The 50,777-nt window shown below is 70.8% G+C and carries 50 protein-coding genes and 1 pseudogene (1 of these 51 cut by a window edge); 41 read left to right on the top strand and 10 right to left on the bottom strand.

Annotation, left to right across the window (positions count from 1 at the left end):
* Nucleotides 1-243 precede the first annotated feature (243 nt).
* The 11 genes from AB0M92_RS25340 (at nt 244) to AB0M92_RS25290 (ending at nt 8,410) form a co-directional block, all read left to right on the top strand.
* Nucleotides 244-2,007 carry a hypothetical protein gene (locus tag AB0M92_RS25340; RefSeq protein ID WP_366104577.1) on the top strand — a complete coding sequence of 588 codons (1,764 nt, stop codon included), beginning with the start codon at nt 244-246 and terminating at the stop codon, nt 2,005-2,007.
* A gap of 101 nt (nt 2,008-2,108) precedes the next feature.
* Nucleotides 2,109-2,570: a hypothetical protein gene (locus tag AB0M92_RS25335; protein WP_366104576.1), complete on the top strand. Its 462-nt coding sequence runs from the start codon at nt 2,109-2,111 to the stop codon at nt 2,568-2,570.
* A gap of 73 nt (nt 2,571-2,643) precedes the next feature.
* Nucleotides 2,644-3,048 carry a hypothetical protein gene (locus AB0M92_RS25330; RefSeq protein ID WP_366104575.1) on the top strand — a complete coding sequence of 135 codons (405 nt, stop codon included), beginning with the start codon at nt 2,644-2,646 and terminating at the stop codon, nt 3,046-3,048.
* 128 nt (nt 3,049-3,176) lie between these two features.
* Nucleotides 3,177-3,806, top strand: coding sequence for a TetR/AcrR family transcriptional regulator (locus AB0M92_RS25325; RefSeq protein WP_366104574.1), 630 nt, complete (start codon nt 3,177-3,179; stop codon nt 3,804-3,806).
* A 42-nt stretch (nt 3,807-3,848) separates the two neighbouring features.
* A complete protein-coding gene (locus tag AB0M92_RS25320) occupies nt 3,849-4,238 on the top strand; it encodes a hypothetical protein (protein WP_366104573.1) in 390 nt (129 codons plus the stop codon).
* Nucleotides 4,239-4,356: 118 nt separating this feature from the next.
* Entirely contained in the window at nt 4,357-4,755 is a 399-nt protein-coding gene (locus tag AB0M92_RS25315; RefSeq protein ID WP_366104572.1) for a hypothetical protein, read from the top strand.
* Nucleotides 4,756-4,782: 27 nt separating this feature from the next.
* Nucleotides 4,783-5,139 carry a hypothetical protein gene (locus AB0M92_RS25310; protein ID WP_060880659.1) on the top strand — a complete coding sequence of 119 codons (357 nt, stop codon included), beginning with the start codon at nt 4,783-4,785 and terminating at the stop codon, nt 5,137-5,139.
* Nucleotides 5,140-5,267: 128 nt separating this feature from the next.
* On the top strand, nt 5,268-6,242 hold the full coding sequence (locus tag AB0M92_RS25305; RefSeq protein ID WP_366104571.1) for a hypothetical protein: 975 nt from the start codon (nt 5,268-5,270) through the stop codon (nt 6,240-6,242).
* 101 nt (nt 6,243-6,343) lie between these two features.
* The gene (locus AB0M92_RS25300; protein ID WP_366104570.1) at nt 6,344-7,057 is read left to right on the top strand and encodes an HNH endonuclease family protein; all 714 of its coding nucleotides are present in this window, start codon (nt 6,344-6,346) and stop codon (nt 7,055-7,057) included.
* Entirely contained in the window at nt 7,054-8,046 is a 993-nt protein-coding gene (locus AB0M92_RS25295; protein ID WP_366104569.1) for a hypothetical protein, read from the top strand. The genes AB0M92_RS25300 and AB0M92_RS25295 overlap by 4 nt, the downstream gene beginning before the upstream one ends.
* Nucleotides 8,039-8,410, top strand: coding sequence for a hypothetical protein (locus AB0M92_RS25290; protein WP_366104568.1), 372 nt, complete (start codon nt 8,039-8,041; stop codon nt 8,408-8,410). Before AB0M92_RS25295 ends, AB0M92_RS25290 begins: the two co-directional genes overlap by 8 nt.
* Before the next feature lie 95 nt (nt 8,411-8,505).
* Here the strand turns inward: AB0M92_RS25290 and AB0M92_RS25285 are convergent, their stop codons facing one another.
* The 4 genes and pseudogenes from AB0M92_RS25285 to AB0M92_RS25270 all read right to left on the bottom strand — a co-directional run.
* Nucleotides 8,506-9,750: a hypothetical protein gene (locus tag AB0M92_RS25285; RefSeq protein ID WP_366104567.1), complete on the bottom strand. Its 1,245-nt coding sequence runs from the start codon at nt 9,748-9,750 to the stop codon at nt 8,506-8,508.
* Nucleotides 9,751-10,032: 282 nt separating this feature from the next.
* Nucleotides 10,033-10,737, bottom strand: a complete 705-nt coding sequence (locus AB0M92_RS25280) for a beta-ketoacyl-ACP reductase (protein ID WP_358829776.1) — start codon at nt 10,735-10,737, stop codon at nt 10,033-10,035.
* A gap of 44 nt (nt 10,738-10,781) precedes the next feature.
* Nucleotides 10,782-11,111: a hypothetical protein gene (locus AB0M92_RS25275; RefSeq protein WP_366104578.1), complete on the bottom strand. Its 330-nt coding sequence runs from the start codon at nt 11,109-11,111 to the stop codon at nt 10,782-10,784.
* 306 nt (nt 11,112-11,417) lie between these two features.
* Nucleotides 11,418-11,498: pseudogene (locus AB0M92_RS25270) on the bottom strand (hypothetical protein); the annotation flags it as partial.
* Nucleotides 11,499-11,749: 251 nt separating this feature from the next.
* Here AB0M92_RS25270 and AB0M92_RS25265 point away from each other — a divergent pair.
* The 17 genes from AB0M92_RS25265 (at nt 11,750) to AB0M92_RS25185 (ending at nt 30,070) form a co-directional block, all read left to right on the top strand.
* Nucleotides 11,750-12,622, top strand: a complete 873-nt coding sequence (locus AB0M92_RS25265; protein ID WP_358829775.1) for a helix-turn-helix domain-containing protein — start codon at nt 11,750-11,752, stop codon at nt 12,620-12,622.
* A gap of 69 nt (nt 12,623-12,691) precedes the next feature.
* Nucleotides 12,692-13,663 carry an MBL fold metallo-hydrolase gene (locus AB0M92_RS25260; protein ID WP_366104566.1) on the top strand — a complete coding sequence of 324 codons (972 nt, stop codon included), beginning with the start codon at nt 12,692-12,694 and terminating at the stop codon, nt 13,661-13,663.
* 312 nt (nt 13,664-13,975) lie between these two features.
* The gene (locus tag AB0M92_RS25255) at nt 13,976-14,506 is read left to right on the top strand and encodes a hypothetical protein (protein WP_366104565.1); all 531 of its coding nucleotides are present in this window, start codon (nt 13,976-13,978) and stop codon (nt 14,504-14,506) included.
* A 457-nt stretch (nt 14,507-14,963) separates the two neighbouring features.
* The gene (locus AB0M92_RS25250; protein WP_366104564.1) at nt 14,964-15,545 is read left to right on the top strand and encodes a hypothetical protein; all 582 of its coding nucleotides are present in this window, start codon (nt 14,964-14,966) and stop codon (nt 15,543-15,545) included.
* On the top strand, nt 15,539-16,501 hold the full coding sequence (locus AB0M92_RS25245) for an ATP-binding protein (RefSeq protein WP_366104563.1): 963 nt from the start codon (nt 15,539-15,541) through the stop codon (nt 16,499-16,501). The genes AB0M92_RS25250 and AB0M92_RS25245 overlap by 7 nt, the downstream gene beginning before the upstream one ends.
* A gap of 18 nt (nt 16,502-16,519) precedes the next feature.
* Nucleotides 16,520-17,212: an SAF domain-containing protein gene (locus AB0M92_RS25240; RefSeq protein WP_366104562.1), complete on the top strand. Its 693-nt coding sequence runs from the start codon at nt 16,520-16,522 to the stop codon at nt 17,210-17,212.
* Nucleotides 17,212-18,033: a hypothetical protein gene (locus AB0M92_RS25235; protein ID WP_366104561.1), complete on the top strand. Its 822-nt coding sequence runs from the start codon at nt 17,212-17,214 to the stop codon at nt 18,031-18,033. Before AB0M92_RS25240 ends, AB0M92_RS25235 begins: the two co-directional genes overlap by 1 nt.
* A complete protein-coding gene (locus AB0M92_RS25230) occupies nt 18,030-19,595 on the top strand; it encodes a CpaF/VirB11 family protein (RefSeq protein ID WP_366104560.1) in 1,566 nt (521 codons plus the stop codon). The genes AB0M92_RS25235 and AB0M92_RS25230 overlap by 4 nt, the downstream gene beginning before the upstream one ends.
* Nucleotides 19,592-20,521: a type II secretion system F family protein gene (locus tag AB0M92_RS25225; RefSeq protein WP_366104559.1), complete on the top strand. Its 930-nt coding sequence runs from the start codon at nt 19,592-19,594 to the stop codon at nt 20,519-20,521. The genes AB0M92_RS25230 and AB0M92_RS25225 overlap by 4 nt, the downstream gene beginning before the upstream one ends.
* A complete protein-coding gene (locus tag AB0M92_RS25220) occupies nt 20,518-21,417 on the top strand; it encodes a type II secretion system F family protein (RefSeq protein WP_366104558.1) in 900 nt (299 codons plus the stop codon). The genes AB0M92_RS25225 and AB0M92_RS25220 overlap by 4 nt, the downstream gene beginning before the upstream one ends.
* A gap of 26 nt (nt 21,418-21,443) precedes the next feature.
* Nucleotides 21,444-21,641 carry a hypothetical protein gene (locus AB0M92_RS25215; protein WP_366104557.1) on the top strand — a complete coding sequence of 66 codons (198 nt, stop codon included), beginning with the start codon at nt 21,444-21,446 and terminating at the stop codon, nt 21,639-21,641.
* 71 nt (nt 21,642-21,712) lie between these two features.
* A complete protein-coding gene (locus tag AB0M92_RS25210; RefSeq protein ID WP_366104556.1) occupies nt 21,713-22,060 on the top strand; it encodes a TadE/TadG family type IV pilus assembly protein in 348 nt (115 codons plus the stop codon).
* Nucleotides 22,057-22,494 carry a TadE/TadG family type IV pilus assembly protein gene (locus AB0M92_RS25205; protein WP_366104555.1) on the top strand — a complete coding sequence of 146 codons (438 nt, stop codon included), beginning with the start codon at nt 22,057-22,059 and terminating at the stop codon, nt 22,492-22,494. Before AB0M92_RS25210 ends, AB0M92_RS25205 begins: the two co-directional genes overlap by 4 nt.
* A 12-nt stretch (nt 22,495-22,506) precedes the next feature.
* On the top strand, nt 22,507-22,944 hold the full coding sequence (locus tag AB0M92_RS25200; protein WP_366104554.1) for a hypothetical protein: 438 nt from the start codon (nt 22,507-22,509) through the stop codon (nt 22,942-22,944).
* A gap of 5 nt (nt 22,945-22,949) precedes the next feature.
* Nucleotides 22,950-26,816 carry a LysM peptidoglycan-binding domain-containing protein gene (locus tag AB0M92_RS25195; protein WP_366104553.1) on the top strand — a complete coding sequence of 1,289 codons (3,867 nt, stop codon included), beginning with the start codon at nt 22,950-22,952 and terminating at the stop codon, nt 26,814-26,816.
* Nucleotides 26,817-27,006: 190 nt separating this feature from the next.
* Nucleotides 27,007-28,671 (top strand): DUF2637 domain-containing protein, encoded by a 1,665-nt coding sequence (locus AB0M92_RS25190; protein ID WP_366104552.1) that lies wholly within the window; start codon nt 27,007-27,009, stop codon nt 28,669-28,671.
* Nucleotides 28,672-28,783: 112 nt separating this feature from the next.
* Nucleotides 28,784-30,070 carry a hypothetical protein gene (locus tag AB0M92_RS25185; protein WP_366104551.1) on the top strand — a complete coding sequence of 429 codons (1,287 nt, stop codon included), beginning with the start codon at nt 28,784-28,786 and terminating at the stop codon, nt 30,068-30,070.
* Between the two features lie 45 nt (nt 30,071-30,115).
* Here AB0M92_RS25185 and AB0M92_RS25180 read toward each other — a convergent pair whose 3' ends face one another.
* Together AB0M92_RS25180 and dnaE are read right to left on the bottom strand one after the other, a co-directional pair.
* A complete protein-coding gene (locus AB0M92_RS25180; RefSeq protein ID WP_366104550.1) occupies nt 30,116-31,120 on the bottom strand; it encodes a helix-hairpin-helix domain-containing protein in 1,005 nt (334 codons plus the stop codon).
* Entirely contained in the window at nt 31,117-34,563 is a 3,447-nt protein-coding gene (gene dnaE, locus AB0M92_RS25175; RefSeq protein ID WP_366104549.1) for a DNA polymerase III subunit alpha, read from the bottom strand. Before dnaE ends, AB0M92_RS25180 begins: the two co-directional genes overlap by 4 nt.
* A gap of 228 nt (nt 34,564-34,791) precedes the next feature.
* Here dnaE and AB0M92_RS25170 point away from each other — a divergent pair, with 228 nt between their 5' ends.
* Together AB0M92_RS25170 and AB0M92_RS25165 are read left to right on the top strand one after the other, a co-directional pair.
* The gene (locus tag AB0M92_RS25170) at nt 34,792-35,145 is read left to right on the top strand and encodes a hypothetical protein (RefSeq protein ID WP_366104548.1); all 354 of its coding nucleotides are present in this window, start codon (nt 34,792-34,794) and stop codon (nt 35,143-35,145) included.
* Nucleotides 35,146-35,246: 101 nt separating this feature from the next.
* Nucleotides 35,247-36,209 (top strand): ATP-dependent DNA ligase, encoded by a 963-nt coding sequence (locus tag AB0M92_RS25165; protein ID WP_366104547.1) that lies wholly within the window; start codon nt 35,247-35,249, stop codon nt 36,207-36,209.
* 120 nt (nt 36,210-36,329) lie between these two features.
* On the opposite strand, the gene AB0M92_RS25160 is transcribed toward AB0M92_RS25165, so the two are convergent.
* Both AB0M92_RS25160 and AB0M92_RS25155 read right to left on the bottom strand, forming a co-directional pair.
* Entirely contained in the window at nt 36,330-37,454 is a 1,125-nt protein-coding gene (locus AB0M92_RS25160) for a hypothetical protein (RefSeq protein ID WP_366104546.1), read from the bottom strand.
* Nucleotides 37,455-37,607: 153 nt separating this feature from the next.
* The gene (locus tag AB0M92_RS25155) at nt 37,608-39,122 is read right to left on the bottom strand and encodes a hypothetical protein (RefSeq protein WP_366104545.1); all 1,515 of its coding nucleotides are present in this window, start codon (nt 39,120-39,122) and stop codon (nt 37,608-37,610) included.
* A gap of 247 nt (nt 39,123-39,369) precedes the next feature.
* On the opposite strand from AB0M92_RS25155, the gene AB0M92_RS25150 reads away from it, so the two are divergent.
* From AB0M92_RS25150 to AB0M92_RS25125, 6 genes are all read left to right on the top strand, one after another.
* Nucleotides 39,370-39,855, top strand: coding sequence for a hypothetical protein (locus tag AB0M92_RS25150; protein ID WP_366104544.1), 486 nt, complete (start codon nt 39,370-39,372; stop codon nt 39,853-39,855).
* A gap of 3 nt (nt 39,856-39,858) precedes the next feature.
* Nucleotides 39,859-41,667 (top strand): hypothetical protein, encoded by a 1,809-nt coding sequence (locus tag AB0M92_RS25145; RefSeq protein ID WP_366104543.1) that lies wholly within the window; start codon nt 39,859-39,861, stop codon nt 41,665-41,667.
* A gap of 127 nt (nt 41,668-41,794) precedes the next feature.
* Nucleotides 41,795-42,277, top strand: a complete 483-nt coding sequence (locus AB0M92_RS25140; protein ID WP_358830563.1) for a hypothetical protein — start codon at nt 41,795-41,797, stop codon at nt 42,275-42,277.
* Between the two features lie 173 nt (nt 42,278-42,450).
* Nucleotides 42,451-43,170, top strand: coding sequence for an A24 family peptidase (locus AB0M92_RS25135; RefSeq protein WP_366104542.1), 720 nt, complete (start codon nt 42,451-42,453; stop codon nt 43,168-43,170).
* Between the two features lie 294 nt (nt 43,171-43,464).
* Nucleotides 43,465-43,824 (top strand): SH3 domain-containing protein, encoded by a 360-nt coding sequence (locus AB0M92_RS25130; protein ID WP_199845120.1) that lies wholly within the window; start codon nt 43,465-43,467, stop codon nt 43,822-43,824.
* A gap of 489 nt (nt 43,825-44,313) precedes the next feature.
* Nucleotides 44,314-44,907, top strand: a complete 594-nt coding sequence (locus tag AB0M92_RS25125) for a GNAT family N-acetyltransferase (RefSeq protein ID WP_366104541.1) — start codon at nt 44,314-44,316, stop codon at nt 44,905-44,907.
* Between the two features lie 154 nt (nt 44,908-45,061).
* Here the strand turns inward: AB0M92_RS25125 and AB0M92_RS25120 are convergent, their stop codons facing one another.
* Both AB0M92_RS25120 and AB0M92_RS25115 read right to left on the bottom strand, forming a co-directional pair.
* A complete protein-coding gene (locus AB0M92_RS25120; RefSeq protein WP_103546323.1) occupies nt 45,062-45,295 on the bottom strand; it encodes a DUF397 domain-containing protein in 234 nt (77 codons plus the stop codon).
* Entirely contained in the window at nt 45,292-46,197 is a 906-nt protein-coding gene (locus AB0M92_RS25115) for a DUF5753 domain-containing protein (RefSeq protein ID WP_366104540.1), read from the bottom strand. The genes AB0M92_RS25120 and AB0M92_RS25115 overlap by 4 nt, the downstream gene beginning before the upstream one ends.
* Nucleotides 46,198-46,388: 191 nt before the next feature.
* On the opposite strand from AB0M92_RS25115, the gene AB0M92_RS25110 reads away from it, so the two are divergent.
* The 5 genes in view from AB0M92_RS25110 to AB0M92_RS25090 are tightly spaced (at most 37 nt apart) and all read left to right on the top strand, a layout consistent with a single transcriptional unit that may run on beyond the window.
* Complete coding sequence (locus tag AB0M92_RS25110; protein WP_366104538.1) at nt 46,389-47,882, top strand: hypothetical protein; 1,494 nt, start codon at nt 46,389-46,391, stop codon at nt 47,880-47,882.
* A 37-nt stretch (nt 47,883-47,919) separates the two neighbouring features.
* On the top strand, nt 47,920-48,921 hold the full coding sequence (locus AB0M92_RS25105) for an asparaginase (protein WP_366104537.1): 1,002 nt from the start codon (nt 47,920-47,922) through the stop codon (nt 48,919-48,921).
* 34 nt (nt 48,922-48,955) lie between these two features.
* Complete coding sequence (locus AB0M92_RS25100) at nt 48,956-49,435, top strand: PPC domain-containing DNA-binding protein (RefSeq protein WP_366104536.1); 480 nt, start codon at nt 48,956-48,958, stop codon at nt 49,433-49,435.
* A gap of 6 nt (nt 49,436-49,441) precedes the next feature.
* Complete coding sequence (locus AB0M92_RS25095) at nt 49,442-50,707, top strand: hypothetical protein (protein WP_366104535.1); 1,266 nt, start codon at nt 49,442-49,444, stop codon at nt 50,705-50,707.
* Nucleotides 50,708-50,718: 11 nt separating this feature from the next.
* Nucleotides 50,719-50,777, top strand: the beginning of a protein-coding gene (locus tag AB0M92_RS25090; protein ID WP_366104534.1) for an NUDIX hydrolase. It continues 439 nt past the right edge of the window; only the first 59 of its 498 coding nucleotides appear in the window; it begins with the start codon at nt 50,719-50,721; its stop codon lies off the right edge, out of view.

Genomic DNA, 50,777 nt, shown 5'->3' with positions numbered 1-50,777 from the left:
TGGGGGGTGTGGTGCGGCCGGGGTGTGTCTTTGCGGGGGGGGGGGGCCCCCCCGCGGCGCCGGGGGGGGGGGGGGGGGGGGGGGGGGGGCGGGGGCGCCCCCCCGCCACCGGCCCTGAAGGAACGGGCAGTTCCCTCGTCCATGACGTTGCGTATTGTATTTCCAATATGTATTGTCATCTCATCGCCTGGTGCACAGCACCCGCGAGTTTCCCCAAGTCCCCTGTGTCCAGGTAGGGATGACATGAATTTCCATCTGTCCGACGTATCCGACTCCGAGTTGCTGGCGGGCGTCACTGCGGCAGCCAAGCGGGCCCCCGTCGGTGGAGCCGATCTCCTCATCCTCACGGAGCTCCAGCTGCGGCTCTACCGCGAACTCCACGCCGCTGCGGACCATCTGCTCCGGGCGCCGGAAGGTCGCGAGACCTCCCCGGCGAAGGTCGGGCGGATCCATGACGCCATCGACGGCATCCTCGGCGCGGATGAGGAGATGGCCGTCTTCCGCCAGATGTACGACCACCTGGCGAACGCGGCTCTGAGCGAGCAGCGGGTGGCCGACGAGCTGCTGGCGCTGTCCAGCACTCAGCACGGCCCGGGCGGGGCGTTCCTCAAGCGCGTACTGCGGTTCGCAGCCGCCGACGCGTACGCCAGCACGGTCCAAAGGCTCCTCGCCGACTTCGTCAGGTCCACGGAGCCGGAGACCGTACGGGCGGCCATGGCACAGCTCGCGGGCCTGGAGTGGGCCCTCGACCCGGACGACAAGCACCACCGTCCGGTCATGGACACCACGGACGGCGTCGTCAACGACACCGATGCCGAAGTCCGCCGGTTCCAGGCACTGGGGCTTCGCCCCGGCCACGGCACGGCCCCGGGCGGGGCCCTCACCGGCTCGGACACCGCCGCTTGGGGCACCCCAGACGAGCACCGCATCCGCATCTGGCGCCGCCGGTACGTGGATGCCCACACCCAGAGCCTCGACTTCGCCCTGATGAAGGCGAAGGCGTACCGCCGGGACGCTGAACGGCTGGCGCCCTACGGCCACCCGGACGGCCTGGAAGCCGCCGTCGCCTTGCAGCTGCGGCAGGAAGCCGACCGGGCGCGCTCCGCCCGCCTCTTCCAGATCGGCGACTCCCTCGGCCAGATGGCACTACGCCGCGTGGTGCGGCGGGCGGACAAGGCCACGACACCGTTCGATCCTGCCCACCTCCCCGCCTCGCGCGGGATGCTGTTCCTCGACACCCCCCTGGACCTTCCCAACGGCCGACGCGTCGTCGGCTACGTATGGGGCCCGTGGTCGCCCCGGACGGAAGAGGGCTGGTTCCTTCTCCGGCCCGACCGGTACCTGGAGCCGGTGGAGCCCCCGCACGATGACGTCCCCTGGACATGGGTCACTCCGCTGACATGTGACGAGTCGCTGCTGAAGCTGCCGTTCTCGCCGTACGACACCCTGATGGCGCGCCCCGGCGAGGTCCTGGAGCCGGAGGCCCGGCTGCGCGACCCGGACAACCCCGAGCGGTACCGCAGCGGCTCGGCGCGCCAGGGCTGCCAGGAGCTGATGACGCGCCACGTGCGCGCCCTGTGGGAGCTGCTGACCCAGCACAAGCGGACCACGGTGCGAGTCCTCTCCCACCAGGTCCACCAGCTCAAGCCCAGCAAGCGCGAGGCCGAGCGGCGGCGGGGCATCTCCGACTCCGGCCAGGTCGAGAACTGGTGGGTCGACCCGGACGCGGGCGAGCGTTTCCAGGAGCAGCGGCCCAGCCATCACCGCGAGAGCGGGTCCGGCCACACGCTGACGGTCCGCTACTGGAGGGGCGAGCACGAGCGCCAGCAGTGCCCGAATCCCCACCGGCACGCCGCCCTGGAGACGGCCAAGGAAGGTAGCTGCCCGCACTACGAGATCACCATCCCCGAGCACCCCGTGGGGCCCGCCGACGCGCCTTGGTCCGACCGGCTGCGCCGCGCTCGGGCCCGCCCCTCGGCGAAGTCCCAGCGCACCGCAGACGCGTAGTCGTCCATCTTCTGGCCGGGCAGGCCCTGCCTGCCCGGCCAGAGCACCCCGTGGCCCATTCACAGGGCCGAACTCCCGATCACCTTCAACCGAGGAGAGTCATGTCCGAAGACCTCCGCCCCCGTACGCACCAGCACCGCCGCTGCCAGCCGCTGCACACCGTCTACGGCCTGGTCGCGCTGCTCGCCGGCTGCGGCATCCTGCTGGAGCAGCCCGTCATGTGGCTGTTTGTCGTGCCCCTCGCTGTCCTTGTCGTCGAAACGCGCCGGCTCGCCCGGAGCCGGGCCTGCGCCGCCCTGCGCAGGCGGGAGGAGCGCAAAACCGCCCCGGCTCGCGCCCGCTGGGTCTGGGGTGCTGCCGCGGCCGGTCTGGACGCCGCCCTGGTGGCCGGAGCCTTCGCCGTCTGCACCGTGTTGCTGCTCGGCCATGGTGACGCACTCGTCCTGCGCGGACGGGCAGCGGACTACCTGGCCCTCGGCGCAGGGGCGGCGTTCGCCGGCGCGCATGCCCTTACGCACCGCATGTCCGCCCGAGCCCCGAAGGCGCCGCAGCCCGAGGCGTGACAACTCCCCTTGCCGCACCGTGCCGGGCGATCACCCGGCACGCCCTTCCCCTCAAGTCTTGGGAGAGACCGTCATGTTGCACTTCGACCCCGCCACCACGAGCGGCTCGGCCGTCGCGTCCCTGTTCCGCGTGTGGTGCTCCCTGCGTGAGACCGGTCCCGGGCACCGGCCGGAGGCTGCGGAGCTGGCCAGCGCCGTGGAGGAGATGTTCGCCGGCCTCGGCCTGGACCCGGACGGCCCTCCTGCGCAGGTCGAGCCGCCCGGCACGGGAGAGGTGTTCACGGTCTTCGGTCTGCGGTACGACCGAGCCGACGCGCTGCTGGTCGCCGGTGTCATTCCGGGCGAGCACGCCGCTGCCGCCGTCGAACTGGACGGCGACGAGACCGACTTCACCCGGTGGATCGACACCTTCCGCGCCGAGTCCGGGGACGCGGCCGCCACGGCCGCGCGAGCACAGGTCGAGGGCGGGGACTACTGAGACACCCACACCAGTCGTGTTGTGTATTCATGTTCCAATGTGTAATGTGATTGCACGTCGGGTCCGGCGTCCACCGGCGCCCCAGACCTGGACCACTCCCCTCCCTTCCTCCAGCTCAGGAGACGACTGTGCCCACCCCTGTCGTGACCCGCACCCCCGACCGCCGCGTACCCACCGAACGCGGACTTCGGACCCGCCAGAACCTGATGGACGCGACGCTCGAACTCCTCGCCACCCGGTCCTACCGCGACATCAAGGTCCTGGACATCGCCCGGGCGGTGGGCACGTCGCCCGCGACGTTCTACCAGTACTTCCCCGACGTCGAGGGCGTCGTCCTCGAAGCGTCCCGGTTCCTGGTCGAGGAGACGAACTCGGCGCTCGACGCCTTCGAGGACGGCTCCTGGTCCTCGGACGGACTGCCCGGCGCCGCCCGGCTCGTCGACGCCGTACTCGACAGCTGGAGCAATCACCTCCCGGTCATGCGCGTGCTGACCGCCGTCGCCGCCGAGCGGGACCCCCGCTTCGTCAAGGCGTACTTCGCGGCCACCCGGCCCGTCGTCCGCGCCCTGACGGCGGCCACCACCCAGACGACCACGCCCGACGACGAGGGCAAGGAACTGATCCACGCCCTCGTGTCCGGCCTGACCGCCGCCGCCGGACACGAGAACGCCGGAAGCGTCCAGGGGCTGACCAAGCGCCAGCGGCGCCGGGGACTCGCCCGCCTCGTCCACGCCGCCGTGACCACGGCCGACGCCTAGAACCCCCGCTCCGCCACCATCCGCAATCCCAGGGAGAACACCTTGATCCAGCCAGCCTCTCTCGCCCTCGGCTTCGGCCTCGGCGTCCTCAGCGTCCTGATCCGCGCCCTAGCTCTGCGCTTCCGGCCGCGCCGCGCCCCCCTCCCCCTTTCGGTCGCCTCGCCGAGCCCCGAACTCGTCTCCGCCATGTCTGCGGCCGTCGCCGAGCGGTACCCGAACCTCGGAGGGTTCGACTACGCCACCGTCAGCGTCTTCGAGCGCAACGCACCGGAGAACACGGTGTACCTCACCCCCACGCGCGGCCCCCACCGGGGCGCCATACGCCTGGACCCCAGCGATTCGAACAGCCCCGGTGGCCGGGCCGCCCGGCTGCTGGCCGAGATGAACCTGCCTCACGTCGGCGTCCTGGTCATCCCGCTCGGCCCGCGCTGACCCGGCTCTCGCCGCCCCGGGCTCGCTCCGGGGCGGCGACCGACCGGCCCCCGTGACCGTCAGCCACCGCAGGCTGACCCCTCCCCTGCCCCGATCCCCGACCCGTCAGCGAGGAACCGTGACCATCCCGTCCCGCCAGTTGTTCAAGTACGGAAAGTGGGTGTTCGACATCGACCGGGCCATGCGCCTCCTGGAGGAGCACCCCCGGCCCACCGAGCAGACCTCCGTAGCCGACTGGTCGGCCGCCTACCACTTGAGCCTGCTCAGGCCGGACTACGACGGCCTCTCCTGGTGCCCGATCTTCGGCCCGGACCAGTCCCACTTCAGCGCCGAGCACGCCATGCGCACCGACCTCGAACAGCCGGTGATCATCTCCACCCTGGAGTTCGACAGCGGCCCGGCTCGCCTGCTGATCGACGGAGTGCACCGCATGTACCGGGCGATGACCGAAGGGCGCACGACCCTCCCCGCGCACGTCCTGACCGTCGCCGAGACCGCGACGATCCGCGAGCACTGACACCGCCCACCCCACTCAGGAGCCCCCATGACCTCCATCGGCACCGCCCGTCACTTCCAGCCCCACGGCACGCCCGGCCACGTATGCCGCGACCACAACCGGGCAGTTCTGGCCCCGGCCGTCGCCGTCGAAGCCCTCCGCAAGGGCCTCGGACCCGACCTGACCGACGCCCAGCTCGACGAATGCGCGGAGATCGCCGAGCGCAACCCGCTGTCCGACACCTCGCGCGCCGCCGTCCGTGCCGCGCTGGAGCCCGCCCTGTCCGTGCGCAACTCCCCGGCGACCGTGCACCATCGGCTGCTTAACCTGACACCCGGACACCCGCTGCGCGTCCGCGTCGGCGACACCGAGTACTTCCTGGTCCCCATCCCCATCACGCTGTAGCCCGCAGCCCGCACAGGCTTGCGGGTGGCCCGAATCAGACACCCCTCACCAACGCGTCCGGCCCCGGCCGGACGCGTTTTGGCATGATCCCCCTCGACCGAGCTCCGGTACCTGACACAGGGGGAACCATGTCCGTGCGCCTGCGCCACACCCTTCCGACCGTGCTCGTGGCCGGGGCGCTGCTGATCTCCGGCTGCGCCGGCTCCGACAGCGATCCCCACGCCGACGGCAAACCAACAACCAGCGCCCCAGCGGCCCGGCCTTCGTCCTCCACGGTGCTGCCGCACGGGATCGTGAAGCCGGGAACCGCGCTCCCGGTCGGCGACGGCGCATGGACGGTAACGCTGCAGGGCGTCGAGCGACTGCCGGCCGGGGCCGTGCCCGGCGTGCCGGCCGGCTCGAGCGCGTACACGGCGCGGGTGACCGTGGCCAACCAGCGGGCGCAGGTCGCGACCGCGCCGCGGACCGCCGTCACCGCCCGCTACGGAGCTCTCGGGCACACGGCTACCGAAGCCGACAGCAGCACGTCCTCCGCCAAGGACGAACCGCAGCAGGTCCGACCCAACGGATCCGTCGACCGGGACCTGAAGCTGGTGCTTCCCGATCAGGCCCAGGGCCTGCCCGTCACCGTGACCGTGGAAGCGACCGAGGAGGGCCTGGCCGAGCCGGAGCTGCTCTTCTTCGAAGGCGCCCTTCCAGGCACCGCCGCATCCCCGGACACCCAGGCGCCGCAGGGCGCGCCGGCCGGGCAGTCGGTCACGCCGCTCGGGCAGTGGAACGGCCAGGTGCGCGTGGGCAAGGTGACGGTGAGCGGCGAGGGCGCCTCGCGCACCGGGAGCCTGGAGCTCAGCGTGGTCAACCGCTCCCGCGACCCGATGCCCGGCCTGGGCACCACCGTGCGGATCCTGACCGGCCAGGACCTGCACCTGGCCGCTACCGTCCGCCCGGTGTACGGGTACCGCGACGCCGCGATCGCCCCGTACCGCACCGCTACGCAGAGCGTCTCCTTCCGTGTTCCGGAGGCGGCCGTCGGCGGCCCTGTGACGGTCGAGGCAGTCGACGCGGGCGGCTCCAAGGTCACCTTCGACGGCACGCTCGGCTGAAGGAGCCCATAAAAGTTCGGGCGGAGTGTCACACCGGCGGCGTCCGCCACACCTGTAGCAGGTGAACGGTGCCTTCTCCGACCCGAACAGGACTCCCTTACATGGCCCCTCGCCTCCTGGCCGCCGGCCTCGTGCTCGCCGGCGCGCTCGCCGCCTCCGCCTGCGGACCCCTCACCGCCCCCGGCTCCACCGCCGATGCCGCCCCCGCTCGTGGTCCGGCCGCGGCCGGGGGCGCGCCCGTGCTGGCCCAGCTGAACAACCTGACGGTCCGGGCACAGACCTCCCTCGCCGGCTACAGCCGCGACGCCTTCGGACCGGCGTGGAGCGATGCGGGCACGGTCGAGATGTCGGGGAATTCCTGTCCGACGCGTCAGGACGTCCTGGCCCGCGACCTGGACGACGTCGTTCGGGCCGAGGACGGCTGCACCGTCCTCTCCGGCGTTCTCCACGACCGGTACACGGGCCGGACGATCGACTTCAAGCGCGGCCCCGGTACGTCGATGGCAGTGCAGATCGACCACGTCGTCCCCTTGGCCCTCGGGTGGCGCTCAGGGGCGCGGGAGCTGACCGCCGCGCAGAGGCTGAACTACGCGAACGACCCGGCCAATTTGGTTGCTGCCGACGGGCCGACGAACGCTGCGAAGGGCGCCAAGGACGCCTCGGTGTGGATGCCCCCGCGGGCCGAGGCCCACTGCTGGTACGCGACCGCTCAGGTCCGCGTGAAGACCAAGTACCGCCTGTCGGTCACGCCGGCGGAGAAGGCGGCCCTGCGCACCGCGCTGGACTCCTGCCCGGCCGAGGCGGCCCGGCGATGAGGCCGCCCGCACAGCCGCTGCCCTTCGGCGGGGACCCGGACCGGTGGACCCACGCTGTCCGGGAAGCCGCCCGGCTCCATCACGCCGTGCACGCCGAACTGGCCGGGCAGCTCGCGGCCCCGGCCAGCGAGCGATCCGCCATGCAGGCACTGCTGCTGATACGGGAGCGGACCCGGGGCGGGTGGCTGCGCTGGGACATCTTCGGGCCGCACCCTGCGGGCGTGCTGCGCGAGGCAGGCGTCTTCGATCCGGGGCAGCACCTGGTGGGACGCTGGGTGTGCCGGACGGTCTGGGGGCGTCGCCCTCCCCTGTACATCTGGACGCTGGGAGGGCTGGAGCTTCCTCGGCCCCTCCCGGTCGGCCGGACCGCGCTGTTCGCCGTGACCGCCTTCGCCGCCCTGGGCCCCGCGACGTCCGTACTGCCGGCGGCCTCCGGTCTGCTCGTGGCCGGCGTGGCCGGCCTGGTCGCGGCTGCCGGACTGCCGGCGGCCGTCCGGCACCTCACCCGGCGCCGCGTGCGCGGGGTGGAGACGGGCGAGGCGTACGCCGCGGTCTTCTTCCGGCTGCTGGCCGCCGAGCAGCGCCTGCGCATGCTCGCCGAGCGCAGCGAGCGCTACGAGCTGACGCGCGCGGCGGCGGTGCTGCCGCGGCTGGTGTGGGACGCGGCCGGGCTGGTGTCGCTGGCGGCGGACGACGTGGAAGCCCGCGAACTCCTGTTCGGCTACGAGCAGTCGCTCGCGCTCCTGGTCGAGCAAGCCGTCGAGGTCGAGCGGCAGGAGGAGGCGGTGGAGTCGGCGATCCGTGACGACCGCGCGCCCGCGTCGCCGGCCCGGCCAGCGCTGCCGAAAGGGTTGCTGTCACGGGAGCTGCTGGACGAGGTGCGGCTGGAGCTGGAGGAGCTGGGGCAGGGACTGCGCCATGCCCGGGAGGTCCTGGGCGGCGCCGACGAGGGAACGCAGCATGCGACGAATGGAGAGAGCGATGAGTGAGCACGAGCTGGAACGGCCTGTCCTGTGGCGGGAGGCCCATCCGGACGCCTACGCCGAACTGAAGCGCACCTGGGGGGTGATCGGGCACAGCAGTGTCCTCATGGTGCTCAGCCTGAGCTTGATCGGCACATCGCTGACGCTGGGCTACCTGCATCTGCCGGGATGGCTGGCGACCGTTGCGCGCCTGGGCACCAGCGCAGCGGCGGTCGGCTGCGGCGCGGTCGGCCTGTGGCGGCTGGTCCGTGCCCTGTTCCGGTCGGTGCGGGCGGTCATCCGTACGCGCCGGCGCGGCGCCGGCGGCAAGGCGCAGGGGGCGGCCACCGAGGACACCCAGCCCGAGGCCACGCCGGCGACGGCGTCCTGAACAGGAGAGGGGAGCCGTGTTCCGGCTCGAGAGCTTCGCCGTCGGTGCCGTGGCCTGGTGCGTTCCGTTCGTGCGGGGGCTGAGCCGGCGCGGGGTCACCAGGGGGCTCGTTCCCGGGCGTCGCAGACGGCCTCCCACTCGGCGAAGGTGAGGCACTGCTCGGCGGTGCGCGCGTGGCGGGCCCGGTCCGCCGCCGCGAACGAGGCAAGAATCCGGTCGCGGATGACGAAGCCGGGCGGATCGGGTTCCGGCTCGGCGGGTGGGTAGAGGCTGTGCAGGCGGGTGTGCACCGTGTCCATGGCCTCCAGGAAGGCCGTGTTGGGCGGGACTGCGTCGGCCGGTTCCTCGCGCGGGCCGTGCGTCAGGGCTGGCTGGTCCTGGTCGGCGCGCTCGCTCCAGCGGGCCATGATCACGCTGGCCGGGGAGGCCGGCCGCCGGGGCACGCGCCAGACCGACAGGTCGGCGGCGATGTCGGCGGCGGACAGGCCGGTGGCGATCCAGGGCCGCAGCGCGAAGGCGAGGCGGCGCAGGCCCTCGCCCTGGGTCCACGGCACCCGGGGGCGTATCCAGGCGGCGACCGAGACGGCGTGGGCGGCCTGCTGGGTGCCGGCCCGGTAGGGCTCCGGAACCTCGTGCCTGCGTCGGGAGCGCGGCCTCGCGCCGCGGGGTGCGTTGGTGTTGTTCTTCTTCCCTCCCATCTCAGCTTTAGGACGTGGGTGGTTGGTCTTACAGGAAGGGGTGTCACGGCGGTGGGAAGGGTGGGTGCGGCGGCGGGCGTCGGCGATGGCCAGCTGGCGTCCGTGCTCGGTGAATCCGATGTGCCGTGCGTGGTAGCCGTGGCCGCTCACGCGGTGGCCGAGGGCGTCGTCCCAGGCGCGGGGGACCACGGCGGCGTAGATGGTGGCGGTGCCGGCCCACTCGCCGCTTCCGGCGGGGCGGGTGTTGGTCCGGGTTCCGTGTAGCGCCCAGACGAGGAGGCCGAGCTCGCGCAGGACGGCGATGTGCCGCTCCAGGGTGCGGCGGCTGATGCCGAGGCGCTTGAACATGGTGTCGCGGCAGTAGGCGACGTGTCCGTCGGCGTTCAGGCGCGCGGCGAGGTCACGCGCGACGCGCAGCGTGGTGTCGCCGGCCTTGGGGTGCAGGCGCTGGGTGATGGCCCAGGTGGCGGCGCGCAGGAAGTCGCCGCGCCGGGTACGCCGGGACGCGGTCGTGCCGATCTCCTGGTCCGCATGCTCGCAGACCGGAATGAATCGGTTGTTCGGGGATATTCGGTGTTGTCCGTGCGTTGGGCGCGGTGGGGCGGCGGTGGCGTGGACCGGCGCGCGGGCATGCTGCATCATGGGCAGGGCACGCCCTCCTTTCGGGCATGCGTGAGCCCCTCTTCGGTGGGGCCGGGTTCTTCGGGAACCAAGTGATCCGCCCTGGCAGGGGCGGTGTTGCCCGGTCTGCGGACCGGGTTCTTCACCAGGCGGGCTGGACACTCGCCGGGTGGTGGCAGAGATGCGGCGGGGCCGAGGTGCTGGACACACCGGGGGCCTCCTGCCGCGGGGCAGCCTACGGGGGACTGCCCGCTGTCAGGTCATGCGTTCATCGGACTCCAGGGTTGCGGGCGGTCGCAGAGGTCAGTGGCCCATGCCGGCGCCGCCGTCGACGGGCACCACGGCGCCGGTGATGTAGGCGGCGTGCTCGGAGGCGAGGAAGGCCACGGTCGCTGCGATCTCCTCGGGGCGGGCGAGCCGGCCGAGGGGGATCTGGGTCTTGAGGTTCTCGAGCTGCTCGTCGCTCAGTGCCTGGCTCATGGACGTCTCGGTGAGGCCGGGGGCCACCACGTTGAAGGTGATGCCGCGGGAGCCGAGTTCGCGGGCCATGGAGCGGGCGAAGCCGACGAGGCCGGCCTTGGAGGCGGCGTAGTTGGCCTGGCCGCTCTCACCGCGCAGGGCGACGGCGGAGGAGATGAACACCACGCGGCCCTTCTTCGCGCGGAGCATGCCGCGCGAGGCGCGCTTGGTGACGCGGAAGGCGCCGGTGAGGTTGGTGTCGACGACGGAGGCGAAGTCGTCCTCGCTCATGCGCATCAGGAGCTGGTCCTTGGTGATGCCGGCGTTCGCGACGAGGACCTCGACGGGGCCGTGCTGCTCCTCGACCTCCTTGAACGCGGCGTCGACCTGGTCTGTGTCGGTGATGTCGCAGCGGACGGCGAGCAGTCCCTCGGGGGGCTCGCCCGAGCGGTAGGTGATGGCGACGCGGTCGCCGGCTTCGGCGAGGTGACGGGCGATGGCAAGGCCTATGCCGCGGCTGCCGCCGGTGATCAGGACGGAACGGGACACGAGGTGGTGCCTTTCTGTGGTGCTTTGTGGGGTTCTGAAGTGGGTCAACTGGCCCGGCGGGCGCCGGAACGCGTCAGCTGTCCGCTCATCGCCGCGGCAGTGTCCATCACGGCGGCCACGTACCGGGCGCGAGTGGCGTCCCGCCGCATGGGCCCGTCCTTGGCGAGCAGCGCGACGGAGCCGGCGACGGCCGAGCCGTACCAGATGGGCGCGGCGATCATGGTGCGGCCGGGCAGCGGGGAAGGGCCGATGGCGTGACCTTCCTCACGGACGTGCGCGGTGTCGATCTTGTGGTCGCCGATGGAGCCGAGGCAGGCGAGGATCGCCAGGCCGGCGGCGTCGGACTCCAGAGGCGCTGATTCAAGAGATCGCAAAGTGATCTGAGGCGACGTGAGGACCTCGTCGGCGTGTGGTCCGTATGCCCGTTCCGCGCAGATCCTCATCGGAGTGCCGATCAGGTGCGGTCGGTAAACAAATGCGACCTGGCCTGTTCTCGACTGTAGTGTGACGATCTCGGCCCTCACCGCAGGGGAGGGCGGGCCAGCCTGGAGGGGCTGGGCGGGTGTCGAAGAGGGGGGACCGTGCAGCGCGTCAGTCAGGGCGTAGCGAGCACGCGGCCCGCGCTGTTCGACGGCGCCCTCCCGCATCAAGGCTTGCAGATACCGGTGAGCGGTCGGCGCGGGAAGCTCCGCGGACTCGGCTACCGACGCCAGGGGATGTTCACCCGGCCCGAGACGGATCAGCGCTCTGAGCACCGCCATGGTGCGTGCCACGGCTCCGCCCGTGCGGTCCGGCGGGGTGGCAACGGGATGCAGCAACGCGAACTCCCCCTCGCGGTTGTGGAGAACCTTCGCGTCTCCCACAACGCGGATTCGATCCAGTGGTCGATTCTTCCCGGCCAAGATCCCGCTCACCAGGCTCTGAATTTTCCGGTCCTCGAATTTCAGGAGCGAGCGCTTCCGGTATATCGCGCGGCCGGCACGGGGATGGCAACACGGGGAAGGGTACAAAGTTGAATCAGAAGGAGGCGTTGCAGCAGCTGCTGCAATGGAAGCGCGGACAGATAGACCCGGTCGAGCTCGGCTGGCCCAAGCGCACCGGCAGGGGACGGCGCTCACGCGGCCTGTCCCAGGCCCAGGTCGCCCAGGCGCTGTTCGTCACGGAGAAGACCTACGCCGAGTTCGAGCGCGGGAACACACCCCAGCCGACCGCCGAGTTCCTCGACAACGTGGCCAAGGTGTTGAACATGAACGAGCGCGAGCGGACCGCGCTCTACGTCTACGCGATCGGCTACGAGCCCCCGTTCCCCATGGACCCGATGGCAGGGACGAACGTCGACCCGGCGTGGCAGGTGGCCGTCAACGGCGTCTCCGGGCAGCCCTGTTACATCAATGACGTCGCCTGGAACGTGCTGGCCGCCAACGACGACTTCAAACTCATGTTCCCGCAGCCCGAGGGGAAGTCCCCGGCCCTGCCCGAACGCAACCTGATCCGGTGGATGCTCCTGCGCGAGGACGCGCGCGAGCACCACCTCGTCGACTGGGACACACGCTGGGCGCCGCAGGTCGCAGCCCAGCTGCGCACGGCGGTCGCCGCGCACCCCGAGAACGAAGATCTCCAGATGCTCGACAAGGAGGTCAATGACGACCCGGTGGCGGGGCCGATCTACCGCGACCACAGCCTCGCGTACATACATCCCGACGGCGACGCGCGGCCGATGCGGCACGCCGGCTTCGTGACCCCGCGCGGTACCGAGGACCACCGCACCCGGTGCTGCGAGCGGCACGCGCCGTCCCAGCTGGGCACCGTCACCATGTGCGCCGCCCAGCCGTTCGGCAGCCCGGGCGCCCGGTTCTTCCTCCTGCCGTTCGTGCCCCACCACTGACACCGCGCCCGCGGTCGCCTCGGCGGAGAGATTTCGTCCGGGCGGCCGCGGCCCGCACAATGCATGCCCATGGCTACCACTGACCTGAAGCAGATCGCGCCCGGCGTCTTCGCCTGGCAGCCCGGCCACGACGCGACCTGGGGCCTGGCCAACTGCGGTCTCGTCGTCTCCGGGGGCCAGGCCCTCGTCATCGACACGCCCTACACGCCCGCCCTGACCGACGTCTTCCTCGCCGCGGCCCGCACGGCTGCGGGCCCCGGCGTCCCGCTGGACCGGGTCGCCGTCACCCACGCCAACGGTGACCACACCTGGGGTCTTCAGCAGCTTCCCGGCGCCGAGGTCTTCGCCACCCACGCCGCACTTGCGCACCAGTGCCTGGAGCCGAAGCCGCAGCAGCTGCAGGCCCTCATCCACGACACCGACCCAGGTCAGCCCCTCGGCTGGTATTTCCGGGAGCACTTCGGCAAGTTCGACTTCGCGGGCATACAGGTTCTCCCGCCGACCGCGACGTTCACCGGACGCCATGACCTCGCAGTCGGCGACATCCCCGCGGAGCTGCACGAGGTCGGCCCGGCCCACACCGTCGGCGACCTCATCGTCCATCTGCCGGAGCAGCGCGTGGTCTTCGCCGGCGACATCGTCTTCGCGGGAGACCATCCCTCCCACTGGGCCGGCCCCCTGGATCGCGTCGCTGCCGCCTGCCTGCGGATCCTGGACCTCGACCCCGAATGGATCGTCCCCGGCCACGGACCGCTGATGACCCCCGACGACCTGCGGACCTACGTCGCCTACCTCGACGACCTCTCGGACCAGGCGTACGTGATGCACGGCCAGGGCCGGACCGCCATCGAGGCGGCCCGCATCCTGATCAAGGAAGACCGCTACCCCGGCCTCGGCCTTCCCGAGCGGCTCGCGATCACCCTCAGCACGGAATACCGCCACCTCGAGCAGGACACCGCCGCGCCGAACCTGCTGGAGCTGATGGACCACGCGGCACTCATCGCCTGGGACCGCTCCTCGGCCGGCCCGCTCGCGCCCTGACCTCTGCTCCGGCGGCTGCACCTCACCCATTCCGGCTGGTGAAACAGCGCGCCCCACTCCGTTCCGATCATTGAAATATGAACCGCTTGCGCAGCGCAGGGGCTTGACCCGCGCTCCCCAGGGGCGGTCAACTACCGACGTCGGCGCGCCGTGCACGCACGGGGGAGCGCCCACCCAGGCACCGAGGGCCCTCCCACGCCCGTTGACGTGCGCGGTCGAGCAGCACGCTGTTGCTGGACTCGATTCCGGATGCCGCCGCCGGCCCCCCGGTGGCGGCATCCGCTCGAAGCCGCCCCGCACCAGGGAGAGTTCATGAGCCCCGCCCCCATTGTCTTGCAGATCCCCGTCGCCGTTCCGGAGTTTCTCGCCCCCCGCATCAAGGACCTCCGCCAGACCCTCCGCGCCGGCCGGCGCGAGGAGGCCCTGACGGCCGCTCGGACCATCAGCGAGGAACTCGCCGAGAGCCACGGCTCCCTGCACAACTACACCCTCCACGCCCTCGAACTCGTGGCCTTCTGCGCCCAGCTTGCCGAGCAGCCCGCCATGGCCACCGAGGTCTCGGTGCACACCGCCGCGTCCTGGCAGCAGGTTCTGGATGCCAGCCACGGCCAGATCCGCCGGCAGGCCCGCAACGCCGCCGCCTCCTGGCTCACCGTCACCAACGCGCCCGACGCCGTCAGGACCGGAAGGGTCCTCCTGGCGCTGCTGCAATCCGTCTACGGCAAGGACCACCCCTCCACACCCTTCGTGGAACGTCGACTTAACGCCATCACCGGCGCCGACCAGGAGGCCGCCCGGAACGCCTTGCGCGCGTCGGGACCGGCCCTGCTGATCAAGCCCTGAAGCCCTGGCCACAGCCTTTTCAAAATGCCCGCGCCAGAGGCATATACCGGAAGTGCGGCTACCGGAAAAAACCGGGCCTGGCTGCTTCTGATCTTTCTGGCCAGAATCAAGGTCGGACTGATCGCGTTGTGGGAGACGCCCAGTCCCAGATCGCGAGGGGGACAGTCGCGTTGAACCAGACCACTGCCGGCTCCACGACCAGGACCGCCGACACCACGGCAGATGCCGGCCGACCGGCCTCGACTGCCGTGCTCCTCGGCGTGTCCAGGAGCCCGCGGGCGCCCCGGTATCCGCAGGGCGCCGTCGGCATGACGGCAGGCGCCCGGTGTTCGGCGCCGCCCCGCTCTCTCGTACCGCCGGCCCAAGTCACCCCCGGCTCTGGCCGTGCCGTCGTCTGAGGCCACGCCTCCGTTTCCTACGATCAGCCGTCACCACTACTCACAAGGGGGATACGTCAGTGTCGATCTCAAGCGCCGCTCCGGGCACCAACCGCTGGCTGCGTCGAACGGTGGTCGCGGCCACGGCTACGGTCCTGACCCTCTCGGTCGCCGGCTGCGGAGGCGGCAGCGAGAAGAAGCCCGCTGCCTCCCCCACCCCGAGCGCGACGCCGAGCGCCGACCCGCAGGCGAAGGCCAAGGCAGAGGTCCTGGCGGTCTACCGCAGCTATTGGGACGCACAGGTCAAGGCGTACGCGAAGGCCAGCACCGTCGACACGGGGCTGGATAAGTACGCCTTCGACAAGGCGCTGGGCAAGGCCGAGTCCGAGCTCGTCGCGCTCAAGCTGAACGGCAACGTGATCAAGGGCGAGCCGAAGCTCTCTCCGGAGGTCACCGCGGTCAGCCTGGACGAGTCGCCGAAGAAGGCGACCATCACCGACTGCGTCGACGTGACGAACTGGAAGCTGGTCAAGGAGAAGACCGGCGAAGAGGTGAAGCTGCCCAAGGAGCGGCTCACCCGGTTCGTCACCACCATCTCCGCCCGGACCGTCGGCGACAAGTGGATGATCGTCGAGACGCAGCAGCAGGACCGCACATGCTGACCCGCAAGGCCGCGGCCGTCATATCCGCGCTCGCCGGCATCGTCTACCTGCTCCTTCCCTCTCAGGCATGGGCCGACGGCGGGGGCGGCACGGACGTCGGCAACTGCAACAGCACCTGGATCTGCACCGGAGTCGAGATTCCCGGGCATCCCGGTGGCGGCGGTGGCGGCGGGGGCGGAGGCGGCGGAGGCGGAGGCGGAGGCGGCAAGGGCGACGGCAAGTCCTGCCAGACCGGCGCCGAGACCGTCCCGGGAACCGAGGGCTGGCCGTGCACCATCCCCGGCGTCGGCACCTGGGTCGATTACTACAGCTGCTACATCCGCAAGCTCGACCCCCAGCCGCCGAAGTCCGACCCAATCTGGGACGGTCACACGACCGGCGCGATCTACGCCTTCGCGTGCATGGCGCAGATCCACGCACGCCCCACCCCGACCGACGGCTTCGCGCGCTGGTCCGAAACGGACCCGCTCGGGCAGACCGGCCCAACCGCAGCCGAACTGGCACAGCGTGCCCTGAGCATGATGCGCCTGGACGGTGCCAAGATCGGCAGCGCGCCCCCGGCCGGATCCAAGGGCCTTGTGGGCATGCCGGTGTGGTTGTGGACCGCGGAGACGCCCAACACCTGGGGCCCGCAGTCGACAACCGCGGCTGCCGGCGGACTGTCGGTGACGGCGACCGCCCACGTCAAGTCCATCACCTGGTCGATGGGGGACGGCTCGTCCGTGACCTGCACGAAGCCCGGTACACCGTATGAGCAGTCGTTCGGGAAGAAGGAGTCCCCGGACTGCGGCCACACCTACTCCAAGGTGCCCGACGGCGGCTCCTACAAGATCACCGCGACGAGCACCTGGGTGATCGACTGGACCGCCAGCAACGGTGAGACGGGCACGCTGCCGAACGAGACCCGCAACGCCGGTACCGCGATCAATATCGGCGAGCTCCAGGTCGTCAACTAACAAGGAATCACAGCAACCATGGCGACGACGTTCGCGAACAAGAAGTCGGCCGGCCAGCCCGCGGCGACCCCCGCCGGGCCGGTCCCCATCACCCAGGACGCCCCTCGGCGCCGGCGCCGCCCGGTCGTCGTGGGTGCCGGCCTGGCACTGGCGGCAGTCGGCGCGCTCGTCGCCGTGTGGCAGGTCGACGAGGCCGGGAACCGAACCCCGGTCATCGCCCTGGCGCACGATGTCAAGGCGGGCGAGACGGTGAAGAAGAGCGATCTCGTCGTTGCCGAGGTCGCTCCCGACCCTGCGCTTGCGCCTGTCCCGGTCAGCCGCAGCGGCGACATCGTCGGCAAGACCGCGGCCGCCGACCTGCCCAAGGGCACGCTCATCACCGATTCCTCCGTACGCGAGGGCAGCCCGGTCGCCCAGGGCCGGGACACCGTGGGCATCCTGGCCAAGCCGGGCCAGCTCCCGGCTCAGCAACTGCGCACCGGCAACACGGTCGCGCTCGTCCACACCCCGCAGGACGACGCCGACGCGGCGAAGTCATCGTCCACGCAGAAGACAGCGGACAGCATCAGCGCGGTCGTGGTCGGTGTCTCGTCCCCGGACGCGAACGGCGCCGTCGTCGTCGACGTGGCCGTGGCGGGCACCGACAGCGCGCCCCTGGCCACCTGGACCGCACGGGGCGCGGTGACCATCGTGCTGAAGGCGGGCAGCTGATGGCCGTCATCGCGCTGGTCTCGGGCAAGTCCAGCGGCGTCACGTGCTCGGCGCTCGCCCTCACCCTCGCCTCGCCGAAGCCGTCCCTGCTGGTGGAGGCCGACCCCGCCGGCGGCACGATCCGGGCCGGCTTCCTGGGCGGGGAAGGCAGCGCGGTCATGGGCCTGCACCGCCTGGCGGCCGCGGACCGGCAGGGCACCCTCGCCCGTGAGTTCGACAAACACTTCGTGAGCCTGGACCGCGACAACACTGGGCAGCGGCTTCTCCTGCCGGGTCTGACCGACCCGACGCAGGCTGCCTCGCTCAGCCGTACCTGGGAGCCGATCTCCCGGCTGCTGAACGTCATGGACCAGACCGGCCACGACGTGATCATCGACGCCGGCCGCATCCTGACCGAGTCCGAGACTCGGCTGTCCACGACCCGCTACCCGACGCCCCTGCTGCACCGCGCCGACGCCGTGCTCATGGTGGTGCGCACCACCCAGGCCTCCATCGCGGCGGCAGCGCCCGCGGTGCGGGTCCTGAAGGAGGACCTGGCGCACCACGGGACGGGCTCCGACGCGCTCGGGCTGCTGCTGATCGAGGAGGGCTCCTTCAACTCCAGCCAGGTCCAGCAGCACCTCCAGGCCCCGGTCGTCGGCATGCTCGCGTGGGATCCGGACAGTGCCGACGTCCTCACCCACGGCGCGTACAAGAAGATGCCGCGGAATCTGCTGCGCTCCGCGCGCACGGCCCACCAGACGATCAACGAACTGGTGACCAAGCGCCGTGTGCAGCTGCAGCCGGCCGGCATGCCGGCGATCACCGGGAGGGCATCATGACCGACACGAGGCCGGAGACCCCGGCCCCCGACTACCGGACCCTGTTCGCCCAGGCCCTCGACGACAGTCCCTCGCCGGGCGCACCGGTCCTGCGGCCGGTGCCCGCTCAGGTCTCCCCGACCCGTCTGCCCGACAGTGTCCTTCGGGCCTCCGACACCTCGGCCCCTGCGGCGCTCCCGGTCGGGCACGAGGTGATCGCCGAGCTGCGGTCCCAGGCCAGCATGAGGATCGGCGAGGCCGCGGGCGCGGATGCGTCCATGACGGAGCAGGACCGCCGCCAGCGCGGCCAGTCGATCATCATGCAGGTCGTCTCGGAATGGGCGACCAAGTACGCCGCCAGCGGCGCCGACCTGACGCCGCAGCAGGAGCGGACGGTGCGCGAGGCCGTCTTCGACGAGCTTTTCCGCGCCGGCCGTCTCCAGCCGCTCCTGGACGACCCCAACGTCGAGAACATCATCATCTACGGGGACAAGGTGCGCGTCGACTACGCCGACCGCCCGACCCGCTCGTGGGACCCGATCGCGAAAACGGACCGGGACCTGATCAACCTGATCAACCACCTCGCACGCATGCAGGGGCAGGGCGAGCGGGCGCTGACGCCTGCCACGCCGAACCTGAACCTCCGGCTGGCCGACGGATCCCGCCTCGCCGCCTCGGCGTACATCACGCCGCGGCCGAGCATCGTCATCCGCCGCCACCGCACCCGCGGCCAGGGCCTGGACGACATGGTGCGCTGGGGCACGATCGACTCCTCCCTCGCCCACTTCCTGCGCGCCGCGGTCAGGGGCCGCAAGAACGTCATCGTGGTCGGCTCCCAGGGCGTAGGCAAAACGTCTCTGCTGCGGGCCATGGCCCGCGAAATCCCGCGCAATGAGCGTGTGGGAACCCTGGAGTCGGAGTACGAACTCCACCTCCACGAGGACCCCGAGGGTCCGGAGGTCGTCGCCTACGAGGGACGCGAGTCCAACGGTGAGCGCGGCGCGGACGGCAAGCTCCAGGGCGAACTGAGTCTCAGCGACCTGTTCCCGCAGCTGCTGCGTATGTCGCTGCGGCGCGTGATCGTCGGTGAGGTCCGCTCCAAGGAAGTCGTGCCGATGCTGCACGCAATGAACGAAGGCGAAGGCGGGTCGATGGCGACCCTGCACGCCCGGAGCCCTCAGCTGTCGATCGAGCGTCTGGCCACCCTGTGTCTGGAGGCCGGAATCGGCATGACCGAGGCCCTGGCGTACCGGCTGATCGCCCAGGCTGTCGACTTCGTCGTCTACGTGCGTCTGGTCGACGAAAGCGAACTCGTCGCCCCGAGCGGCAAGCCCGGGCGCAAGCACCGCTTCGTCAGCCACGTCATGGAGGTCACGGGTATCGGCGAGGGCGGGCGTCCGTCGTACCAGATGGTGTTCGCCCCGCGCGAGCAGGACGGCCGCCGTGAGCCGCGGGCCGTTCCGCACGGGAACATCTCCCAGACCTGCCTGGAAGACCTGGTGCGCGCCGGCTTCGACCGGCGGGTTCTGCAGAACCCGTGGGGCAGCTGGGGCGCGCCGCTGGAGACGGTGATGCCGCTGTGACGCTCACCATCAGCTCCCTGCTCGCAGCGCTCGCGGGTCTCGCGGCGGTCGGCGGTCTCGTCGTGGCTGTGACCGGCGGCATCGGCTGGGCACCCTCGACGACTGTGCGGCGCCGGAGTCGCCTGGAGCGTCAGGTACGCAGTCTCTTCGTGAAGGACGCCCGTACCCCGACCTCGTGGTGGGCCCGTGGCCAGACCCGGCTGGCGGGCGCCGCTGTGGCGGGCCTCGGGGTGTGGCTGTTCACCGGCTGGCTGATGGGAGGCCTGGTCACTGTCGCCGTGGTGATCGGCCTGCCGTGGCTGCTGAACACCTCCGGCTCCGGCAAGTCGCAGATCGACAAGCTGGAGGCGATCGAGGAGTGGGTGCGGCGCATGTCCGACATCCACACCGTCGGTGTCAGCCTGGAGGCAACCATCCAGCGCAGTCTGGAGACGGTGCCGAAGGCCATCCGCGAGGAGGTGCGTCTGCTCGTCTCGCGCCAGCAGGCCGGCTGGGTGCCGCAGGCCGCATACCGCGCGTTCGCCGACGAGCTGAACGACGCCATGGTCGACGAGGTCGCCGCGCTGCTGATCCTGCATGTCGAGGACCGCGGCAGTGGCCTGAGCAAGGCGCTGCGCGAGCTCGCCGAGGCCCTCCAGCACGAGGTCCTCTCCCGACGCGAGGTCGAAGCCGACCGGCAAAAGCCCCGCACCAACGATCGCTGGGTGACCATCTTCTGCTTGGGGATTTTCGGCATCACCGCGTTCTCCGGCACCTACGTCGAGCCGTACAACACCGTGACCGGGCACCTCGTCCTGGCCTTCGTCGCCGTCGCATTCGTCCTGGTCAAAATCTGGATGCGCCGAATGGCGGCCCTCGAGCCCGCTCCACGGTTCCTGTCATCCGCCGACCGCTCCGGCGGCCAGATCACGGAGGACGCATCGTGATCCTCTCCCCCTACGCCGTCATCGGCGGCGCCGTCGCCGGCCTCGGTGTGGTCATCGCCGCCCGCGGCCTCCTGCCCGGGCGGCCCGACCTCGGCGACGTCCTGTCCCGGATGGACGCCACCCGGCTCGAGAACCTCGAACGCAACCTCGATAGCCAACCCACCTCCCTGATGGAGAGGGCCGGTGTCTTCCTGCTGCGCACGGTCGGGGAAGGCACCTTGCGGCTGCCCCGCCAGCAGCTGGAACTCGTAGGCCGCTCCCCGGCCGCGCACCTGGGCCGCAAGCTCGGCCTCGCCCTGTACGGGCTGCTGTTGCCCGTGCTGGCGGTGAGCCTGGCGAACCTGGCCGGCTACCCCTTCCCGGTGGCCATCCCTGCAATGGCAGGCCTGGGCCTCGCGGTCGTCTTCTGGCTCCTCCCGGACCTCCAGCTCAAGCAACAGGCCGTGGAGGCCAAGGAGGACTTCCGGTACGCCGTGAAGGCCTACCTGCGCCTCGTGCAACTCGAACGCGCCGCGGACGCCGCCCCTACCCAGGCCCTGAAGCGGGCTGCGGAGGTCGGCGAGGGCTGGGTGTTCGCGAAAATCCGCGACACCATCACCCGCGCCGAACTCGAAGGCATCAGTCCGTGGGAGGGCCTCAAGCGGCTCTCGCTCGAACTCGACGTCCCCGAACTCGGTGCGCCGGCCGACATCATCGCCATCGCCGGCGAGGAGGGCGCAGCCGTCGGCGACACCCTCGGCGCGCAGGCCAAGTCCCTCTCTGGCGCCCTGGTCACCTCCGCGAAGGCCCAGGCCAACATGGCCAGCGAAAAAATGGTTATGCCCGTCGCGATGCTCGTCCTGATCATGACCGTCTACATCGGCTATCCCGCGATCGCGCGGATCATGGCCAGCTAACTCCCGCAAGAGACAAGGAATCCACGATGGGAACCGACCCCAACTTCACCTTCCTGAAGGCCTACTTCGCCACCCGGATCGAGCGGCTGCGCAACGTCCGCGAGGACCGCGGAGCCATCTCCATCGAGACGATGATGATCGTCGCTGGACTCGTCGTCGTCGCCGCGATAGCGGCGGGCGTCATCCTCACCAAGGTCAACGAGAAGGCGAAAGAGATCAAGTGATCCGCGTTCGCCGGGCTGTTGGCCGCCGGTCCCGCGCACTCGCCGAACGCGATGCGCGGGACCGCGGAGCCATGTCCCTGGAGATGCTCATCGTCTTCCCTGTCGTGCTGCTGATCATCCTGCTGGTCGTGCACGTCGGACTGTGGTGGCACGCCAAGAACGTGGCGATGTCCGCCGCCCAGCTGGGAGTGGAATCGGCCCGCGTGCGCGGTGCGTCCGCAGGTACGGGCACCGCGGAGGCCCGCGAGTTCCTCTCCAGGGCCGGCGGCAGTATGTCCGGTACATCGGTGAGCGGGAGCAAGGGGGCGACGGTGACGATCCGGGTCACCGGTTACGTCGACACGATGATCCCCGGCCTGAAGCTGCGGATCGACCAGCATGCCGACGCGGCCGCCGAGCGGATCACGGAGGCCCGGTGACTCTCGTCGAACGACTCAGGGACGACCGCGGCGCACTGTCGCTGGAAGCGGTCATCCTCTTCCCCGTCCTCATTCTGGTGCTGCTGCTGGTCGTCGCGTTCGGCCGGATCGGGTCCGCCGACAACGCCGTCGACACCGCCGCCCGCAATGCGGCGCGCGCCGCGTCGCTGGAACGCAGTGGCGGATCCGCCAGCACCGCCGGACAGGAGATGGCGCGCAGTGTGCTGAACCAGCAGGGGCTTCAGTGCACCAGCACCTCGATCTCCGTGTCCACCGGCGGGTTCTCCGCACGGATCGGTGAGCCGGCCTCGACCACCGCCACGGTGACGTGCACGGTGCGGCTCTCCGATATCGGACTGCCCGGACTGCCCGGCTCGAAGACTTTGACCAGCAGCTTTACCTCGTCAATCGACTCCTACCGCCAGCGCGGCTGACAGGACCACCGCATGACACCCGCCCGCTTCGCTCTCGGCCCGCGGATCCGTCGCGCCCTGCGCAACGACCGCGGCTCGATGAGCGTGTTCGTCCTCGTCACCGTCGTGGCGCTGTTCGCTGTGGCCGCGCTCGTCTACGACGGCGCCGGCAGGCTGCGAGCCCTCACCCACGCTGAGGGCGTCGCGCAGGAGGCCGCACGGGCCGGCGGCCAGGCCGTCGACGCGGGCAAGGCGATCTCCGGTGGCGGCGTCACCGTCGACCGCAACGCGGCCGTCGCCGCGGCACGGACCTACCTCAGCCGCGAGAACGTCAGCGGCTCGGTGAGCGTGAGCGAGGACGGCGGGTCCTTGGAGGTAACCGTGACCGAGTCCTACCACGCCGTGTTTCTTGGCGGCGCCAGCGGATCGGTGACCGGCCACGGCAGTGCCAACCTCGTCTACCGGGGGTGACGATCATGAGGAATCGCAGTACCGCAGCGACCATCGCCCGAGCCTTCCTCGCGCTGCTGGTCCTGGTCGCCATCCTGGTGGGCGTGCCCGCCGTGCTTCTGGGGATCGGCGTCCTGCCCGACCATGTCCCCGGCCTCGACGAGGTCACCACCGCCCTCACCAGCCCCGACTCCGGCCAGCTGTTCCTGGGCGCCGTCACCCTCATCGGCTGGTACGGCTACCTCACGTTCCTGCTCTCGGTCGTCCTGGAGACAGGCGCCGCGCTGCGCCACGTCCGGGCTCCCCGGATCCGCATGCTCGGCGGTTCCCAGCAGCTCGCCGGCGCCCTCGTCGGCGGCATCCTCGTCCTGCTGCCCGCGGGCACCGCGATGGCCACACCTGCCAGCGCCGCGCCCGCGACCGTGGCCACGGCCGCCGTGACCGCCGACGCGCACGCCACGGCAGCCACCACGGCCAAGACCTCGGCCGCCGCCACCTGGAACGGCCCCGTCCACCACGTCCAGGACGGCGACACCCTGTGGGACATCGCCGAGAAGCGCCTGGGTGACGGGATCGAGTGGCATCGGATCGTCGAGGCCAACGAGGGCGTACGCCAGGCAGACGGCTCGCTCGTCACCGCCGACACCACCGTCCTGCAGCCCGGCTGGACCCTGCGCCTTCCTGCCGACGCCGCACCCGCCGCCGATCACGGCGGAGTCCGTCCGCAGACTGCCGGCTCCAAGGCCGCGGCCGAGACCCACACCGTCCGCGCGGGCGAAACGCTGACCGGCATCGCCGAGGACGAGCTCGGCGACGCCGACGACTATCCCCGGATCGTCGAAGCGAACAAGGGTGTGAGGCAGGCCGATGGGCGCGCCCTCGGCGACCCCGACGAGATCTACCCCGGCTGGAAACTGCAGATCCCCGCCGCGGCCGGCAGCGACCAAAGCGACTCAAAGCCGCACGAGGCCCAGCCGCCGCACGAGCAGCCCACCGATCAGGGCAAAGACCAGGGCAAGGTCGAAGACCGCCCCGGATCTGACCAGACGCAGCCGCCTGTCCAGGACAAGCCGGGCCCGGGCGCCGAGAACGGGGAGAAGGGCGAGGCGGCCCAGACCCCCGGCCAGGGCACGGACAAGGACGCCCGGGACGGTGAGCAGCCGACCGCCCGGCCGGAGACCCCCACCCAGCAGCCCTCCGCGCCCGATCGCGAGCAGCACGGCACGCCCACTCAGGCGCCCCAGGCCCACGACGCCGCGGAGGCCTCCGACAGCGGTGACCAGAGCGTGCAGACGATCGCCGCGGCGGGAAGCATCCTGGCCGCGGCCGTCCTCGCGGTCGTCGCGACCCGTCGCGCGCGCCAGCAGCGCCGTCGGCGCCCCAAGCGGCGCATCCCCATGCCCTCCGGTGCCACCGCGGAATTCGAGAAGCAGCTGCGCGTCGCGTCCGACATCACCGGCACCGCGCTCGCCGACCGCGCCTTGCGCACCCTGGCTGCCAACTGCCGCCAGGCCGGCCGGCCCCTGCCGGAAGTCGAGGCGATGCGCATCACCGCGCGCGGAGTCGAGCTCCACCTGGCCGCCGCCACCCCGCCGCTGGAACCGTTCTCCGAGCACGAGGACAACCCGACCGTGTGGTCGTGCCCCACCCGGGGCGCGAACCTCCTCGACGAAGACGAGGCCGCCGACATCACCGCGCCCTACCCGGCCCTGGTGAGCCTCGGCGAGACCGAGGACGGCGACGCGGTCCTGGTCAACCTGGAGAGCATCGGCCTGCTGCGCCTGGCAGGCAGCCCGGCCGACGTCCGCGCGGTCATGCTCGCCCTCGCCGTGGAACTCGCGTCCTCCAAGCTGGCGCCCGACACGCAGATCGTCCTCGCCGGCGCCGGCAGCGACCTGCACCACCTCTACCCCGACCAGATCGAGCACCACGCAGACCTCGCCCCGGCCGCCACCGAACTCCAGGCGCACGATGCCTTCCAGCGCCAGGCGCTCACCGACGGCGGCCACGACCACCTGCGGGCCGCCCGGCTCGGCGAGGACGGCGGCGACATCTGGATCCCCCGCATCCTCATCGCCACCGCCCCGCCCACCGGGCCGGCGGTCGCCGACCTTGAGGACCTCCTCGCCTCCCGGCCCCGCACCTCGGTCGCGGTCGTCACCGCCGCGGGCGGCGAACTCGACCTGCCCGGCGCCTGGACGCTGCCCGCCCAGCCCGGCACCACCGTCGAACTGCCCGACCTGGACCTCGCGGTCAGGCTCCAGCACCTGGACGACGACTCCTACGGTCGGCTCGTCCAGCTGATTGCGACCTCCAGCCGCACCGACGACGTCCCCCCGCCGGCGTGGACGGGGCACACCGGGTCGGCCGACACCAACGGCCCCCGCCCCACCGTTCCGCTCGGCGAGGACTCCGCGCTCGCGCCGGAGACCACCGCCGCCCCTGCAGTGACCACCACGGTCGCCACACAGGGCAGCGGCCTGGCAACCGCTCTGCCGGCCTTCACCGCCTTCTCCCCCGCCCTGATCGACGACGACGCCCAGAGCGGAAGCGGCGACAGCTGGGAGGAAGAGGAGGACGGCAGCGCCCTGTCCCCCGCAGTCGCGGGCTCCTCCGCCCCCGACGAGCAGTCCGACGAGGACACCGTCAGCAACGCCGCCGGTGAGCCCACCGGCTGGGAGGAAGGCGAGCCTGCTGAGGACGGCGACCCCGAGGCGGCGTCCGCGCTGGGTGCCGAGGTGTGGGACACCGCCGAGCCGGAGCAGGACTTCGACAAGGTCCTCGACGAAGTACTCGGCGAGCAGGAGGACGACTCCCCGGCGCCGCCCGACGCGGAGGAAGCCGACTCCGGACTGTCCGCCGCCGCGCTCGGCGACGACCCGGACGAGGAGGAGCCGCAGGAAGCGGACTCAGCCCTGGCCGACGACGACGAGGACGAGGACCACTCCGGCTCAGCCCTGGCCGGCGACGAGGACGAGTCCGGCCTGACCGCGGCCGCGCTCAGCGAGACCACGGCAGCCGTGACAGCGACCGAAGCACGGATCATTCCCCGTCCCAGCGCCGCGACCTCCACCGTCCTGGCCGCGCTGGCCACCCCGTCGGCCGAGCCCGCAGGCCCCCAGGTCCAGGTCCTCGGTCCGGTGAAACTGGCCGGCGCGCAGGGCCGGGTGGGCAGCAACCGGCACAACCACCTTCTGGAGATCGCCGCCTGGCTCGTGCTGCACCCGGGCCTGGGCCGCCAGGACCTCGACAACGCGATCTGGCCCGGGCTGCGCAAGACCTCCAGCACCCGCAACACCGCGATCTCGCGGCTGCGTTCCTGGCTCGGCCCCAACCCCCACCTGCCCGCCGACGATCCCCGGGGCGCCTACCTTCCTGCGGTCACCGAAGGCGTCTACCGGCTCGGCCCCGCCGTCACCTCGGATTGGGACCGCTTCAAGGAGCTGTACCAGCAGGGCATGCACCACGATGGGCAGGACGCCGACGTCGCCCTTGCCCACGCCTTGGCCCTCGTACGCGGCCGCCCCTTCGCGGATGTCGACCCCTCCAAGTACTGCTGGGCGGAGGCCGATATCCAGGAGATGATCAGCGCGATCGTCGACGTCGCCCACGAGCTCGCTGAACGCCGCCGCCAGGTCCGCGACTACCGGGCGGCAGCCCAGGCCGTCACCAAGGGCATGCTCGTCGACTCCCAGAGCGAGCTGCTCTACCGGGACCTGTTCACGATCTGCCACGAGATGGGCGACCGGGAGGGCCTGGAGCGCGCCGCCGCCCAGTTGGCCCGGATCAACGCCGAGGAAGGCGTCGACTCCTCGCCCGAGACCGTGGGCCTGCTGCGCACGCTCCTCAAGGGCGAGAGGATCCAGCCCACTTTGGGGTCCGCGGCCTCATGACGCGTCTCAGATTCACCGTCCTCCGGTGTCACACCGCACCGCTCGATCACACCTGTAGAGAGCGAGGGGCCCTTTCGGCCGTCCGTCCGACGAAGGAGACCGCGCACATGAGCCGCCGCCGGCAGAACGCCGCCGTCCCGCCCGCCGGGCCCACCACCGCGGCGGGCCACACCAGGGAAGGAGGCCACCGATGACCACCATCCAGTGGGCGCTGCCCGCCGGCCTCGCCGTGGCCGGAATCGGCGCCGCGGCCACCGTCGCCATGGTGTTCGGCAACCGACGCAGAGCCGCCGAGCAGAACGCCACCGCCGAGGAGCGCACCCAGCTCGCCCTCCAGCGCCGCAACGCCTGGCAGCGCCGCCTCGCCGTGATCGCACTCGGCGTCGGCTGCCTGATGATGTTCGTCCTCGCCGGCATCGCCGCCTGGCTTTCCTTCGGGGCGCAGCGCGAGTACGCCCACGCCCATAACGGCGGCGACTGGGACGCCGCGACAGGGTTCGCGCTGCTCCTGGACGCCGGTGCCCTCAGCCTCAGCCTGATCCGCTTCTTCGAGGCCCTGACCCTGCGCTCCAGCGCGATCACGCGGATCCTGCTGCTCGGGTTCGTCTCCGCGTCGGCGGCGATGAACCTGCTCCACGCTCCCGAGGCGGGCGCCGGCTCCGCTTTCCTCGCGATGGTCCCTCCGCTGGTGTACGCGGTGCTGCTCGAGATGCTGCTCTTCAAGATCGAGCAAGTGATCATGGGACGGCAGAAGCGCCGCAAGGCCGACCGCGACCGCAACTACAGCCTGCTGCTGTGGCTGCCCTGGCCGATCGGCGCGCCGGTGAAGATGTGGAAGGCGTGGCGGGCCGAGCTCCTGGCGACCGTCGACAACGTCCGCGTGATCGGCTCCCAGCGCCCCCGCCCGTCGGCGGCTGCGCCCGCCACGGCAGAGGTGACCGTGGAGCGGGCCGAGACCGCCGCGCCCCCGGCCGTCACCACGGTGCCCATGAACGCCCTGACCGCCGGTCCCGCGCAGCCTGCCGCCCAGAAGGCCGAGGAGCTTGCGCCCACAGCGGTCGCCGCGACGGCGCCGCCGGCGGCCGCGGCAACCGAACCCGGCGCCGTACCGCAGGAACCCGCACCGGCGGCACCGGCGAGCGCGGCCCCGGCGCCCGCCGCAGTGCCTGAGCCGCGCCCGGCCCCCGAGCCGGCGGCGGCTCCTAGAGCAGCGGCGGCACCCGAACCGTTGCCTGAGCCGGTGGCCGAGCCTGAGCCGGTGGCGGAGCCTGCGGCTGAGGCCGTGCCCGAACCGGAGCCGGAGCCGGAGCCCGAGGGCATGGGTTCTGCGCCGGAATCCGGCGATCTCTCCGCGAAGCGTGCGCCCGAAGGCCAGCCGGGCGAGGCTGAGCCGGCATCGCGGGAGGGCGCGGCAGACCCTGTCGAGGCTTCCAAGGTGGGCGAGCCCGCGAAGCATGCTGACGAGGACGAGCTGCTGCCTGGTGACGAGACTGCCGACCCCGACCAGGACGAGCCGGACCCGGAGCACGACACCCCGCCGGACGAGGACGCAGAGGAGGATGCACGAGAGCGGGTGAGTATCGAGATCGACCTGTCGGTGCTGCCGCCGAACCTGTCCCAGCGGCAGCGGGCCGAGCGCATCTATGTCGCCCACCAGGCCGCGGGTGTGGCTTTGACACAAGCTGACTTGGGCAAGTGGGCCGGCTACAAGAACCCGAACTCGGGCGGCAACGAGTACCGCCGGCTGGAGAGGACGCACGGGCCCATCCTGGTCCGCGAGGGTGCCACCCACGTCGACCTGAACTGGTCCAGCCACCAGGAGCAGACTGACTCCCGTCACGCAGTGGCGGCCTGACCCCTGCGGTTACGAGCTCCCCGGCCAGTGGTCCTGGCCGGGGAGATTGCTGTGTCGGACCGTGCGGGTAACCTCAGGGCGACACCAGACCGGGGACAGAGGGGGGCGGCCGGTGAGCAGCCACTGGCATCGGGCCATCGCCGAGTTGAGCGCCCAGGGTGACGCCGCCCGAGCAGCCGCCCAGCGCGTGGACGACGCTCCGAGCACAGAGCGGACGACCGCCGTCGCGATCTCCTATGCGGCCGAGACCGACTATCTCCGCAGCGCGGGCATGCTGCTGCGTTCCCACCTGAGCGACCGGCGTCCGCCCCGGCGGCTTCCGGTCGCCCGCATCTGGCCGTACTTCCGCGATGCGTGGAAGGCCCGGACGGTGGACCGGCTCGGCGGAGTGTGGCGGGCCATTCCCCGAGACGCCGCGCTGGAGAAGATGCGCAGCGCCCCGACCGGTCCTCTCCTCACCGCGATCGTCGAGCAGGCCGAGGCCCTGCAGGCCAGCCTCCATGGCGAGCGGCAGGTGGACCGGCTGTACGAGTCGTTCATCCCCGAGCGGACGGGCCATGCAGTGGCCGAACTGGTCGGCGGTGGGGGCCGGTCAGCGCCCACGCTTCCCGGTTTCCCCGACCCGGGTCACCCGATCAACCGTGCCTTCCCCCAGGGCAGCGGAATGCGCATCCAACCCGGTCGTGAGGCTGAGTTCACCCGGTTGTCGAGCGACCGGTTCGCGGTGCACACCCGAGCCGTTGCCTTCGGCGACGCAGTCCTTGCTCTCCTCGTCGAGCACCGGGCCGCAGGTGTCGCACCGCAGCCGGGGCGGCTGCGCGGCGCCGGGCGCTGGGTGGGACGCGAGCGGCAGCTGGTGCCCGACCGGGCGAAGTGGCCGGCGAAGCTGAACGCCTACCAGGGCGTGACCCTGGCCGGACTGGGCTGGCTGGTGCTCGCATGTACGGGGTTGCCGCTGACCTTCGGGAAGGAGGCCGACCTGCTGTCCCACGCCCTGTTGCTGTTCATGGCGGCTGGCCTCATCGCCTGCACAGGCATCGGGCTCGTCATCCGGTGCGGACCGAAACTGATCAAGGGGTCCGGCTTCGGCGCAGCGGTGCCCGGCATCGCAGCGGGCCTGATCGCCCTCGTGGTGTGGCAAGGGCAGGGGCCCGTCGCGAGCTACTACTTCGCCGGCCCGTACGAACGCTACGAGCGGGAGTACGCGAACGGCTGCCTCGCGGCCTCCCCCTACCGGCACGATGCAGTCCAGGCCACGGCGGACGGCGGCGTGCTCGTCGTCACCCCCATCAGCGGAGAGACGACGCTGCGCCTGGGGCCGGCCGAGGACGGCGGCACCCACCCGCTTGGGCCGCTGGACCAGGCAACCCGCGAGGTCCTCGACCGGTACGGGTGCTGAGACCGGACCTTGCCGCGGCCCCGAGGTGGGGACTCGGAGCCGGGATCACCCGAAGGTCGATGCGGCCCCTGCGATGCCGGGACCGTAGCGAAGGCGCGCCCTGTCGAGGGCAGCCTCAAGGCGGAGAAGTTTCTCGTCGCGATCGTCGAGCGTGAGCTGGTGGACGGCGTACTCGGCGGGGCGAAGGCGTTCCGCTCGTAGGGCGAGCGCGCGGACCCGGGCACGTTGGAGCCCGAGGCCGGCGAGGAGGTCGCGGGCGGCGGCCGCCAGGGCGGGGGTGTGGGCGGTCGGTTCGGTGAGGCTGCGGGTGCGGGTGGTCTGGGTGCGGTCGGCGTAGGTGACGGTGAGCGTGAGGGCCTGGGTGATCTCGTCGGCCGTGCGCAGCCGGGCGCCGAGCTCCTGGACCAGGCCGAGGACCGTGCGGTGGTGCCGGTCAGGGTCGAGCTCGTCGCCGTCGAACCGGTGTCCGGCGCTCATGGTCTTGGGGGCGGCGCCCGGGACGACGGGGCGCTCGTCGCGGCCGTGAGCGAAGTCGTGGGCTTGCCGGGCCGGTCCGGTGCCGAGGATTCGCTGGAGCGTGGGAAGCGGGGTGTCGGCGATGTCGGCGACGGTGGTGATGCCGTAGCGGGCGAGGGTGCGGGCCGTCTTGGGGCCGATGCCGGGCAGGGCGGCGGCCGGCTTCGGGCGCAGGAACGCAGCGATCTCGTACGGGTCGTCGGCGACCACCGTGGCGGCGCCGGGCGGGGTGGCGTCCGCGGCCATCGCCGCGATGCCGCGCGTGGGACCGGCGCCGGCCGAGCTCTGGACGCCGTGGAGCGCGAGCAGGCGCAGGCGGAGCACGGCGATGAGACCTTCGACATCGCGGTCCCAGAAGGTGAGGGCGCCGGTGAGGTCGACGTAGGCGGACCAGTCGGCGGGCAGCGGCTCGATGCGGGGGCTGATGCCGTCCAGCACGGTGAGCAGGTGGCCGTACAGCTCGTCGTTTCGCTCCGCGGGATGGAAGTGGATCCGCAGAATCGCGCGCGGCCGCGAGTTCCTGGCAGGGGTCATCCGGCGCTCCCTTGGCTCTTGTGCCCGAAGCGGGTGAGGTCGGCTGATCGGCTTCCGGCGGGCTGAAGATCGCTCCAGGGGTGCATGAGAGCGCCCGCGGTGCCGACGGGCATCGTCCGCGGCGGGCCGGCCTGGGCGGGGGTGGGCGCGGGTGCCTGGCCCAGGAGGTCAAGGACGGCTTGCGGCCCGTGGGTGGCGCGGGCGGCGGCGAGCTCATCGAGGTCCCAGACCATCTCGCCGACCACGGTGCGCCTCGGCCCACGGGCTTCGATCTTGCCCCTGACCAGGAGTAGGCCGTGGTGGAAGACCGTGTGCGCGCACCGTTCGTGGGAGTCCTCGAAGAAGGCGAGGTCGACGAGTCCGGAGCCGTCTTCGAGGGTGACGAAGATGATGCGCTTCCCGGACGCGATCGGCGGAGTCTGGGTGGAGGCTCGGACGCCGGCGACAAGGACGCGCTGTCCGGGATGCATCGCGCGCAGGTGCTTGGCGTCGGTGGCGCCGATCTCGCGCAGCAGCCGGTGGTGGTCCTCCATCAGGTGCCGCGAAACGTCGATCTTCAGGACGCCGAGCTCCGCCTCCAGCCGCTCGCGTGCGGTCATCTCCCGCAGCCCGGACGGGCTGGCGGCGTCTAGCGGGGTGTCCAGCTGCAGCTGCCCGACGCCCGGCCGGCTGCGGGTCTGGCGGTGGAGCTCGGTCGCCTGCAGCAGCAGGTCCCGCCGCGACGACTCCCCCTTGAGCGGGTCGAGGGCGCCGATGCGGATGAGGCGCTCGACCGTGGGGAGCTTGGGGTGAGCACGGGCGTAGAAGTCCTGCAGCGAGGTGAAGGGCTGGCCCTCGGCGATTCTCGTGACCTCGTCGTCCGAGATGCCGTGCACCGATGCGAGGGAGATCCGCACGCCCCAGCCGGATGCGGTCCGCTCGACCGTGTACTGCGACTGCGAGAGGTTGATGTCCACGGGCAGGACGGGGACGTCATGACGGCGGGCGTCAGCGACGATCACCCGGGCCGGCCACATACCCGGGTCGTGTTCCAGCAGCCCCGCGTAGAGCGCGGCGGGGTGATGGGCCTTGAGCCACGCGGACTGCAGCGCCGGCACGGCGAACGCCACCGCGTGCGCCCGGCAAAATCCGTAGGCCCCGAACGACGAGACGATCTCCCAGACGTTGTCCAGCACGGTCGGGCTGTAGCCGCGGGCCCCGGCGAGCTGCCGGAACCATGCCTCGACCTTCACCAGGCGCTGCTCGTCGCTGAGCGCGCGGCGGGCCACTTCGGCCAGCGCGCGGTCGCAGCCGGTCATGACCGCCAGGATGTCGATGATTTGTTCGTGCCAGATCGTCACCCCGTACGTATCGCGCAGGACCGGTTCCAGGTCGGGGTGCGGGTAGACGGGTGCGGCGCCGTGGCGGGCGGCGATGAAGAGCGCTGGCATGCCGCCCTGGACCGGACCCGGGCGGAACAGGGAGATGTCCGCGATCACGTCCTGCGGGCCGCGGGGCTGGAGCCGGCCGACGAGATCTTGCTGGCCGGGCGACTCGAGCTGGAACATCCCGACCGTGTCCGAGTTCTGGATGAGCGAGAAGGCGAACCGGTCGTCGAGCGGGACGTGGTCGGCGTTGTCGAGGTCGATCGCACGGCCGGTCGTGCGGCGGATCTCTTTCACGGCGTGGGCCATGGCGGACTGCATCCGGACGCCCAGGACGTCGAGCTTGAGCAGGCCCATGTCCTCTACGTCCTCTTTGTCCGCCTGGAGCATCGGGTACTCGCCGCCCGGCGTGGGCTGCACCGGCAGCCGGTCCAGGAGGCTCACGTTGGAGAGGATCACCCCGCACGGGTGCATCGCGATTCCGCGCGGCAGGGCGTCCAGCCCTTCGGCGAGCTCCCACAGCGGCCCGAACTGCTGCGCCTCAGCAGCGAGTTGCCGCAGCTCGGGGAGCTCGGCGAGGGCCGAGCGGATGTCGCAGGCGCGGATGTGCGGGAAGGACTTCGCGATCCGGTCCACGGTGGCCGGCGCCAGGCCGAGCGCGAGGCCGGCGTCGCGCAGGGCGTGCCGGGCGCGGTACGTCTCGGGCATGCCGGTGACCGCGACGCGCTCGCGGCCGAAGCGGGCGATGATCCGGTCGTAGACCTCCAGGCGGCGCGCGGACTCGACGTCGACGTCGATGTCCGGCAGCGACGCCCGCCGCTCGGACAGGAACCGCTCGAACAGGAGTCCGTGTTCAAGCGGGTTCGCGGTGGCGACGAAAAGCGAGTGGTTGACCATGGAGCCGGCGCCGGAGCCGCGGGCTGCGACCCGGATGCCCATGTCCCGCACATCGGCGACGACTTGGGCCACGGCAAGGAAGTACGGCTCGAAGTGCAGGCGTCCGATGATGCCGAGCTCGTAGTCGAGCTGGTCCATTGCGCGCTGGTCGCGGTCGAGGCCGCGGGCGATCATGCCGCTCTCGCACCGCTGCCGCAGCAGCCGCATGGCTCCGTCCGGCCCCGGCTCGGCGCCGACCACGGAGGGCTCGGGGAAGTGCGGGACCCCGAGCCCCAGGTCCCGGGCCGGGTCGACGTCGCACGCGTCCGCGACCAGGGCGGTGTCGGCGATCAGCCGCTCGGCGCGGCGCCGGTCCGCCCCGGCGGCGACCGCCACCCGCTCGGCGATCTCGGTCATTGCGGGCCCGTCCTTGAGCCAGCGTTCACCGCAGTCCAGGCGCCGCCGGTCGATGGGCCGCAGCAGCCGGGCCGCGTCCAGCACGTCCGCGATCCGGTGCTGGGTGGGGTCGGCGTAGCGGACGGCGTTGGTCAGAACGGCCGGGATGGCAAGGCGGTCGGCGAGCGTCAGGGTGTGCGCGGCGAGGCGGACAGAGCCCGGCCCGGTGCCGGACAGGCCCCAGCACACGATCTCCAGCCGCAGTCCGTCGCCGGTGATCTGCCGCCAGGGGGCGAGGAGTCGTTCGGCGACGTCCGGGCGCCCGGCGGCGAGGGCGCGCAGGGGCTCCGACGCGGGACCGAGCAGCACCGTCAGGCCGTCGCCAGCGTGCTCGGCGAGCATCTCCCACGACGCTGTCGGCGGCCTGCCCGCGGGGAAGGCTTCGGCGTGGGCGCAGGACACCATCCGGCACAGCCGTGCCCACCCGCTCGCATCCCGGGCCAGGAACGTGGCCCGGAAGGCGGCCTCCGTGACATGGGCGCCGCCGCGCACCGGGGCCCGGTGGCGTCTCTCGGCCGGCGGGACATGGGCGGCGACGCCGAGATCGACGCCGAACACAGGCTTCACTCCGGCGGCCGCGGCGGCCTTCGCGAAGCGCACCGTGCCGGTGACCATGTCGCGGTCGGTCAACGCCACCGTCCCGATCCCGCGTTCGGCGGCCCGGGCGACGAGGTCGCGCGGATGCGAGGCGCCGTAGCGGGCCGAAAACCCACTGCTGACGTGTAGGTGTGGGACGCCTCCTCGCATGACACCCTCCGCCCAGATACCCCCAAACCCGTACCAACTGATCCGGCCACTCTCGACTGTATCGAACATTAATTCGAACATGCGATTTCCGGACATCACTGTTCGGCCATCCAGGCGCCGCGAGGGAGGCGCACGGAGGGGCAGGACCACCATGTCTGAGTACGTGACGCACGCGATCTGAGTAGCCGGTCAGCTGTGCGGCGCCGGCCGCCCACATTGGATGGGGGCATGAACGCCTCCGCACCCGCCTCCGCACCCGCTTCCGCTCGCCTTGCGCAGTCTCTGTCGCCGAGGGAGCGCACACGACTGTGGGCCGCTCTGGCCGCACTCCTGTTCGTGCCGGCAGCCGTGGTGACCGGGATCCTGACGCTGGCCTCGGAGCAGGCCTCCCGGTGCGTGACCTACGGCGAGCAGTGCACCCCCGGCCTGCCTGGCTGGGTGTTCGAGTGGAGTGCGGGCGTCGGCGCGGTGGCGTTGCTTGTCGCACTGGCCGCGCCGGCCGTACGGATACGGCAGGCAGCGCTCACCGTCCAGATGCTCGCCGAGGGCACCGCGCTGCTGGTCATCCTCAGCCACGCCTGAGCCAGCAGCAGGCGTACGCGCATCCGGCCGCGTGTCGGCGGCACCGCGTCCCTGCCGCCGGCCGAAGGGCGGGCATGGGGCGGATCGCGTAGGAGTGGAGGGTGCACCTCTCGCCGCCCGTCGAGCCCATGCTGGCCCGCTCCGTGACCACGCTGCCGCGCGCCGGATCAAGGCCGCCACTGTTCGAACAGAAGGCGGACGGTTACCGCACCCTCGTCTTCGCCCGCCCGACGCCCTACATCCAGTCCCGGCGTGGCGCGGACCTCGGGCCGGCGTTCCCGGAGATCGTCCGGGCCGCGACCGCCCTGGGTGCCGAGGCGGTCCTGGACGCCGAGCTGGTGGTGTGGAGCGAGCACGGGCTCGATTTCTCCGCCCTTCAGCGGCGAGCCCGCCGCCGGGGAGCGACCGCAGAACATGCCGCCCGCCAGGAACCCGCCCACCTGATCGTCTTCGACCTCCTGGAAGTCGCCGGAACCGTCCTCCTTAACGAACCCCTTCACCAGCGCAGGGCTGCCCTCGAGGACCTCTTCACCTCGCGCCGGCTGGCTGCCCCCTGGGCCCTGTGCCCGCAGACCTCAGACCGGGAAACCGCGTTGTCCTGGCTGGACCCGGCCTGGGGCACGGCTGGCATCGAGGGCGTCATGATCAAGGACCCGGGCTCCCGGTACCGGCCCGGAGAGCGCGGGTGGCAGAAGCTGCGGACGCGCACGACGGCGGAGGGGATCATCGGAGCAGTCACCGGAGCCGTTCACGCGCCCAAGAGCCTCCTGTTCGGCCGTCTCGACCCCGCGGGCCGGCTCCAGCTGATCGCCCGCTCCACACCGCTCTCCCGGCCCGCGTCGGCCGAACTGGGCGCCGCCCTGCGCCCCGCCGGGCAGGAGCACCCCTGGTACGGCCGTCGCTTCTCTGCCGGGTGGGGCGCCTCCGAGCCGCTCATCTTCCAGCTCGTCGTACCCGACCTCGTCGCCGAGATCGATGTCGATACCGCCGTGGACCTGGGAACGTACCGGCACCCCGTGCGCTTCCTGCGACTTCGCGACGACATGACCTCGGAGGACGTCTAGGTTCCGGGTGCTTCGCCATCCTGCCCGGCCTGATGGAACGGGCACGTCACCAGGACACGCCCGCGCATAGGCGGTGGCTCACTCCACGAGGCCCCTTTCGGGGCCCTGGCGCGCTGTGGGTCAGAACAGGACGGGCCGGGGCTGGTGAAAGTAGCCCGTCTCCTGGGCTGCGGCGATGGCCGCGGCGGCCGGGCTGTCTCCGCCGGCCGGGATGTGCGGATAGACGCAGTCGACAAGGTCGTACGACTGCGCGTCGCCGCACCCGGAGCCGACCACCGCGCAGACCGGCGAACTGTCTCCGCCGGCCTCGGTCCACACGCCGGGCCAGTCGGGATGCTGCTCGGTCACATGCACGGCGCAGTGTCGGCACTGGACCTTCTGTTCCTTGCCGGTCAGCCGTCTGGCGGGCCGTGCCTGGGCCGCGTCGACAACGTGCGGCACCCTCTGCAGCGAGTCCATGCCGCTCAGGAGCGAGCGTTCGCAGGACGGCCCGAACTCGTTCTCCACGCTGACCCACACGTCCGGCCAGTGCGGGTGCCGGTTGGTGACCGGCATACCGCAGCCGGCGCAGCTGTGCGCGTCCAGACCTTGTTCCTGGAACAGGGCGAAGACCTCTGCCGGCAGAGGGTCGCAGACGCTGCCGGGGCCATCCGCGAGCGGTGGGAGGGCGAACAGCGGCAGGTCCTTCTCCGCAAGCCGTACGTCCTCCCAGGTCTCCAGCCCGGCCACGGGCACACTCTGTGTCCAGCCGACGCGGGGCACGCTGGTGGTCGACGGCCGCTGTACGACCTCAAGGTCGGGGCGGCGCAACCCTGCGGGCACATACTCGGACAAGGCCCGGCGCAGCTGCTCGACGGCCTGGTCCCGGTCCTCGGCGCTCAGCCAGGACGTCTTCACCAGCTCCCGTAGGTAGCCGCGCGGGTACAGCGTCACCTCGTACCGCCAGCCGTCCTCGCCCCGGCGCAAGCCCCGCTCGTACTCACCGGAGTCGTCGAACGCGAAGCACGACAGCAGACCGCCGGCTTCCTCCGCCGCTGCGAGCGCTTCGGCGACCGTCGCGAAGGAGTCGGTGAAGTCACCCCACGGCGTGCTCATCGGCCCGTAGTCGTCCATGGAGGTCAGACGTGGCATCTGCGCCGCCAGCGCGTTGAAGACGGCGGTGTTCCGCGATGCAGCGGCCGTGCGCTGCTTCGCCTGCTTCGCGTGCTTTGCCGCCCGCTTCTGCTGCGCCCTTTTCCCCATCATGCCTGCCTGTGTCGAAGATGTGGATCTCTCGCCGGTTCAACTGCATGGCGGGCTGTTCGTCACGTGACGCGGACGAAGAGTGCCTGTGTGGCCGCGTCGAGGTGATGGATGGGTGCGGTCGTGCACACGGCCGCACCCATCGGTGTGGGTGTTTCAGTTGGTACGCGGCGGGGTCATCCGGGCGTGCAGCAGGGTGCTGCGGGTGAGTTCGCTGCCCTGCCTGTGGTCCTCGTTGAGGAGTGCGGTCAGGCCCTTGGGCGCCTTCCAGTGCTCGCGGAGGTTGAGGGTGGCGCCGAGGTCGTCCAGGAGGGCGTCGAGGACCATCGCGGCTTCGCTGGGACGGTCGCCCCCTCCGTTGCCCCACCACAGGTGCTCGGATGGTGTGCACGGGGCGGGGTGGACGTGGTCGTCGCTCGTCAGGACCCACACCGTGTGGTGCAGCACGACCGAGGTGAGTTCCGCGCCGCCCGCCGGAAGAGACAGCGGGGCGTAGAAGCGCCACACCGGCCTGCCTCCGTCGTCGGGGGTACGCAGGACGGGCATGTCGGTGAGCGGGTCGATGAAGAAGGCGTCCGCCTTCTTGCCCTGGGCGAGGACGACGTGGGCGGCGGTCGGGTCGCACATGGTGAGCCGGCGGGTCCACCGGTCGGTGATGGTGCCGGTGCTCACCGGCACCTCGGCGAGTGCTCCGAACGGCAGCAGGTCGGGTTCGCGGCCGACGGCGACTTCGAGAGCCGCAACGGCGTCCGGGTGATTGCTCAGGGCGAGCTTGCTCCAGCCGGCCTTGAGGACGTGGCGCTCGCCCCCGACGGGCAGGGGGTGGTGGCTGGTGTCGGGTACGGCGGCGATGGCAACGGGATTGGGGGTTTTGCCGTATCCCTCCTTGCCGAAGATCTCGTTGTCGTGCGTGGTGTGGTCGATGCGCTCGTTGCGGATGTCGTTGGCCATGTCCGTCGCGGCCAGGTGTGAGGTGACGTCGAAGGCGTCGTTGCGCGCTGCGCGGCGCAGGACCTTCTCGTTGTCGTTGGGCGGCACGTCCACGACGGCCGCCGGAGCACCGGGCTTCCATTCCCGGATCAGCTGGGGCAGGCGCAGCAGGTGGGGCCACCAGGGCAGATCCTGCCCGGCGAGTGCGGCGACGTCACTCCAGTCGGCTTCGTACTCGATGCCCGGGTGCGCGGTGTCGGAGGCGACCAGGGAGGGCCCGCGGAAACTCATGTCCCCGTACAGGGCGCAGACGGTGACCACACCGTCCGGGTTGCCGGACGCGGCAAGGGCGGAGGCGACGTCGGTGGCGACCTTCCGGTCGTCGCAGTGCACGACGCGGATCGTGCCCACAGCGGTGTGCCAGTCCAGCGCCGGCCCGCGAACCGTGTCCTGGAATCCGGCCCACCGGCCTGCTGGAAGGTCCGTCTCACGCGGGCGCAGCAGGACAGCGCCGCGGTGCGTGAACTCCGGGGTGTCCGCCGCCCACCGGTAGACCTGGGTACCGTCCCAGACCTCCTCGGGCTCCTTCTTCTCGCCGAACCCCGCGAACGGGTTGTACGGCGGCTCGGTCGGCTCTGGGAAGTCGTCGTACTTGCGTACCAGGCGCCACAGCCCGAAGGAGTTGATGCCCAGGATCTTCTGGACATCCGCCCTGGACAGATAGCTGTCACTTACGCCCATACCGCTGCTCCTCACCGTCCCCAGGGCCGAGGTGGCCCAGGCCAGATCATGGGGCGGACCGGACGAGCAGCAGGCCAGAGCCGCTCTTCCTGCCCTGTTTCCCACCCGCATTGGCCGAGAAGGTGCTGTTGGTGTCGCGGGATCAGGCGCCGTGAAGGACTGCAAGCCGGTACAGGTCACGGCACTCGGGAGGGTGAGCAACCCGAGGTGGCCCCGGCCCGTATAGCGCAGCCCGTACGCTTTCCCCGTGACGACCGCCCCCGCCCCGCATGCTCTCCAAGACCTTCTGCGGCGGGCCCTGCTCGCCTTCGACGCCCGAGCCCTGCACACCGGCGGTGAGGCCGGCGCTCATACCGCTGTGTTCCTCGGCGACCTGGCCGCGGACCTCCTGCCTGCCATGGACGCCGTCGAAGACGAAGCGGCTCGCGAGGAGCTTGCGGAGGCGTACCGGTGCCTCTCGCTGGCGGGTGAGAACCCGCTCCGGCAGAGCTGCACGGAACGCGAGGCGATGGTGAACATCGCCGTCCACGCCCTGGCCCGGGCCGTGTTGCGCCGCGACACCGGCAGGACCCCGTCGGAGGAGGAGGTGCACGAGCTGCTGAGCAGTCTGTGGACGGCCTCGCTGCTGGCGTGGGCGCAGATCTTCCCCGCCCATCTGGACGGCGGGTCACCGCCGTGCGCCTGCGGAGCTCTGGGCACGCGCCCGGTCATGGCCCCGGCGACTGGGGCCTGAGCGGTGCGGCGAGCCTTCCCTGAGATCTCCGGCCGCGGGCTCGCCGCCCTCGGGACCGAGCTGCCAGCCCTGGCTGCGATCCGGGTGGCCCTGACCGGCGGCCGCAGCGGGAAGTTCCACGTCCCCCACCCCGACCTGCGCCGCTTCAGTTCCGACGCATGCCGGTTCGCCAAGCCGGCCGCCGAGGCCTCCACTCATCCGCTCGTCGAGGTCTTCGCGCAGATCTGCAAGAAGTGCGACATTGTCCTGCCGAAGGCGCCCGATGCCCTGTGGCGGGCGGCCGCTTTTGCCGCCCAGCGTCAAGACCAGCTGGACCGCTGCCGCACCGACCGGGAGCCGCAGACCTGGCTCGGGTACGCGCGGCACGCCGCCCGGTGGGCGCCGGGTGACGACGAGCAGTTCCGGCGCTGGCTGGACACCGCCCGCACCGATTCCAGTCTGGCCGCCGATGCCGCCGTGCTTGCCGACGCCTGGCAGCAGCTGGCAGCCCGGTTCCGTGGGTTCCTGGAGGAGTACGCCGCCCAGTGCCCTGAGGTCGAGGCGTACAACGGCGCCCGGGACGCGGTGCGACGCTGCGCCGACACCGATGAGCGCCGGGAGCTGGACCAGATCGGCGCGGCGGTCGGCAATCTCTCGCGTCGGCGGGCCCGGATGTACGAGCCGGAACCGCGCCTGGACGTGTGGACTCTGGTATGTGGGGTGTGGCTTGCGGCCCGCTCGCGCGGCCGTGGCGCCGAGCAGTCCGCCGACCTGGCCCGTGCCGCCGTCGCGGACGAGCTGAAGGGTGCCCGGGTGCGGGACGTCACCCGGTTGCCCGTGCCGCCGCGCACCCCTGGCGACCGGCACGCAGACCCGGCAGCGTGGGCGGACGCCGAGCTGGCCCTGTGGTGGCCGCAGGCCGTGACAGCCGCATGCACTCGCCTTGAGGAAGAGTTCGAGGCAGAGTCCGCCGCGATGTCCGCGCGGCTGCTGCTGGTACGCGACTGGCCGCTGACCGGCACCCGCGACACCCCGGTCGCTTACCTGGCCGCCTCCCCCGTACTGGGCCCGGTCGTCCCCCACGGGCACCGCGAGGTCGACGACTACGTGTCCTGGAGCGGCGGCGACACCGCCGGACCGTCCTACGCGGCGGTCGTTGCTGCCCCGGCGCACCTGGTGGCGAAGCTGGAACGGGAACAGGCAGCCCAGTTCTCCCACTACGAGCCGCGGTTCACCGCCGGCGGGCCGGTCACCGGCGGCGGGGCAGACCAGGTTGCAGCCGAGGCACTGCTGCGGCAGGCGTTCCCGTTCCTGCCCGGCGACGGTGACCGCGAGCCGTCCACTCCGACGGACGAGGTCCTCGAGCAGCGCCGCGCCCGGCGTGCGGCCGACCGGTCGTGGCGCGACGGGGCGGGCGAGGAACGCACCTACCGCATCGCGAGCGCCCTGCGTGACGGGTACGGCTGCTGGATTCCCGACAGCCCCCAGGCCCCGGCCGAGCTGGAGGAGATGGTGCCCTGGCTGCGCTGGAGCGCGCTGCGCCTGGACGTGCTGTGCGGCCGTGACGCCGAACAGGCCTCGTGGGCCACCCTGTTCGGGACGCTCGAAGCCGTCGACAGCGTCGGCATCGCACTCAACCCCGGCGGCCGGCACCTGCCGCTACACGTCCCCGTGCACCGGATCGTCGCCCTGACCGGCGCTCCGCACTGGGAGCGCAGCCAGCGACCCCCCGCACTGTGGCAGCCCTACCAGCTGCTCCCCACGCCATCCACAGATTCGGGCCGCGAGCCCGCCCGCCTTCGCGTCGTACCGGGATCCGACGGCGCGCGCTGACGGAACTGCGCCGCCCGGCCGGGGAATGAGAGCCGGGTCACAGCCGTAGCGTCCAAACGTGGACGACGGCGCACCCCTCCCGTGGCCATGATCAGATCCTCACCCGCGACCAGGAGGGGGTACCGCTGTGCCGGTCCTGCGCCAGATCACCACCTGCACCGCACCGTCGACCGTCGTCGTCGAACGCCGCACCCGGGCACGGGACCGGCCGGTGGACTACCGGCTGGAGGTCTGCCGCCGCCACCGGTGGTTGGCGGACAGCTGGACCGGCCGACGCGGCCCTGAGGGCGCTGGCGGGCGGTGCGGCACCGTCACGGACTACCGGCCCTTCACCGCGATCCTGCAGTCCCATACCGAGCTGTGGCTCCAGGCGTTAACCACGAACTCTCCCGAAGACCACGGCGGCGACCTCGCGGCCTCGCTCCGAGCGGGATTCGAGTGGCTGACCACCTACCGGGAGCCGACCGGCGTGGCCATGGCACTGGAACACGCGGCCCGGATCGCCGAGGCGACCGCGGCCGGCACGTTGCAGCCGGCCGAGGGCCAGGCGCAGGTCCTGGCCGCGCTTAGCCTGGCGGAGACGCTCGACGCCGGCGCACGGGGAGCATGAGCCGGCGCCGAACGAGACCGAGGGCCTTCGGGTTCTGCCACCCGGCGGCCCTCGCCGGGCGCGTTGTAGGTGCTCCGCGGAGACGCACCGGAGGGAGTCGCCTCGGCGGGCCGTAGGGTCGAAGCAGACCGGCCCGTCACGGGGAGGCCGGGCTGTGCACGTAGGAGTGTCGTTTGTCCGCCCTCACCGTTGCTCTGACCGCCGCCGTCGGAGCCCTGGCCGGTGCTGCCGCCCGCCCAGCGGTCTTCGCCCGCTCGGTCCCGGCGCCCGCGCCTGCCCGCAGCGCCTGCCCGCACTGCGGCAACGCCGTCCTCGGGCGTCGACTGCCCGTACTGCCCGTCTCCGGACGCTGTCCGGCGTGTGCACGGGCGATCGGACCGCGCGCCCTCGTGCCCGAGGCGGTGGCCGCCGCCGCGTTCGCCGTCGTCGCAGCCGGCGGGGCGAGCGGCTGGTTCGCTGCCGCCCAGTACTGGGTCGCCGCGTGCGGTGTCGCCCTCGCGCTGATCGACCTCGCCGTGCAACGGCTCCCCGACGTGCTCACCCTCCCCGCCTGCGGCGGGACGCTCATCCTGCTCACCGCAGCCGCGCTGGCCGGCGAGACCGGAAGCCTTGGCCGTGCGGCGGCCGCCGCCGGCGTGCTCACCGCCGTCTTCCTCCTCATGGCGTTCTCCGGCGCCATGGGACTCGGCGACGTCAAGCTCGCACCGGCCGTCGGGGCGCTCCTGGGCTGGAGCAGCTGGACGGCCCTGTTCTGGGGAGCAGCCGCGGGATTCGTCGTCGGCGCGGTGTTGGAGGTGGCACGGATGACGGCCCGTCGCGCCCGACGCACGCACGTCTCCTTCGGCCCCTACATGGTTATCGGGGCCCTCGCCGTCTCCGTCACCGCAGCCTGACCGTCGCCGCGGGGCTCCCGGAAATACAGCTTCCTGTAATAGCTCTTCCTGTATATCGATTCCCGGAACGGCCTCCACCTGACACCACCGTTCCGGAATGCGGTTTCACGGAATAAACCGAGCCTGGTCAACTCCTCTGCTCAGCCTGAAGATCGGATCCGGAACGACGACGAACCTGTCGCGTTCCGGATTCCTTTCTCGCCCGCCTTCATCGCGCCGCATGAGCACCGCGGTGAAGAAGCCTTGCGCACGCGGCGAGCGAATTCTGGCCGACGACACCAGGAAGAGCCGCACATGAACACCCTCACCCGCCGCGTCGCGACCGTGGCATCCACCGGCGCGCTGCTCCTTGGCGGCGCCGTCGCCACCGCCTCGACCGCCAGCGCCGCGACGGTCGGCAGCGGCGCCTGCACCCACCAGATCAAGATCAACACCGACGTTTACACCACGGTGAAGTTCCGCACCGGTCCGGGCACCGGCTACACCGCCACTGGGCAGCTCTCCAAGGGCACCGACGTCTACTGGCAGTGCAACAAGGGCAGCAACGGCAAGCCGGGCGCCTGGGGCTACGTCACCGTCAAGTCCGGCGCGCACAAGGGCCAGAAGGGCTGGGTCGCCGCTCAGTACATCAACGTGCCCATGCAGTTGGACTGACCCTCCCCGGCCGACGGAGACCACCGACTCGAGCTCTCCCGGCCCACCAACGCCTGAGCCGACACCTCGGGCAGGCTCAGGACGACGCAACGGCGGCCCGGCCTCTGTGATCCCGGGCCGCCGTCGGCGTACCCGCACGCGGAGGCCGACTTCCACCTCGCAGCCGGCCTTCAAGCTATCGCCCACTGTCCGCTGCGGCCTGAACATGCCCAGCCGGGGCAGGCCCGATGGCCGTCGAACTGCCTGATTAGAGCGCTTTCCGGTCATCCCTCCACGTACCGGCCTGGTTCATCAGGCGTTTCAAAGAACGTCAGCGGGAAAGTTGTACCTACCAGGCAGTAGGCCTCTAAGGTTCCGCCCAGCACACCAAGTTGTTGACCCGCTCGTGGACGAGCACACACAGGAGCGGACCGCATGCTCGCGATGCGACCAGCCACACCAGAGGACCGATGCGCCCTCGAGGCCATGATCCAGGCCCGCTCCGAATGGATGAAGAGCAAGCAGCTGTCGAACTGGTCCAGCTGGGGACAGCACGTTCAAGACCTTGCCGGCAACTGCACTCGGCGGGACGGCGATATGTGGGTGCTGGTAGAGGACCACCGCCGCATCATCGGCTGCACCACGATCCTCCGGACTGCGGCTCCCTGGGCCTGGACGACCGCCGAAGCTGAGGAGACCTCCTTCTACCTCAACGGAACGGTTACGGACCCCGCCGAACGGCACCGCAAACTCGGAACCCTTATCGCCGACTGGGCCGTCGACCGTGCGGCTCGCGAGAACATCAGCTGGGTACGACGGGACTGCACTTCACCGGCCCTCGCCGCCTACTACGAGAAACAGGAATTCAGCCTCGTACGTGAGGTCTCTACACCCGGCGGACGTACCTCATACGCCTTCGAGCGGAAGTCCGAGCGAGTGGCGTCCCTCGCCGGATGGCTCATCACGGGCGAATCTCCGACCGCGATTTCCAGAGGACGGGGAGATAGCCTCGCAGGGACTGCGAGATCGAATGCCGCCGAGGCCCGACGATTCCTCTCACGCTCCCTCCGCGGATCAGCCAAGACGCCCGTAGCGATCAATTAATGACTGCGTTAAGCCGCAGATCACTGGCCGAGGGACTGACAGAACTTCTCTGTACTCACACTGTCGCCTGGTGCGAATACCCGCTACAAGCAGCGACCGGGCCGTCCCCAACGGCCCTGGGGACGGCCCGGTCGCTTGAGCACGTTGGGACGGGCTAGAGATCGAGCAGGAAGTCGAAGTCCGTGTCCTTCGCACCAAGCAGCCAGGCCTTCGCCTCAGCAGGAGTGAATACCTGGGGCAGCCGCCCCGGGTTCTGCGAGTCGCCGATCAGAACGTATCCGTCCTGGACGGCAACCTGGACGCAGTTCCCGCCGCCGCCGCTGTACTGGGACACCGTCCATTCGATCGACGCCAGGTCGAATGAGGACGGGTCCGGCTTCGATGTCACTGTTCTAGCTCCTTGATTCTTTTCTCGAGGCGCATGCGCGTCTCTGTGGGGTCCAGCGCCCGCTCCCACAAGTTGGTGAAAGCCGCGGTGTAGCGCTGTACGTCTTCATCACCATCGAAGTACACCGAACTGACCATGGTCTCCACCCACACAACCTGACGGGCAGCTTCGGGAAAGCCCATGAGGACGAACGCGCCTGCAGCTCCCGGATGCAGGCCGATCGAATCCGGCAGGATGCGGATGGTGTTGCGATGTTCCTCGGACTCAGCGCGGATCCGCTCCAACTGGCGTCTCAACACTGCCCGGTCGCCGATGGTGTCGCGGAACGCGCTCTCGTCCACGAGAGCACGAAAGTCCTTCGGTGCACCACCTCGGACCTGCTGCTGTCGGTCCATGCGAACGTCAACGAGGGCCTTCACCTCTGCAGGACGCAATTCGGGCCGCATCCGGCTGATGACGATCCGGGCGTAGTCCTCGATCTGAAACAGTCCCGGCCACACGTCGCGCTCATAGTTCCAGAGCTCAGCAGCGCGTCGCTCCATCTTCAGGAAGCCCTCGAACTGCATAGGGCCAAGAAGGTTGGCGTTCCTCCGCCACAGTGCGGGGCGCGGACGGCCAGCCGGCGTGGTGTCTGCGTTCAGGAGAGCCTGAATTTCGGAGCTCTCCGTGGCGCTGGCCTGATAGCACTCGAGCAGCGCCTCGACGAGATCGCGGGTGACACGGCGGCGCTGTCCCCGCTCCAGTCGGCTCAGACCGCTGTTGTCGATCTTGACACCGCGTCGATGCAGCACTTCGTGGCCCGCAACGTCACCTTGGGTGAGGCCGCGTCGTTCACGCAACTCCTCAAGGCGCAGGCCGACTTCGCTGAGGGTCAACGACCACGGCGTCTTCGCTTCTGGCATGGTGGCCAGTCTGACGGCTCACCGGGCTGCCTACAAGCAATATGGTCGAGCAATTTGCTCGACCATATTGCTAAGCGCTCACCCGAGGGAGCATCCTAGCCAGGGTCACGAAGTGTGCAGCACCTGTCGCCATGCGTGGAGACCGTCCCGCTGCTCTGCTGCCCGTACACGCCCAGGGAGGGGCCGCCGCGATGCGTCGGACGCTGTTCAGCCTCCTGTTGAAAGACCGCGACCTACTCGGCTGGGAAGCGTTCTGCATCCACTTCACCGCCACTGGCCGGGAGCTCGCCCCCGAGAAGGGCAACCGTCGACTCGCCACGGCCAGCGTCGGGCGCACGACGTTCGACAGATGGGCCTCGGGCACCTGGTACGGCCGGCCCCGCGGCGAGGCGGCGCAGATCCTGGAGCGCATGTTCGGGCACACCGTCGAAGAACTCTTCAGCCCGTCACCCCACGCGAGCGAGCCAGCTAGGGGGTTGGAGTCGGTCCCCGCACGGATCGGCTCGCGCTGGCCCACGTCCAACTTGCTGCTCCCCGCTGGCGGTCCGGCAGGCATCTGGGAAATCGCTGGACGCCAACGTCTGGATGGCACCAGCGCCGCGGTGCACCTTCTTCCCGTCGTCAGGCGAGGCGACGAGGCCGACGTTCGTGACTTGAGCCAGGACGGGCTGCACCAGCTGGAACGGTTCTTACGGCCGGCGCGCCGCGGGTTTCTTGTAGGTGTCGAAGAACGTCAGGACGACTTCAACCTGTACGTCCGCGACGCCATAGCTGCTCGCAGGCCCGCGCTGCCGGGACCGCCAACCGTGGGAGGCTTGTCGATTCCCTCGGCCTACCTTCTGGACGACCTCACCTATGGCATCCTCTGGGCGCTCACCCAGCTCGATGACGGCCTCTTGTCCGATGATCAGACGCTTGACGCCGAGCAGCACCTCCTTGACACCTACCTGTCCCTACCCCGATCAGCGCCGAGCCAGCTGCTCGTCGACCTGACCGCCGTCGGCAGCAGTTGGATGGGATCCGCCTTCTGCGCCCGACACATCGAGCAGGAACTAGCCGATGCGAACACGGTCCCGATCTTCTGGACGCGTGAGCAGAGCGGCGAAGAGGCGGCCTGCTGGCTGTTCTTCAAGCACAAACTGGACTACCTCCGATCCCTCGAACGTTTCCACGGGACCGCAGCGCAGACCATCCGAGTCTTCTGCCTGCCCGAGACCGAGGTGGCGCGCTCTGAGACATACGAGAAGGTTCTGTTGCTGTTGGCGATCGCCCTCATGGAGCGCTGCGGCATCCGGGCCAGGGTGGTGCCGAACCCGGACTACTCGGAGGTGGACGGAGTGGCCCTAATCCCCGGCCAGCGAGCCGTCGTTGCCAACTGGGTGCGGGTCCCTGGCGGAGCGCTGTGGGCTGCTGGCAGCACCTCGGCCCGAGGAGAGCTGCGCACGTACGCCAACGCCTTCGCTGACGCGCAGGAAGCCGACGTTCTAGTGGGCGAGGACTCGGAGACGCGTCTGCGATCACTCGCGGGCTACCTGGGCCTGGACTGGAGCTGGTTGACTGCCCGGTGCCGTGCTCTGGGCGAGTACGGCGTCGCCGGTCTCGTTCGTCCCCGCAGCCGTCTGCTGACCGTGGAAGCGCTGGATGAGACCCTGCTCTTTCTCGGCAAGCTCTCCTCGTCCCGATGAACCCCGTCCGCGTATCACCCCGTTGGAAAGGTCCTCCGTGCTCTCCGCTGATCGTGCCCCGAACAGCACCGTTCTGGTACTCACCCTGGGCGGCACCATCGCCATGACGCGCACCGCTGCGGCAGCCGGCGTCACACCGACCCTGACCGGCTCAGACCTGGTGAGCGCTGTGCCCGGCCTCCAAGACGTAGCCGAGGCAACCGTGGAGGACTTCCGGCAGATGCCGGGTGCCTCCCTGGACGTCGACGACATCGTCAGCCTCGTGGGCCGACTGCAACAGGCCGACGGCGAGGGGGTCGACGGCGTCGTTGTGACCCAGGGAACCGACACCCTTGAGGAGACTGCGTTCCTAACCAACCTCTACTACCAAGGCACCACGCCGGTGGTCTTCACGGGCGCGATGCGCAATGCCGCGACGGCGGGAGCGGACGGCCCAGCGAATCTTCTCGCAGCCGTCCAGACCGCCGTGAGTGCGGAGGCTCGGGGAACGGGTGTCCTAGTCGTCCTCGGCGACGAAATTCATTCCGCCCGCCACGTTCGAAAGATGCACACGACCAGCCCTGGAGCCTTCAATTCCCCGGGCACCGGGCCGCTCGGACACGTCGTGGAGGGGGCAGCGCGGTTCCACTGCTCGCTGAGTCCGACTGCACCCGTTCCGCTGCCCATCGGCAGCCTGCCGCAGGTGGAGATCGTTGCCGCGTCGTTCGGCAGCAGCGGGACGTTGCTGGAGGGTCTGGCGGACAAAGCCGCCGGCCTGGTGGTGGCCGCGTTCGGCGCCGGCCACGTCCCCGAGACGTGGTGCAGTCGGCTGGAAGCGCTGGCGGCAGTGATGCCCGTCGTGCTCGCATCGCGTATCGGCACCGGCCCCGTCCTCACCTCGACCTACGCCTTCCCCGGCTCCGAGAGCGACTTGTTGGCCCGCGGCTTGATCAGTGCGGGCGCACTCGACCCATATAAGGCCCGTCTGCTCCTCCTCGCCCACGTAGCCGCAGGCACGCCCCACCCAGAGATCGCAAAGGCGTTCCTCGACTACTCCTGACTCGCTCCCGCCCAGCCAAAGGACGACTCTGACCATGCGCTACGCCCAGGTCCACACCGGCAGGCAGTTCATGCTTGCCCTCGACCACGGGGAAGACCTCCTGGAAGGCCTCACCGAGTTCTGCACGGATCGGGGCATCCGAGCCGGGTACATCCCCACATTCGTCGGCGGTCTCCGCTCGGCCCGGCTGGTCGGTTCTTGCGAACCCCTCGCCGATCCTGAAGCCCCTTTGTGGGAGGAGATCAGGGTTGAGACGCTCGAAGCACTCGGCGGCGGAACGCTCGCATGGGACACGGAGAAGGACTGCCTGGCCCCTCACATCCACGTCGCGGCCGGCATCAAGGGGAAGTCGGCCGAGGGACGAGTGTCGCACCTACTCGGCGCGAAAGTGCAGTTCATCTGCGAGATTCCAATCATCGAAGTCACCGGAGCCGCCGAGGGACCGGCGTTGACACGACAAAGAAGCGCAGAGCTGTATGACGTACCCCTCCTCGGCTTCGGCACCGGAAACTGAGGGCGGATGACGATGCGCAGGGTGATCCGCTTCCCGGAGGTGGTCGAGGCCCACCGCATGCGCATCTACGAGACGTTCACGCTCCACTTCGAGCGGGCGGCGAAAGAGGCGGCCCGGCTCGACGGCAATCCCTCCCTCGCTTCCGTATACGTCTCGCGGTCCACATGGGATCGCTGGATGGTTGGGGACATCAAGGGGCTGCCCCGGCAGGCGACATGCCGAGTTCTAGAGCACCTCTTCCAGCTGTCGGCCGAGCACTTGTTCGGTCCCCTGGCGCCGGAAGCCGGACCACACGTCGATGTCGGAGCGGCCGCACCGACGGGGATCCACCTGGCGGCGTCGCCACACCTAGCCGCCATGAATTCCTTCCGGCTCGCGGACCGCCAGCTCGGCGGCGGCCACGTCTACCGGTCCGTGGTGCACTACCTCAATACCGTCATCGCCCCGAGCCTCTTCAGCGCAGCGGACAGTCGCGAAGACGGCGAGAGCGCATTCGGTGCAGCGGTCGTACTCACGGAGATGGCAGCCTGGATGGCCCACGACGCCGGGCGGGACGACTTGGCATCCGGACATTTTGACCGCGCCCAACGGCTGGCGCAGAGCCTTACCGACGTGACCGCGGGCGCGAACGTACTGGCCGGCATGAGCCACCTGGCCCTGCAGACCGATCAGATCGACGCCGCCGCAGAACTTGCCCGCAGCGGGCTCGCTCGCCTCGCCACTGGCTCGCCAGTGCCCACCCTTGCGGCTCGTCTCTACGCCATGGAGGCGAGAGCCCTCGCTCAACTCAACGCCGAACGTGAGGCGCAGCGGAAACTAGACAGTGCACGCGAAGCCCTAGCTCTCGCACACACCGTGCCCGCGCCCCAGTGGGTGGCGCCGTTCGACGAAGCCGCGCTTGCCAGTGAGACCGCTTCCGTACTCCTGGATCTCGGCGCGCTCAAGGCAGCAGCCAAGGAGGCGCAGCGCGCCCTGGCGCTACGGGACGCGAGCCGGGTCCGCAGCAGGGCTTTCGGTCAGGTCACGCTGGCTCGAGTCCTGCTCTCACAAGGGCACCTGGACGCGGCGTGCTCGGTAGGCATGGATCTGCTGAGCGCCTGCCAGTCGGTGACGTCACTGCGACTGAGCAGGCAACTCGACGCTCTGCAAGCCGACTTCGACCTGCACCGCCAAATGCCCGAGGTCCGTGAGCTCCTGTCGCAGATGACCGCCTCGGCCCAGCACCGTAAATTGCTGCTCAGCAGTCTTGTGCTCCCGGAAGGTCCGCAGTGAACCATGCACCCATGCCGGGTGATCCCGGCCGTGACGCCTATCTGGCCGAGGGAAACGCACAGCAGGCCCG

The organism is Streptomyces sp. NPDC051582 (assembly GCF_040681715.1).
Lineage (GTDB): Bacteria > Actinomycetota > Actinomycetes > Streptomycetales > Streptomycetaceae > Streptomyces.
Note: the sequence above shows the minus strand (reverse complement) of the source record. Positions and strands in the feature narration are given on the sequence as shown.

Coding starts and splice junctions, on each gene's coding strand:
- AB0M92_RS25340 (WP_366104577.1), top strand. CDS start 244: ATGAATTTCCATCTGTCCGACGTATCCGACTCCGAGTTGCTGGCGGGC.
- AB0M92_RS25335 (WP_366104576.1), top strand. CDS start 2,109: ATGTCCGAAGACCTCCGCCCCCGTACGCACCAGCACCGCCGCTGCCAG.
- AB0M92_RS25330 (WP_366104575.1), top strand. CDS start 2,644: ATGTTGCACTTCGACCCCGCCACCACGAGCGGCTCGGCCGTCGCGTCC.
- AB0M92_RS25310 (WP_060880659.1), top strand. CDS start 4,783: ATGACCTCCATCGGCACCGCCCGTCACTTCCAGCCCCACGGCACGCCC.
- AB0M92_RS25305 (WP_366104571.1), top strand. CDS start 5,268: ATGTCCGTGCGCCTGCGCCACACCCTTCCGACCGTGCTCGTGGCCGGG.
- AB0M92_RS25300 (WP_366104570.1), top strand. CDS start 6,344: ATGGCCCCTCGCCTCCTGGCCGCCGGCCTCGTGCTCGCCGGCGCGCTC.
- AB0M92_RS25295 (WP_366104569.1), top strand. CDS start 7,054: ATGAGGCCGCCCGCACAGCCGCTGCCCTTCGGCGGGGACCCGGACCGG.
- AB0M92_RS25290 (WP_366104568.1), top strand. CDS start 8,039: ATGAGTGAGCACGAGCTGGAACGGCCTGTCCTGTGGCGGGAGGCCCAT.
- AB0M92_RS25285 (WP_366104567.1), bottom strand. CDS start 9,750: ATGATGCAGCATGCCCGCGCGCCGGTCCACGCCACCGCCGCCCCACCG.
- AB0M92_RS25260 (WP_366104566.1), top strand. CDS start 12,692: ATGGCTACCACTGACCTGAAGCAGATCGCGCCCGGCGTCTTCGCCTGG.
- AB0M92_RS25255 (WP_366104565.1), top strand. CDS start 13,976: ATGAGCCCCGCCCCCATTGTCTTGCAGATCCCCGTCGCCGTTCCGGAG.
- AB0M92_RS25245 (WP_366104563.1), top strand. CDS start 15,539: ATGCTGACCCGCAAGGCCGCGGCCGTCATATCCGCGCTCGCCGGCATC.
- AB0M92_RS25240 (WP_366104562.1), top strand. CDS start 16,520: ATGGCGACGACGTTCGCGAACAAGAAGTCGGCCGGCCAGCCCGCGGCG.
- AB0M92_RS25235 (WP_366104561.1), top strand. CDS start 17,212: ATGGCCGTCATCGCGCTGGTCTCGGGCAAGTCCAGCGGCGTCACGTGC.
- AB0M92_RS25230 (WP_366104560.1), top strand. CDS start 18,030: ATGACCGACACGAGGCCGGAGACCCCGGCCCCCGACTACCGGACCCTG.
- AB0M92_RS25215 (WP_366104557.1), top strand. CDS start 21,444: ATGGGAACCGACCCCAACTTCACCTTCCTGAAGGCCTACTTCGCCACC.
- AB0M92_RS25210 (WP_366104556.1), top strand. CDS start 21,713: ATGTCCCTGGAGATGCTCATCGTCTTCCCTGTCGTGCTGCTGATCATC.
- AB0M92_RS25200 (WP_366104554.1), top strand. CDS start 22,507: ATGACACCCGCCCGCTTCGCTCTCGGCCCGCGGATCCGTCGCGCCCTG.
- AB0M92_RS25195 (WP_366104553.1), top strand. CDS start 22,950: ATGAGGAATCGCAGTACCGCAGCGACCATCGCCCGAGCCTTCCTCGCG.
- AB0M92_RS25190 (WP_366104552.1), top strand. CDS start 27,007: ATGACCACCATCCAGTGGGCGCTGCCCGCCGGCCTCGCCGTGGCCGGA.
- AB0M92_RS25180 (WP_366104550.1), bottom strand. CDS start 31,120: ATGACCCCTGCCAGGAACTCGCGGCCGCGCGCGATTCTGCGGATCCAC.
- dnaE (WP_366104549.1), bottom strand. CDS start 34,563: ATGCGAGGAGGCGTCCCACACCTACACGTCAGCAGTGGGTTTTCGGCC.
- AB0M92_RS25170 (WP_366104548.1), top strand. CDS start 34,792: ATGAACGCCTCCGCACCCGCCTCCGCACCCGCTTCCGCTCGCCTTGCG.
- AB0M92_RS25160 (WP_366104546.1), bottom strand. CDS start 37,454: ATGATGGGGAAAAGGGCGCAGCAGAAGCGGGCGGCAAAGCACGCGAAG.
- AB0M92_RS25155 (WP_366104545.1), bottom strand. CDS start 39,122: ATGGGCGTAAGTGACAGCTATCTGTCCAGGGCGGATGTCCAGAAGATC.
- AB0M92_RS25130 (WP_199845120.1), top strand. CDS start 43,465: ATGAACACCCTCACCCGCCGCGTCGCGACCGTGGCATCCACCGGCGCG.
- AB0M92_RS25125 (WP_366104541.1), top strand. CDS start 44,314: ATGAAGAGCAAGCAGCTGTCGAACTGGTCCAGCTGGGGACAGCACGTT.
- AB0M92_RS25115 (WP_366104540.1), bottom strand. CDS start 46,197: ATGCCAGAAGCGAAGACGCCGTGGTCGTTGACCCTCAGCGAAGTCGGC.
- AB0M92_RS25110 (WP_366104538.1), top strand. CDS start 46,389: ATGCGTCGGACGCTGTTCAGCCTCCTGTTGAAAGACCGCGACCTACTC.
- AB0M92_RS25100 (WP_366104536.1), top strand. CDS start 48,956: ATGCGCTACGCCCAGGTCCACACCGGCAGGCAGTTCATGCTTGCCCTC.
- AB0M92_RS25095 (WP_366104535.1), top strand. CDS start 49,442: ATGACGATGCGCAGGGTGATCCGCTTCCCGGAGGTGGTCGAGGCCCAC.